This is a genomic window from Paracoccus angustae (genome assembly GCF_042648745.1).
GTDB lineage: Bacteria > Pseudomonadota > Alphaproteobacteria > Rhodobacterales > Rhodobacteraceae > Paracoccus > Paracoccus angustae.
Genome location: NZ_JBHRXY010000020.1, coordinates 1 through 45,326, shown reverse-complemented (window position 1 = coordinate 45,326; position 45,326 = coordinate 1). Strand labels below are relative to the sequence as shown.

Here is a 45,326-nt window from a genome sequence, read left to right as displayed (position 1 = left end):
GGGGAAGGGTCACATGGGTCAAATCTCAATGGAAATTATGGGCCTGCCTGGGTCACTTCTGGGTGGAAATCAACAGGGCATCATGCCGACCTGGATGCCTATACCGTCTCCATGGGCCATCCGGACGCGCAGCTTGCACTTATGGGCGGGCAGTCCGAGATCAATGCTCACTTCGGCTCGCCCCCGTTCCAGAACCTTGAAGTCAAGGACGACCGTGCCCGCAAGGTGCTGGACAGCTATGACGTGGTCGGTGGTTCGCACACCTTCACCGTTGTCTGGAGCCGAAGCGATTTCGTCGAGGAGAATCCAGAGTTCATGAAGGTTTTCATGGCCGCGCTTGAGGAAAGCATCTCCTTTATCAATGACAATCCCGAGGAAGCCGCGCGAATCTGGGCCAGTGCAGAAAAATCGCCGATGACGCATGAAGAGATCGTGGCGCTGATCACCGACGAACAAACACGCTGGACTACCCAACCCGAACGGCTGCTGCCCTACGTCAACTACATGGCGCGTGTCGGCCTGATCAAGCAGGACACGAACGACTGGCGCGACCTGTTCTTCGAAACCGTCAGCGGCGGCGAGGGAAGTTGAACTCGGTCAATGACGTCTCGGGTTTTCCCATGTGAGTGCCCTATCGTCATCTTTATGGCAACGTCTGCCCTCACGGTTATCCAGAGCGGGGCAGACGGCTTTTTTGCGCATGATTATGGTCACGGCCAAGAGAGTAATCGACCACGGCTTGGACCAGGACGTCAAGGGTATCGATGATTGTCGCCTTTGCCGTTGCAAGGCCGGACACCAGCGAAAATTCCGTGCAGGCAACAAGCTGCACCCGCGCGCCTTGTGAGCCAACATCGGCAGCGGCGGCGGCCAGGGTCGCGGCGCTCGCCTCCGACGGTCCCGAAGCCTTGATCTCGCGAATTGCGGAAAGCAGCCCTTCCTGATCGGTGGGATAAACGGCAACGCCGCCGTGTCGCTTCAGCGCGGCGTCGAAGATGCCGATCCGACGCAGTGCAGGCGATCCAAGAACACCGATCCGGGCACCGGGACCGGCCTGCGCGACGGCGCTTGCCGCTGACAGATCGACCATGTCGAGAAGCGGGACCGAGACACTGTCGCGGATGGCCGGCGCATAATAATGCGCGGTGTTGCAGGGCATTGCCAAGGCCTCGGCGCCGGTGCGTTCAAGCTGCATGGCCATCGCCGCCAGCACCGGTCCCGGATCCCTGCCACGGCCTTCGATCAGGCGTGCGATCCGGGACGGCACCTGCGGGTTCATGTCGATCATCAATGGGATATGATCCGCGTCATCGGCGGCCGGGGCTGCCGCGATCAGCCGCGCCAGCAACTGCACGGTCGCCTCGGGGCCCATGCCGCCCAGAATGCCGATGCGCCGAGGGGTGGTCATGACAACTTCCTCGGCATCGGCATCGGCCGCAGGTCCGGATGGCTTGACCAAGCGGCAGGCCTGCTGCGGATTGACCGCATGAGCACCGGCCGCGACGAGCCTGTGCCCGCAACTGCACCTGGTATCGGGTCGGGCCGTTCCTGGCTGCGGATGAAAGGCCGGGCCGACATGCCTCAGGCCGCCTTTGCCCCGACGCGGCGATTGCTAACGTCGAAGGCCGCGCTGTAGCCGAACAGGGCGGCCGCTCCTCCGGTATGCAGAAAGACCAGGCGCTCGCCCTTCCTGAAATGGCCTTTGCGGATCAGGTCGATCATTCCGGCGGCACCCTTGGCCGAATAGACCGGGTCCAGAAGAATACCTTCCAGCTCGGCAAACATTGCAATCGCCTCGAGCCCGCCATCGGTCGGAATGCCGTAACCGTCGCCGACATAATCAGTGTTGGCGACAACATCCTCGCGGCGTACCGCCTCCGGCGCTCCGATCTTGCGGGCCGTGGCCTGGGCCAACTGGAAGACGTTTTCCTCCTGCTTGGCCTTGGGCGCACGCACGCCGATGCCCAGCAGTGGAACCGCGGCATTCATCGCCCTGAGCCCGGCAACCAGGCCCGCCTGAGTGCCGGCGCTGCCCGTGGCATGAACCAGATGGTCGATCACCAGGCCTCGGTCGTTGGCTTGGCCCACCAGTTCAAAGGCGCAGTTGACATAACCTAGGGCGCCCGTGCTGTTCGACCCTCCGCCAGGGATCGCATAAACCTTCCGGCCCTGGCTGCGCATCCGGTCGGCTGCCTTTTCCAGTTCGGCATTCATGTCCACTCCGCCTGCAAGGCATTCGGTCGTCGCGCCGTGCAGATGGTCCAGCAGCACATTTCCGTTGGTGTTGTAGTTGGCATCCTTGCTGCCTGTGCGGTCTTCCAACAGGATATGACAGCCAAAGCCCAGCTTGGCGGCGCAGGCTGCGGTCTGACGGGCATGGTTGGATTGAGTGGCGCCCTGCGTGATCACCGTATCGGCACCCTGGGCTTGGGCCTCGGCCATCAGGAATTCCAGCTTGCGGGTCTTGTTGCCGCCCGTCGACATTCCGGTGCAGTCGTCGCGCTTGATCCAGATCTCCGGCCCGCCCAATTCCTTGGACAGGCGGTCCATCCGCTCCAGCGGAGTAGGGAGGTGAGCCAAGGAAATGCGCGGGAAACGGGACAGCAGCATGAGGGTAATCCCTATCTAGAATGTTTGATGCATGTTCCCCGGCATTTACCGCCGTTGCAAATGCGAAGTACGACCCCTAAAATGCAAGGATCGCATTTTATGGTTGATCATGCGTCTTGAATGGCTTGAAGACATCCTAGCCGTAGCCGAGACCGGGTCGATGATCCGGGCGGCAGAGCGGCGCTTCCTGACGCAATCAGCCTTCTCGCGGCGGCTGCGCATGATCGAGCAGCAGCTTGGCGTGGAACTGTTCGATCGCAGCCGCAAACCTGCCGAGCTGCGCCCCACCGTCAAGGAACGTTGCGACGAAATGCGAAACCTGGCGAATAGCCTGCGCAGGCTGCACAGCGATCTCAGGCATGGAAGCGGCCTCGAGCAGACCCGCATCGTGATCGCAAGCCAGCATGCGATCACCACCGCCATTGCGCCGCTTTTGGTCCAGGCGATCGTCCATCCATCGGACATCGACATCCGGCTGCGCTCGGCCAACCGGGAGGATTGCTATGCGCTGCTTCTGACCCGGCAAGCGGATTTCATGCTGTTCTACAGCACGGAGCGCCATTCATTGGCTGTGGACAGGACGTTCATCGAAGCCTGCCTCCTTGAACGGGAAGAACTGGTTCCCGTATTTCCGCCGCACGCGAAAGGTCAGCTTCTTACCGCAATGAAGCGAAGGGAGGTGCCTGTCGTTCTTTATCCCCAGAACGTGTTTCTGGGAAAAGTCGTCCGGGACGAGATATGGTCCCGACTTGATATCGGCATGTTCAAGTCGCGTGCAGAGACTGCGTTGACCGTAGCAGCACTCCAGTTTGCACTTTTGGGGGAAGCAGTGGCTTGGATCCCGCGCTCTCTGGCACGGTCGCATCTCGACAAAGGTGATCTGGAAGATTTCAGCGGCCTGTTCGGCTCGGCAGAAATCAAATTGAATGTAGCGAAACTGAATGCCTCCAGTTCAAGATACTCAGCCGCAATATGGGAGGAATTTGTCACGAAGGGACGAGCTTGTTTGCACCGTGTCATGCGGTGAGGGCGCTGATGATGTGACCGTCCCCGACGGCGTCTGTATGCCATACGTGAACGACCCCTCTCTCCAAGGACTTCTAAATGATCTTGCTCCATGCTGCGCTTCAGGGGACTTACTTCCCGCCGCCGTTCTCGGCTTGCACCGTATCGCCTGAATTTTTCTGCCATCAAGCCAGCTCACCCTTTCAGGTGCGCCAGTTGAGCAAGAGATTGAGTGCCATCGTGCGTGTCGCGAGTGTGGTGGAAATTGTCCGTCGTCGAATGACTTGGAACAGTTGGCCTCAAGGAAGCCAACGGCTCCGCCGTAAAATCACATGGCATGAGACGGGGGAAACCCGCTAAGTGTCGCTGACCCTGAAAGCAGAGCTACACGAAGCCGATACCATGTCGAGAAATGAAAGCAGCCCGTCAGAAGGATCTATCAGTCCACGGAGAGGCAAATTCCCTGTCGAGGACATCATCTATGATCGCATCATCGCGCTGATCATGGAGAAGCACCTACGCCCCGGCCAGCGGCTCAATGAGGTGAAGCTGGCGGCGGCCTATGATGTCCCGCGCTCACGAGCGAGGCGCGTGCTTGAGCGCTTGAAAGATGAGGAAATCGTCACCTTCGAACTGAACAAGGGCGCGTTTCTCAGTCGGCCCTCGGCCGAAGAAGCCCGGCACGTGTTCGAGACCCGGCGTCATCTCGAGTATGCCGGCTTGTCCCTCATCTGTGAACGGGCAACGAATGGCGATCTCGACCTCCTGCGTGAACACATCTTGGCCGAGCAGCGGGCCTTCAGCGAACAGCGCCGCGACGCGAACCGCCTCGCAGGCGAATTTCATGATCTTTTAGCGCAGATGACGAAGAACCCGATCTTCGAGAAACTGCTGATCGGCCTTGTGCGGCGCTGTGTTCTCATCCAGTCGGTTTATGAGGTGGAAACGAACTCGCTGTGCCTGACTTCCGAGCATTCGCAGATCGTAGATGCCATTGAAGCGAAAGATGCGCAGGCAGCCATCAAGGTTATGGCTCAGCACTTTGACCATATTATAGGCAGCCTGGACCTGCGGGACGATCGTGAGCGTGAAACCGACGTCTACGCTCTTCCCCGGTAATTTCTCCTAATTTATTGATATAAAAAGAGGTCACAGCGAGGCATTGCTCTTGCTCTGTCGCTAAAACTGTAACTCAAGAACTTCTGTGAAGAAATAAAGCTTGCCAGGCAAAAAGTTCGGCTTCTAAAGTGCAGGCAATCTTGCACGCATTTTTGGGGGCTCTTCATGAACAAACCTGCGCGCGACTTTGTTGGATACGGCAGACAGCGCCCCACAGGTCGTTGGCCAAACGGCTCAAAGCTCGCTGTAAATGTCGTCGTCAACTATGAAGAGGGGTCAGAAAGATCCTTCGCGATGGATGATACAGACCAGGAGCCGATGACGGAGTGGGGCGCCTATCCCTTTCCGAGAGACATCCGCAATCTCGCAATGGAGTCCATGTATGAATACGGATCTCGGGTCGGTGTCTGGCGGGTACTGGATGGCCTGAACCAAGCCGGGATCAGGTCAACCTTCTTCGCTTGCGCCGTCGCGTTCGAACAGAACCCCGAGGTTGCGGCCGAGGTTGTGCGCGCAGGTCACGAAGTCTGCAGCCACGGATATCGATGGGAAGAGGTCTTTCGCCTTACTCGGGATCAGGAACGCGAACATATCAGGCTTGAACGTCGCACCCCCCGAGGAGCGCAAGGCCTTCACCACCGCTCTGGCTCTGGAAGCCGACGGCAAGACCGACGGGCCGGTGAACGCCATGATCCACATGGGCACGGACATCTTTACGGCCGAGGAAATCGAACGCTTCGCCAAGGGCGGGTTCTTCTTCACCAATGCGGAGATGTCCTTGCCGATCGTCGTCATCTGCGCTTTTACGCGCGACCGGGACGCAAATACGGGCGCGGCAGTGAAAAGCGTTGATTGCCGTTTCAGAAAACAGGAGCGCGGCGCTACGGGGGCGGTTCGAAAACGCGCGGGCGCGGCAAGGGGCGGGCAAAGGCATGGATCTGGCGCGGACCCTGCTGGATACCCGGGCGGCCTGGGCCAATAGCTGCCCCGGCCACGTGGCAAGTATGGGCGGCGGGAACGCGGACGCCGATCTGCCGGACCGCACCGTTGCTCCGTTCCGCCGCCCCGAGATCGTGTCCGCGGACGGCTTGTGGGCGGCGGCGCGCGCCCGTTTGGCGGCCGAGGATCGGCGCTGTTCGATGCCTGGTTCGCGGGCCTGACCGACGGCGGGACCAAGAACGGCTGCCTGACGCCGATCGCGCCCAGCCGGTTACACGCCACCCATCTGCGGACCCTCCTGATCGACCGCCTGCGGGCCACCGTGGGCCGCTGCGACGGACGCGTGTCGCGGTTCCGGGTCGAGACGGTCTAGGGCCGCGGCACGGCGCCGCTTCAGCGGGGCAGCCTGGGCGCGCGGAAAAGGCGCGTTCTGGCGAAGATGTCCTCGAGCCGGTTCAGGCGGTCCTGCACCTGGTCGGCGCAATGACCCTGGACGCGGCTCAGCAGCGCCTCCACCAGCAGCAGAACCGCGACCGTCGAATCCCAGGCCGCCGGCATGTCGATGCGGCAGGGCAGGGTGTGGTGCGCGTGGCCTGCCGCGGGCGACAGCCGGTGGTCGGTCACCAGCACCACCCGCGCGCCCTGGCCTGCCGCCAGTTCGGCCATGTGAACGGCGTTCGATTCGTAGCGGCGGATGTCGAAGATCACCACCACGTCCTCTGCCCGCAAGTCCAGCAGGGCCTGCTGCCAGTCGGTCAGATGGTCGGAAATATAGGTGACGCCAGGCCGGATCACCCGCAAGAGCGTCGCCATGTAGTCGGCATGGGCATGGGTCAGCCGCCCGCCCATGACCGCGACGTGACGCGCCGGATCGGCCAGAAGCGCCGCTGCCGCGTCGAATTCCCGGGTCGCGATCTGGTCCAGCGTGGCGTGGATGTTCGCGATCGCCCGGGCGGCGAAGGACTGCATCGGATGGCGGCGCGGCTCTTGGTCCGGCAGCGCCAGCGGCGCGGCCAGAAGCCGCCCCACCTCGATCCGCAGCGCGGCCTGATATTCGGCATAGCCCTTGAAGCCCAGCTTCTGGACCAGCCGCACGATGGTCGGTGCCGACACTTCGGCCGCGCTGGCCAGCATGGTGATCGAGCCCAGGGCCGACATCGGGAAATGCGACAGGATATGCGTCGCCGCCTGCCGTTCCGCCCGGGTCAGCGCCGGAAGGCTGGCGCGCATCCGCTGCTCTATCGTCACGGCGCCTCCCTCCGGGTTCGGTTCTGGAATGATCCTATCAGGAAGCCATGAATTGGAAAATTCTTGACAGAACGCAAGAACAGAGAGGACGCTGAACCAAAAAACAGGGAGAAGAATCGTGGCCTTGCCGCCGCTTCAGCGCGATTTCGCGCCCGATGCCCCGTTGTCCCGAAGGTGCCGGTGATGCCGGCCCTGGCGCTTGGCTTCGTGCGCGGGGTCGAGGCCGTCAACCGCCGGGTCGGGCGCATGGCACTGTATCTGCTGTTCGTTCTGGCCGGGGTGCTGGTCTGGTCCGTGGTCGCCAAGGCGTTCTTCCGGCCCGCCCTTTGGACCCAGGAAACGGCGCAGTTCACCATGATCGCCTATGTCGTGCTGGGCGGGGCCTATTCGCTGATGGGGGGCGCCCATGTGCGGATGGACCTTCTGTATTCCCGCTGGTCCGCCCGGACCCGCGGGGCCGTCGATTGCGTGACTGTGCTTGCGCTGATCGTGTTTCTGGCGGTGATCCTGTGGGGCGGGATCGAGAGCACGGCTTACGCGCTCGAGATCGGCGAGCGCTCGCGCACCGTGTGGCGGCCCTACATGGCGCCGATCAAGATCGTGATCTGCGCGGGCACCTTTCTGATGCTGCTGCAATCGGTTGCCTTTCTGATCCGCGACATCGCGCTGCTGCGCGGCACGCCCATCCCCGAGGCGCGCCCCTGATGTCCCACGAGCTGATCGCGGTTTCGATGTTTCTGGGCATGATGGCGCTGCTGATGACAGGGCAAAGGGTCTTTGCCGGCATTGGCTTTGTCGCGGTGGTCGCGGCGGTCGCGCTGTGGGGGGATCGGGGCGGGCACGACCTGGCCTTCACAAGCGCCATCAAGCTGATGAACTGGTTTCCGATGCTGACCCTGCCGATCTTCGTCTGGATGGGCTTCGTGATGTCGGAAACCCGGATGGCGGACGACCTGTACCGGATGTTCCATGTCTGGTTCGGCCCGGTGCCGGGCGGCCTGGCGGTGGGCACCATCCTGCTGATGGTGCTGGTATCGGCCATGAACGGGCTGTCGGTCGCGGGCCTTGCCATCGGCGCCACCATCGCCCTGCCCGAGATGCTGCGGCGCGGCTACGACAAGGTGATGGTCACGGGCATCATCCAGGGCGGGTCGTCCCTGGGCATCCTGGTGCCGCCCTCCATCGTGCTGGTGCTGTATGCCATGATCGCCCGCCAGCCGGTGGCGCATCTATGGCTGGCGGGCGTTTTTCCCGGCCTGCTGATGGCGGGGCTGTTCATCGTCTATGTCCTGGTCCGCTGCGCGCTGAACCCGCGCCTGGCCCCGCGCCTTCCGGCCGGGGAACTGGCCCGGATCACCTGGGGCGAACGGCTGGGGCTGCTGCGGGCGGGCGTCACCCCCCTGGTGATCTTCGGAGCCATGATGGGACCGTTCGTGGCGGGCCATGTCAGCCTGGTCGAATCCTCGGTCATCGGCGCGCTCATCGCCACGCTGGTCGCGGCCGCCAAGCGCCGCTGGACCCGCGCCATCTGGGAAACCTGTCTGCGCGGCACGCTGAACGTGACCTGCATGTTCATGTGGATCCTGCTGGCGGCGCTGGCCTTCGGCGCGGTCTTCGACGGCCTTGGCGCGGTGCGCGCGATTGAGGCCTTTTTCCTGGAGAATCTGGGTCTGACGCGGTGGCAGGTCGTTATCCTGATGCAGGTGTCGTTTCTGCTGCTGGGGATGTTTCTGGACGACACCGCCATGCTGGTGATCGTCGCGCCCCTGTATGTCCCGCTGGTGCGCGCCCTGGAATTCGACCTGATCTGGTACGGCATCCTTTACACGATCACCTGCCAGATCGCCTATGTCACGCCGCCCTTCGGCTATAACCTGTTCCTGATGCGGGCGCTGGCGCCGGATCATGTGACGCTGGGCGACATCTACCGGTCCATCGTGCCCATCGTCGGCATCATGATCCTGACGCTGGCGATCGTCATGGCCTTTCCGCAGATCGCCTTGTGGCTGCCCGGGCAGGTTTACGGACAATGACAAGCAGGGCGGGCCAAACCGCCCCTTTTCCCGACAAAAAACGGAGGTTCGGATGACGACAAGACGCAAGTTTCTGACGACCGCTCCCTTGGCCGCGGGGGCCGCCGCCCTGGCCGCGCCTGCCGTTCAGGCGCAGGGCGCGCCGATCCGCTGGCGGATGCAGACCTATGCCGGGGCCGCCCTGGGCGAACATGTGGTCAAACCCGCCATCGACCGCTTCAACGCCATCGCCGAGGGTCAGATGCAGATCGAGCTGTTCTATGCCGACCAGCTCGTGCCCACCTCGGAACTGTTCCGCGCCATGCAGAGCGGCACCATCGACGCAGTGCAGTCGGACGACGATTCCATGCAGTCGCCAACCGAGGTGACGGTGTTCGGCGGATACTTTCCCTTTGCCAGCCGCTACAGCCTGGACGTGCCGGTGCTGTTCAACCAGTACGGCCTGAAGGAGATCTGGGACCGGGAATACGCGGCGGTGGGCGTCAAGCACATCTCGGCGGGGGCGTGGGATCCCTGCCATTTCGCCACAAAGGATCCGGTCAACACGCTGGCCGACCTGGAAGGCAAGCGCGTCTTCACCTTCCCCACGGCAGGCCGATTCCTCGCGCAGTTCGGCGTCGTGCCCGTGCAACTGCCGTGGGAGGATATCCAGGTCGCCCTGCAAACCGGCGAACTGGACGGCATCGCCTGGTCCGGCATCACCGAGGACTACACCGTCGGCTGGGCGGACGTGACCAAGTATTTTCTGACCAACAACATCTCGGGCGCCTGGATCGGGCATTTCTTCGCAAACGCCGACCGCTGGGCCGCCGTGCCCGACAGGCTGAAGATGCTGATTGAGGTCTGCTTCGAGCAGTCCCACTACTACCGCCAGTGGTGGTACTGGGGCGGCGAGGCGGACCTGCGCGTGAACGGTTCCAAGCTGCAACTGACCTCGATCCCCGACGCGGAATGGGCCACGGTCGAGGAACGCGCCCGCGCCTTCTGGGACGAGATCGCCGCCGAATCCGAAGTGAAGGCCCGCGTGGTCGAGATCTTCAAGAAATACAACGACACCATGGCCAAGGCGGGCCGGCCCTACCGCTACAGCTGACGCCGCTGCCGCCGGGCGGCCGGGCCCGGCGGCGTGATCCCTTGGATTGGACGATCATGCCCGCGAACCTGACACTCGACGCCCTGGGGACGGCCTTCGACGCCGGAGAGATCGACACCGTTCTGGTGGTCTTTCCCGACATGCAGGGCCGCCTGATGGGCAAGCGTTTCCATGCCGGCTTCTTTCTGGACGGCGGCCACAAGGAAACCCATTGCTGCAACTACCTGCTGGCGCTCGACATGGAGATGAACACCGTTCCCGGCTATCGCAGCGCGGGATGGGACCAGGGCTATGGCGATTATGTCATGCGCCCCGACCTGTCCACGCTGCGCCGCCTGCCCTGGCTGGCGGGCACCGCCATGGTGATCTGCGACCTGCTGGACCACCACACCCAAGACGAGGTCGCGGTGTCGCCCCGCGCGATCCTCAAGCGCCAGATCGCCCGCGCCCGCGGGATGGGCTTCGACGCGATGATGGCGACCGAGCTGGAATTCTACCTGTTCGACAACAGCTATGAAAGCCTGCGCGGCGACATCAAGGGGCTGGTCCCGTCGTCGGGCTACAACGAGGATTACCACATCTTCCAGACCACGCGCGAGGAAGACGTGATGCGCGCCGTCCGCAACCACCTTTACGGCGCAGGCATCCCCGTCGAAAGCACCAAGGGCGAGGCCGACGCGGGCCAGATCGAGGTGAACCACCGCTATTCCGACGCGCTGGACACGGCCGACAACCACACGATCATCAAGCAGGGCGTCAAGGAGATCGCCTGGTCGCGCGGCAAGTCGGTGACCTTTATGGCGAAATACGACACCGCCAAGGCCGGGTCGGCGGCGCATGTCCATCAATCGCTGTGGACCGGCGGCACCCCCGCCTTTCACGATCCGGGCGACGGTCGCGGCATGTCGGCCACGATGAGGCATTTTCTGGCGGGCCAGCTTGCCGGGGCCGACCAGATGATGGTGTTCCTGGCGCCTTACGTGAACAGCTACAAGCGGTTCTGCGCGGGGCTGTTCGCGCCGACAAGGGCCGTCTGGTCCTGCGACAACCGCACCGCCGCCTTTCGCGTCTGCGGCGAGGGCACCAAGGCCGTGCGTGTCGAATGCCGCATCCCCGGGGCGGACGCCAACCCTTACCTGGCCTGCGCCGCGCTGCTGGCGGCGGGCCTTGACGGGATCGAGCGCAAGCTGGAGCTGGAGCCCGAGGTCCGCGGCGACCTGTACCAGGCGCGGTCCGCGCGCGAGGTTCCCAAGACCCTGCGCGAGGCCGCCGAACGGCTGAAGGCCTCGGACCTTTACCGGCGGGCCTTTGGCGGCGCCGTGGTCGATCATTATCACCACGCCGCCGAATGGGAGATCGCCGAAACCGACCGCACCGTCACCGACCACGACCTGCGCCGACTGCTGGAACGCGCCTGACAGGACCGACCATGACAGACATCACCCTGATTTCCCCCGTTGACGGGTCGGCGCTGGTCCGGCGGACGCCCCTGGACCGCGACGCGGCCCGGGCCGCCGTCGCGCGGGCGCGCGCCGCCCAGGCCGCTTGGGCCGCCCGCCCGCTGGACGACCGCATCGCCCTGGTCAAGGCGGGAGTGGCCGCGCTGACCGCCATGAAGAACGACATCGCGACCGAACTGGCCCGGCAGATGGGCCGCCCCGTCCGCTTCGGCGCGGGCGAGATGGGCGGCGTGAACGCCCGCACGGACTACATGGCGGAAATCGCCGCCGCGACGCTGGCCCCCCGGGTGATCGAGGACAGCCCCGGCTTCCGCCGCGTTCTGGCGCGCGAACCCTTGGGCGTGGTGTTCGTGATCGCGCCCTGGAACTATCCCTTTCTGACGGCGATCAACACCATCATCCCCGCGCTGATCGCGGGCAATGCCGTGGTGCTGAAGCACGCAAGCCAGACCCTGCTGGCGGGCGAGCGGCTGGCCCAGGCCTTTCACGCGGGCGGCGTGCCGGCGGACGTGTTCCAGAACGTCGTGCTGGACCACCCCACGACCGAGGGCCTGATCGCGGCGCGGGCCTTCGATTTCGTGAACTTCACCGGCTCGGTCGCGGGGGGCCGCGCCATCGAACGGGCGGCGGCGGGCACCTTTGTGCCTTTGGCGCTGGAACTGGGCGGCAAGGATCCGGGCTATGTGCGCCTCGACGCCGACCTGGACGCGGCGGTGGACGGGCTGATGGACGGGGCGATGTTCAATTCCGGCCAGTGCTGCTGCGGGATCGAGCGGATCTATGTCCACCACCGCCTGTACGACGCATTCGTTGAAAAGGCCGTGGCCTGGGTGAACGCCCTGACGCTGGGCGATCCGCTGGACCCGGCCACGACGCTGGGGCCGATGGCCCATGTCCGCTTTGCCCGCACGGTCCGCGACCAGATCGCCGAGGCGGTGGGGCAGGGGGCGCGCGCCCTGATCGATCCGGCGGTCTTTCCGCAAGACGACAAAGCCGCCTATCTGGCCCCGCAGGTGCTGGTGGATGTCGACCACTCCATGCGTGTGATGGTCGAGGAAAGCTTTGGCCCGGTGGTGGGCATCATGCGCGTGGCCGACGACCAGGAAGCAATCCGGCTGATGAACGACAGCCCCTACGGCCTGACCGCCAGCATCTGGACGCGCGACGCCGGGGCCGCCGAGGCGATCGGCGCGCGGCTTCAGACCGGCACCGTTTTCATGAACCGGGCCGATTACCTGGACCCGGCGCTGTGCTGGACCGGATGCAAGGACACCGGGCGCGGCGGCAGCCTGTCCTATCTGGGTTACCTTGCCGTGACCCGCCCCAAATCCTATCACCTGAAAAGGGCGTGACATGAGCCACGATGTCCCGAACCGCAACTGGTCCTATCCGACCGCCATCCGGTTCGGCGCGGGCCGGATTTCGGAACTGGCCGATCATGCCGGCGCGGCGGGCATGTCCCGCCCGCTGCTGGTCACCGACAAGGCCTTGGCCGCGCTGCCCATCACCGCCGCCGCCCTGGATGTCCTGGACCGCGCGGGGCTTGGCCGGGCGGTCTTTTCCGAGGTGGACCCCAACCCGACCGAGGCGAACATGCAGGCCGGGATCGCCGCCTACAAGGCGGGCGGGCATGACGGGGTGATCTGCTTCGGCGGCGGCTCGGCGCTGGATCTGGGCAAGATGATCGCGCTGATGGCCGGGCAGCGTTCCGACCTGCCGGTCTGGGATCTGGAGGACGTGGACGACTGGCACACCCGCGCCGATGCCGGCGCCATCGCCCCCGTTGTCGCGGTTCCCACCACGGCAGGCACGGGCAGCGAGGTGGGCCGCGCGGGCGTGCTGACCAATTCCGCCACCCGTCGCAAGAAGATCATCTTCCATCCCCGGCTGATGCCCGCCGTCACGATCTGCGATCCCGAACTGACCGTCGGGATGCCCGCCTTTGTCACCGCGGGCACCGGCATGGACGCCCTGGCCCATTGCCTGGAGGCCTATTCGTCGCCCCATTACCACCCGATGAGCCAGGGCATCGCGCTGGAAGGGATGCGGCTGGTGTTCGAAAACCTGCCGGTCGTTTATCGCGAGCCGGGCAACCTGATGGCGCGGGCGCACATGATGAGCGCGGCGCTGATGGGCGCGGTGGCGTTCCAGAAGGGCTTGGGCGCGATCCATTCGCTGTCCCATCCGGTAGGCGCCGTTTACGGCACCCATCACGGCACCACCAACGCCGTGGTGATGCCCGCCGTTCTGGACTTCAACCGCCCCGCCATCGAGACCCGCATCGCGGCGGCGGCCGCCTATCTGGGCATCGCCGGCGGCTTTGACGGCTTCCGCGCCCGCATTGTCGCCCTGTGCTCGGAACTGGGGATCCCCAAGGGCCTTGCCGCCCTGGGGGTCGAGGCGGACCGGCTGGACGAATTGACCGCCATGGCCCTGGAGGACCCGTCCTGCGGCGGCAATCCGGTGACGATGACCGCCGAAAACACCCGCGCCCTGTTCGAGGCGGCGATGTGAAAGGCCGCCCCGCCGGGCCTGCCGCCCTTCGCTTCGCGGCGGCGGATGCGGCGGCTGCCGTTGCCGGGGTCGCCGCGGGCCCGCTTCACCGCCCCGCGCCGGGCGGCGGGGGGTCAGGCCCCCGTCACCCGCCAGATCACGTCGCCCACGTCATCGGCCATCAGCAGCGATCTCCCGTCGGGGCCGACCGCCACGCCGACCGGGCGTCCGAAGGCCAGCTTTTCGTCCTCGGACAGGAAGCCGGTCAGGATGTCCCGGGGCGGGCCGCTGGGCGCGCCGTTCGCGAAGGGCACGAAGATCAGCTTGTAGCCGCTGAGCTTGGACCGGTTCCAGGATCCGTGCTGGCCGATCGCCATGCCCTCGCCGAAGCCGGGCAGGGTTCCCGCAGGCACCCAGCACAACCCCAGGGAGGCCGTGTGGCCGCCCAGGGCGTAGTCGGGCGTGATCGCGCGGGCGACCAGGGCGGGATCCTGCGCCACCCGGTCATCCACGATGCCGCCCCAATAGGAAAACGGCCAGCCGTAGAAGCCGCCGTCTCGGACCGAGGTCAGGTAGTCCGGCGGCGTTTCGTCCCCAAGCCCGTCGCGTTCGTTGACCACGGTCCACAGCGCGCCGGTTGCCGGTTCCCAGGCCATGCCCACGGCATTGCGAAGGCCGGACGCGAAGATGCGGGCGGTTCCGCTGGCCACGTCCAGTTCCCAGATCGCCGCGCGGCCTTCCTCGGCCTCCAGCCCCATGTCGCCGATGTTGGACAGCGATCCCACCCCCGCATAAAGCTTGGTTCCGTCCGGCGAGGCGATCAGGCTGCGCGTCCAGTGCCCGTGCGGCTTGAAGCCGACCAGCTTGCGCCCCGCGCCCGAAAGCGAGGTCGCGCCGGGCGAATGGTCGAAAACCACGATGCCGTCGGTGTTGCCCAGATAGAAGCGGTTTCCGATCAGCGCCATGCCGAAGGGCTGGTTCTGGTTCTGGACAAAGACCGTTCTGGTCTCGGCCACCCCGTCGCCGTCCGCGTCGCGCAGCAGCGTCACCCGGTTGGCGCTGCGGCCGATGGCCTTGGCCCGGCGCATGGTGGCCTGCGCCGCGTGGTCCATCAGGGTCTTGGGCGGACCCGCCTGTTCCTTGGATTCCGCCACAAGAACGTCGCCGTTCGGCAGCACCTCGATCCAGCGGGGATGATCAAGGCCCGTGGCGAAGGCGTTGACGGAAAGGCCCGGCGCGCAGGCGGGACGATGCCCGTCCTTCCAGCCCCGCGCCACGGGCATCTTCAGGGTCATGATGCCTTGCGCCCTGGCATCGGGGATCTGCGGACTTGGCCCGAAGGCCTGATGTCCCGGCGCCCCGATCCGGCGAAAAAGCGCAACCGCGCCCCCCACGACCGCCGTCGCCCTTGCGATGAATTCCATGTCAGTCTCCAATCTGTCGCAAGGATGATAATGGCGGAAAAAGCGCCGCGACAGGGGTTTGTCGGCCCCCCTGACGCGGCGGCGCGGCGCCGGCGCGGGGACCGCCTCAGCCAGGCGCGCCCAGAACCGCGACGGCTTCCCAGGGTTCCAGCAGGATCGGCCCGGGCGCGATCGCGTCGCGCGGCCCGGCGGTGGCGATCAGGCCGGTGCCCCGGACGGCAAGGCCGGGCGGAACCTCGGCCCTGGCGGGATCCGAGGAGATGTTGCACAGGACCGACAGCCGCCGGTTGTTCCCTTCGCGCGCATAGGCCCAGACCTGGGGATGATCCTCCAGCCAGGGGACGAAGCGGCCATGCACGATCACCTCGTGCCGTTTTCGCAGCGCGATCAGCCGGCGGTAATGCGCCAGAACCGAGCCGGGATCGTCCCGCTGCGCGGCGACGTTGATCCGGTCGTGGTTGGGGTTGATCGCGATCCAGGGATCGCCGGTCGTGAAGCCCGCGCCGGGAAACGCGTCCCATTGCATCGGCGTGCGGGCGTTGTCGCGCGCGGTGATGCCCGCGCCTTCCAGGAACTGGTGTTCCGGCAGGCCTTGTTCCAGCATCTCGCGGTGCATGTTGATCAGCTCGATGTCGCGGTAATGGGTGATGGCGGTAAAGCCCGCGTTGGTCATGCCGATCTCCTCGCCCTGGAAGACGAAGGGGGTGCCGCGCATCAGGTGGACGGCGGTGGCCAGCGCCTTGGCGGACCGTTCCCGCCATTGTCCCGCGTCGCCATAGCGCGATACCGACCGGGGCAGGTCGTGGTTGTTGAGAAACAGCGAATTCCAGCCGTCGTCCTGCAAGGCTTCTTGCCAGTCGGCCCAGACCTTCTTGAAGGCCACCAGATCCAGCGGGCGGGGGCGCCATTTGCCATGGGTCTCGTCCCAGCCTGCGACGATGTGCTGGAACTGGAACACCATGTCCAGCTCGCCCCGGTCGCGTCCGCAATACAGCAGCGCCGTGTCGCGTGACACGTTCCAGCTTTCGCCCACCGTCACCACGTCGCGGCCCGCCAGCACCTCGCGGTGCATTTCCTGAAGGAAACCGTGCAGGTATGGCCCTTCGGCGATCAGGTCGCGGTCGATGTCCTTGCCGATCAGGTCGATCACGTCCATGCGGAAGCCGCGCACGCCCCGGTCCAGCCACCAGCGCATCATGTCGTGGACCGCCCGGCGCAGCGCCGGGTTCTGCCAGTTGAGATCCGGCTGCTGCGGCGAGAACAAGGTAAAGACATAGCGCCCGACCTCGGGCACGAAGGTCCAGACCGGACCGCCGAAATAGGCGCGCCGGTTGTCGGGCGGTCCGCCGTCGGGCGCCGGGTCGCGCCAGTAATAAAAGTCGTGAAAGGGCGAGTCGCGGTCGCGCCTGGCTTCCAGGAACCACGGATGCCGGTCGGACGAATGGTTCACCACCAGGTCCATGATGATGCCGATGTCGCGCCGTCCCGCCTCGGCCACCAGACGGTCGAAATCCGCAAGCGTGCCGTATTCCGGCGCGATGTCCCGATAATCCGAGATGTCGTAGCCGTTGTCGGCCATGGGCGAGCGATACACCGGCGACAGCCACAAAAGCCCGATCCCCAAATCCGCCAGGTGATCCAGCCGGCCGATGATCCCGGGGATGTCGCCCAGGCCGTCGCCGTTCGAATCCGCGAAGCTGCGCGGATAGATCTGATAAGCGGTGCGGTCCATCCACCATCGCGTTTGCCGGGTCATGCAGCTCTCCTGTGCCTTGGAAACGGGCGGGGCCGTCAGCGCCGGTCCGCGCGCCCGAGCATTGTCCTGACGATGCCATAGCCCACCGCGCAGGCGATCGCCGCCGCGCCCGCGCGCAGGCGGGCAGGGCGAAAGGCCGACACATGGGGCCGCGCCTCGTCGCCGAACCGGCCCGAGGCGCCGTGATCTTCCATGTCGTCCATCGGCGCGAACAGGTTGTCGGGGCGCGGAACGGCGGCTTGCCCGGTCTGCTGGCCGCGATAGCCCTGCCGGGCCAGGATGCGGTCCACAAGGGCGGGGGCCGCGGCATCGCCCAGAATTGCCTTGACGGCCGAACCCGCCAGCCAGACCTCTCGCGGGGCGTCAAGGGCCGCGCGATGGACAGCGCGGGCGATCGCCTCGGGGCTGTGGATCGGCGGAACCGGCTGGGCCTTGCGGGGCATCTTGTTGCGCGCCCAGTCGAACTGGGGCGTGTTGACGGCGGGCAGGTGGATCTCGGTCAGGCGGACGAGGCTGTTCTCGTGCAGAAGCTCGGTGCGCAGGGAATCGAGAAAGCCGCGCGTGGCGAACTTGGCCGCGCAATAGGGCGCCTGCAACGGGATGCCGCGATAGGCTAGGGCCGAGCCGATGCTGACAATGGTGCCGTGCCCCTGGGCGCGCATCCGGCGCAAGGCGGCCTGGGTGCCGAAGACCTGGCCCAGATAGGTCACCTCGGTCACGCGGCGGAACTCGTCGGGGGTGATGTCGGACACCGGCGCCAGCACGGTCGCCATGGCCGCGTTGATCCACAGGTCGATCCGGCCCCACCTGTCCACAACCGCCTGGGCCGCCCTTTCCACCGCCTCGGCATCTGCGACATCGGCGGGCAGAACCAGCGCCGCGCCGCCCCGCGCCTCGGCATCGGCCCGCGCGCCCTCCAGCCCCGCCCGCCCGCGCGCCACCAGGCCAAGGTTCCAGCCGTGCGCCGCGAATTCCCGCGCCACCGCCCGCCCGACCCCGGCCGAGGCGCCCGTGATGACCGCGACCCGCGGTGTCCGGCTGATGTCCGTCATGACCTTCTCCTTTTCCTTTGCGCTGCGCTTCAACGCGCGGGCGGGGCAGGGGTTCGCCCCGCCCGCGCCCCGGACCGCACCCCCCCTGCGCCCCGCCGCGCCCCGCGTGAACCGATGCGGCCGCCGTGGCGTTCGACCGGCAAGGCCGCGCCGGGGCCATGGCCGCCGCCCCACCGAAAGGAGACCGCATGGATATCAGCCGCATGGGCGACGTGTGGTGGAAGAACGCCATCTTCTACTGCCTCGACGTCGAGACCTTCCAGGACAGCAACGGCGACGGCGTCGGCGATTTCGCCGGGCTGACGCGCCGCATCGACCACCTGGCCCGGCTGGGCGTGACCTGCATCTGGCTGATGCCCTTTTATCCCACGATGAACCAGGACGACGGCTATGACATCACCGACTATTACGGCGTCGATCCCCGGCTGGGGACGCTGGGCGATCTGGCCGTCTTTCTGCGCACCGCGAAGGACCGCGGCATCCGGGTGATCGCGGACCTGGTGGTCAACCACACCTCGGATCGGCATCCGTGGTTCCTGTCGGCGGCCTCGGACCGCGACTCGCCTTTTCGCGACTGGTATGTGTGGCGCGACGAGATCCCGCCCGGCGCCCCCAAGGATCTTGTCTTTCCCGACAAGGAAAACAGCAACTGGGAATGGCACGCGGACACGGGCCAGTTCTACCTGCACCGCTTTTACCGCCACCAGCCCGATCTCAACATCGGCAATCCCCGGGTCCGCGAGGAGATCCACAAGATCGTCGGCTTTTGGCTGCAACTGGGATTGTCGGGCTTTCGGGTCGATGCCGTGCCGTTTCTTCTGGAAACCCAGGGGCTGGACAGGCCGCCCGAACTGGACATGCACGACTGGCTGCGCGACCTGCGCAGCTTCGTCCAGCGCCGCTGCGGCGAGGCGGTGCTTCTGGGCGAGGTGAACCTGCCCTACCAGGACGTGCGGCGCTTTTACGGCGACGAGGACGGGGGCGAGCTGAACATGTGCCTGGACTTCAACATGAACCAGGCCCTTGCCCTTGCCCTGGTCCGCGAAGACGCGGGGCCGCTGGTCCATTCCATGCGCGCGATGCCCGAACTGCACCCGGACGACGGCTGGGCGCATTTCGCCCGCAACCATGACGAATGGTCCCTGGACAAGCTGACCGAGGCCGAACGCGGCCAGGTTTTCCGCGCCTTCGGGCCGGACAAGGACATGCAGCTGTTCGGCCGCGGCCTGCGCCGCCGCATCCCCACCATGATGAAGGGAAACATGGACCGCATCCGCCTGGTCTACAGCATCGTCTTCGCCCTGCCCGGCGCGCCGGTCCTGTTCTATGGCGAGGAGATCGGCATGGCCGAGAACCTGGACATTCCCGGCCGGCAAAGCGTCCGCAGCCCGATGCAATGGACGGACGGGCCGAACGGCGGCTTTTCGACGGCCCCCGGAGACCGGCTGTCGCGGCCGGTGGTGCCGGGAACCAGATGGGGCCCCAAGGGCGTCAATGCCGAGGCCCAGGAACAGGACGGGGAATCGCTGCTCAACTGGATGGAGCGCCTGGTCCGCCGCCGCCGCGAGATGCCCGAGATCGCCTTCGGCCAGTGGAGCTTCATTCCCTTTCCCGACGCCGCGATCTTCGCGCTGCGCTATGACTGGGGGGACCGGACGGTTCTGCTGCTGCACAACCTGGGCAAGCGGCCCTGCGCGTCCCGCTGCCGCCTGGACGGGGCCGAGGCCCTGGGCCGCCTGATCCCCATCCAGGGGCAGGGGCGTCTTTCGCTGGACGACGACCAGACCGCCAGCGTCGAGCTGCCCGGCTATGGCAGCCTGTGGCTGCGCGCGGAGGCCGCGGGCCGGCAAGGCTGACCGGCCCCGGCGCAGGCGCCGTTTTCGGAAGATGCCCATTGCGCGGGGCCGCCGAGCCCTGTCACATGGCGATCCGACAGCCGCCGAGGAAGCATGATGACGTTCGACAGCCTTGTTGCCGCGATCCCGGACGCGGATGCCGTCCTGCCGCTGCTGGGCAGCGTCGTCGCCGGCGCCCTGATCGGCGCGGACCGCGAGGTCCTGGGCAAGCCCGCGGGCCTGCGGACGCATATCCTGGTGTGCTTCGCCTCGGCGCTGATGACCCTTCTGGGGCTGCGGATGGGGGAATGGACGGTGGCCTTTCCCGAAGGCACCCAGATCGTGTCGGACATGGCCCGGATGCCGCATGCCATCCTGACCGGAGTGGGCTTTCTGGGGGCGGGGGTGATCTTCCGGTCGGGCCGGTCGGTCCACGGCCTGACAACGGCCGCGTCGCTGTGGCTGACGGCCTCGCTGGGGATCGTCTTCGGCGCGGGCCTTCTGGAACTTGCCGCCATCGCGACGGCGATCGCCCTTGTGGTGCTGGTCTTTCACCGGGCCTTGCGGCGGATCTCTCCGCCAGAGCCGGTTCTGCGCATCCGGGTCGCGGTGGATGCCGACAGCCCCTTCGACAGCGCCCGGCTGGCGGCCATCCTGGCCTCGGGCGGGCTTCGCGCGGGTTCCCCGTCGGTCGATCAGGCGCGCGCCAGCGGGCTGCGGCGCTACACGGTGCTGGCCTCGGCGCACGAGCGGCGCCTGGATGTCGAAAGCCTGGCCCGGATGATCCGGGACGACGCCGCGGTGCAGGAACTGGCGATCACGCCGCTTGAAAACGAATCGGCCTGAACGGGCCGCGCTCAGGATTTCGGGGAACGGCCGCCGATGGGAAACATGTCCTCGCCATAATGGTGCAGCTTCACGTGGTGACGCCGGCACAGCCAGCGGACGTTCAGGGGTTCGTCATAGCTGTCGTGATGCGCATCGACCCTGGCCGATCCGCAGACCTCGCATTCGCGCTTTTCCAGCCTGCCTGCCGCGACGGCCTGCTGGACGGCAAGATGCGCGGAATACTTGGCCGGATTGGCCAGGCGCCAACTGGTCTGACGGGTCTTGCTTTTCAGCATCGGCTTCTCGTTGGTTCCGTGTCGGGGGCGGCAGCCTTTCGGCCGGTCATGTCCGCGACCCAAGCGTCAGCGGTCCTGGATGATGCGCCATAATGGACAACGAAGGCGGGCGCATCAAGGCTTGTGTTCCAGCCTTCCGCGCGCATGGCCCGGCGCGGGCGTCCGGCAGCCGCGCCGCGGCCCGGCCACGCGACCGGCGCGGGCCGGGACCCCGGCAGGCTTGATTATGCAGGCCAAGCCGCTAACCTCGGGTTCGGTCTTCACAGTGAACATCGGGGGTTTCCATGCCGGATGGCCGCATCGCGCCGTCGCGCCGCAGCGTCGTCGCGACCGAATTTACGAACAGTGTCCTCGATCCCGCCGCGCCCATGCTGGGGCCGGTCGAGAATGGCGGCACCATCATCGCGAACACCGCGCCCGGCTGTTGGGGTCCGATGATCACGCCCCGCCTGCGCGGCGGCCACGAGGTCACCACGCCCGTCCGGGTCAGCGGCGCCGAGGTGGGCGACGGGATCGCCATCCGCATCCGCGACATCACCGTGACCTCGGCCGCAACCGCGTCGGGGCACGACAGCTCTCCCGAAGGGTTCTGCCTGGGCGATCCCTATGTCGCCGCGCGCTGCCCGGTCTGCGACACGGTCTGGCCGGAAACCCATGTCGAGGGGATCGGCCAGGATGCGGTGAGGTGCGACGGCTGCGGCAACCCGGTCACCCCGTTCCGCGTCGTTCACGGCTATACCGTCGCCTTTGACGACACCCGCGGCGTGGGCCTGACCCTTCCCGCGGCGGCGGCCGAAGCGATCGCGCGGGACGCCGACCGCTTCGCGGCCCTGCCCGACGGCAGCCGCCAGCATTCGATCCTGACCTATGCGCCGTCCGACATGCCGGGCACCCTTGTGCGGATGCGGCCGTTTCTGGGCCAGCTTGGAACCTGCCCCTCGACGGCGATGCCCGACAGCCACAACGCCGGCGATTTCGGCGCCTTTCTGGTCGGGGCGCCCCACGACTATGCCATCACCGCCGAGGAACTGGCGCGGCACAAGACCGACGGGCACATGGACATCGACGCGGTGCGCGCGGGCGCGATCCTCGTGTGCCCCGTCAAGGTGCCGGGCGCGGGCGTCTATATGGGCGACATGCACGCGGGCCAGGGCGACGGAGAAATCGCCGGGCACACGATGGACGTGGCCGGCAGCGTCACCCTTCAGGTCGAGGTGGTGAAGAACTATCCGATCGACGGTCCCGTTCTGTTCCCGCTCGAGGAGGATCTGCCGCCCCTGGCGCGTCCCTTTTCGGCGGCCGAGGTCGCCAAGGGGCTGCGCCTTGCCGCCAGGTGGGGCGTGGACGAGATCGAGCCGCTTGCCCCGATCAGCGTCATCGGCACCGCCGCGAACCTGAACGCCGCCATCGAGAACGGGCTGGAACGCGCCTCGGTTCTGCTGGGCATGACCGTTCCCGAGGTGCGCAACCGCGCCACGATCAACGGCGCGATCGAGATCGGCCGGGCGCCCGGCGTGATCCAGGTGACGTTTCTGGCGCCGCTGGCAAGGCTGGACGAGGTGGGCCTGGGCGATTACGCGCGCGAGCAATACGGATTGTGACGGGGGCCGCGACCCCGGACCGCGGCCCCGGACCGCGACGGGCGGCGGGGCCGGTTCGTCCCGCCGGCCTTGGCGCAAGGGCTGCGGATCAGCCCCGGGTGCCGATCTCGTGGCCGGGGCGGCAGGCGATGCGGACGGTCGTGATGAGGTGGTCGTCGTTCCAGGTGGTGCGTTGCAGCACCAGCAGGGCCTGCCCCGGCCGGGTTTGCAGCATCCGGGCGTCGCGGGCGTCGGCGTTGGCGGCCGAAAAGGTGACCTCGGCCTGCCGGTACGGAGCGTTTCGGACCAGCCATTCGTTGGCGTTCACATGGCGGAAGTCCACGGCGCCCATTCCCGCGACCGCCTCGGGGTTGATCCAGCGGTCCTCGTACTGGAAGGGGATGCCGTCGCCGTAATGGACCGCGCGCAGATGGATCATCGGCGTCCCGGCGGGCAGGGACAGCCGCAGGGCCAGGCCGTCGGGCAGGGGGCCGCGGCGATGGGCGGCGACGCGGTGGCTGTAGGCCATGCCCGCGCTTTCGATCTGTTCGCGCACGATGGGGATCGACAGCGTCGCCTTTCGGACCGGGTCGATCGCGACGCGGGTTCCGGCGCGGCGGCGGCGGTCCAGCAGCCCTTCGTCGGCCAGCACCTGCAAGGCCTTGTTCACGGTGGCCCGGGCCGCGCCGAACTCGACGGCAAGATCCGCCTCGTCCGGGATGCGGTCGCCTTGGCGCCATTCGCGGTCAAGGATCCGGCGGCGGACCTCGGACAGGATCATCTGCGCCTTGGGCAGGGTCTGGCCGGGGGTCTTGGAGGCGTTCCTGGCGGTCACATCCGGTCCTGCAAGCTGGTGATGCAGGCCAGATAATCCGCGATGATCCGGTCGCGGTCCAGATGGCGTCCGTCGCGGACGACGTGGCGCCCGGCGGCCCAGACATCGCGCACCAGCCCGTCGCCCCCCGCGAAGACCAGGCTGTCCAGCATCTGGTCGCCCCGCCGCCCCGCCAGCACCGGAGCGTTCAGCGGCAGCGCGCAGAGATCGGCCCAAAGCCCTTCGCGAATCGCGCCGCCGTCGCGCCCGGCGGCCGCCGCGCCGCCCTCGAGCCCGGCATCGTAGAGCACCCGCCCCGTCGAGCGCGGCGGCTCGGCCAGGATGGCGCGGGCGGTGTCGCGCAGACGCTGGCTGTATTCCAGTCCGCGCAGCTCCTCGACCAGCGAGATGCGGATGTTGCTGTCCGATCCGAAGCCCAGCCGTCCCCCCGCCCGGCGCCAGTCGGCGCCGTTGAAGATGCCGTCGCCCAGGCTGGCCTCGGTGACCGGACAAAGGCCCGCGACCGCGCCGGTGGCGGCAAGGCGGCGGGTTTCGTCGGCGGTCATGTGGGTCAGGTGGATCAGCGTCCAGCGGCGGTCGGGGGCGCAGTTCTCCAGCACCCATTCGACCGGGCGCAGGCCGCGCGCGGCCAGAACCTCCTCTACTTCGGGGATCTGCTCGGCCAGGTGCATGTGCAGGGGCCGGCCGGGGCGCAGGGCGCAGCAAAGCCGCAGGGCGTCGGGACCGACGGCGCGCAGCGAATGGGGGGCGACGCCGATCCCGGCATCCGGGGGCAGGTGGCGCAGCGCGTCCTCGGCCGCGTCCAGAAGCCGGACGAACATGTCGGGATCGGTGCCGAAGCGCGCCTGCCCGGGGCCGAGCGCACGGCCGTCGCAGCCGCCGAACTGGTAATGGACCGGCAGAAGCGTCAGCCCGATCCCGGTGCGCGCGGCGGCGGCGGCGATGCGTTCGGACATCTCGGCAAGGTTGGCAAAGGGCGCGCCGCCCGGCCGGTGGTGCAGGTAATGGAATTCGACATTGGCGGCAAAGCCCGCCTCCAGCATCTCCATCTGCACAAGGGCGGCGATGGTTTCCACGTCGTCGGGCGTCAGGTGGTCCAGAAAGCGGAACATGATCTGCCGCCAGGTCCAGAAGGAATCGCGCGGATGGGGGCCGCGCGCCTCGGACAGGCCCGCCATGGCCCGCTGAAAGGCATGGGAATGCAGGTTCGCCATGGCGGGCAGCAGCAGGTCCACCCGCCGGCCTTCCGGTTCCGCGCCGGCGCGGACCCCGGCGATCCGGCCTTCGGGGCCGACCTGCACCCGGACATGATCGGCCCATCCCTCGGGCAGCAAGGCCCGTTCCGCCCAAAGCACCGTCATCGCCTTACCCCCGCCGCATCATTTCGTTTGACGCAAAATACGTTTAGACATAGACAGAATATATGTTTAAACATAGAGCCACGGCAAGTCCAAACGGAGGTGGCCATCCATGCAGGTCTTCAACAATGCCAGGATCGCGTGCCCCGGCGCGGAAACCGGGCCGACGCCGCCGTCCGAGCCCATGGCTATCGCAACCGAGGACGCGCGAATCGCCTGGATCGGCAAGGTTTCGGACCTGCCCGGCCGGTTTGCCTCGGCGCCCCGCAGCGATCTTGGCGGGCGGCTGGTCACCCCCGGCCTGATCGACTGCCACACCCATGTCGTCTTTGGCGGCGATCGCGCGCGTGAGTTCGAGATGCGGCTTGAAGGCGCCAGCTACGAGGACATCGCCCGCGCCGGCGGCGGGATCCTGTCCAGCGTCCGCGACACCCGCGCCGCCTCCGAGGAGGCGCTGCTGGACCAGGCGCTGCCCCGCGTCGATGCCCTGCTGGCCGAGGGCGTCACCACCCTCGAGATCAAGTCGGGCTACGGCCTGGAGGTCGAAACCGAACTGAAGATGCTGCGGGTCGCCCGCCGGATCGCCCGGGTCCGGCCCGTGTCGGTGCGCACGACCTGGCTGGCGGCCCACGCCCTGCCGCCCGAATACGCCGCCGACCGCGCCGCCTATCTGCGCGAGGTGGTGATCGCCGGAATGGACCGCGCCCATGCCGAGGGGCTGGTCGATGCCGTTGACGGCTTTTGCGAAGGCATCGCATTCTCGCCCGAGGAGATGGACCTGGTCTTCGGCCATGCCGCAGGCCTGGGCCTGCCGGTCAAGCTGCACGCGGAACAGCTGTCCGACGGGGGCGGAGCGGTTCTGGCGGCGCGGCACGGCGCGATCTCGGCCGATCACCTGGAATATCTCGGCGACAACGGCGTCGCGGCGATGGCCGCGTCCGGCACCGTGGCGGTGCTGCTGCCCGGCGCCTTCTACACGCTGCGCGAAACGAAGCTGCCGCCGGTCGCGGCGCTGCGCCGGGCGGGCGTGCCCATCGCGCTTGCGACGGACTGCAACCCCGGCACCTCGCCCCTGACCTCGCTGCTGCTGGCGATGAACATGGGCGCGACGCTGTTCCGCATTACGCCGTCGGAATGCCTGGCGGGCGTGACCGTCAATGCGGCCCGCGCGCTTGGCCTGGACGACCGGGGCGCGATCCGGCCCGGCCTGCGCGCCGATCTGGCGGTCTGGGACATCGCCCGACCGGCGGAACTGTCCTATCGCATCGGCTTCAATCCCCTTCACGCCCGCATTGTCGGAGGCGAACTTGTCTGACCTGATCCTTGCACCCGGCGCGGCAACGCTTGCGCAACTGGAAACCGTCTGGCGGAACGGCCATGCGGTCCGCCTGGACCCCTCGGCCCGCCCGGCGATCGACGCGGCCGCCGCGCGCATCGCCGCGGCCGCGAACGGCGCGGCGGCCGTTTACGGCGTCAACACCGGCTTCGGCAAGCTGGCCTCGGTCAAGATCGCGGCCGAGGACACGGCGGCCTTGCAGCGCAACCTGATCCTGTCCCATTGCTGCGGCGTGGGCGAGCCGCTGGACATTCCCGCCACCCGCCTGATGATGGCGCTGAAGCTGCTGAGCCTGGGCCGCGGCGCGTCCGGCGTCCGGTGGGAGGTCGTGGCCCTGATCGAAGGGATGCTGGCCCGCGGCGTCACCCCGGTCGTGCCCGCGCAGGGATCGGTCGGAGCGTCCGGCGACCTGGCGCCGCTGGCGCACATGACGGCCGCCATGATCGGCCATGGCGAGGCCTGGTTCGACGGCCGCCGCCTGCCGGGGTCCGAGGCGCTGTCGCGCGCGGGGCTTGCGCCGGTGGTGCTGGGCCCGAAGGAAGGGCTGGCGCTGATCAACGGCACGCAGTTTTCCACCGCGCTGGCGCTGATCGGCCTTTTCCAGGGCTGGCGCAACGCGCTTGCCTGCATGGTGACGGCGGCGCTGTCCACCGACGCGATCATGGGATCGACCGCGCCGCTGCAACCGGAAATCCACGACCTGCGCGGCCATCCCGGCCAGATCGAGGTCGCCCGCGAGATGCGCGCCCTGATGAAGGGGTCCGAAATCCGCGAAAGCCACCGCGAAGGCGACAGCCGGGTGCAGGATCCCTATTGCATCCGCTGCCAGCCGCAGGTGGCGGGCGCGGCGGTGGACGTGCTGCGCTTCGCCGCCCGCACCCTCCAGATCGAGGCCAACGCCGTGACCGACAATCCCCTGGTCCTGGGCGAGGGGCGGATCGTGTCGGGCGGCAACTTCCATGCCGAACCCGTCGCCTTCGCCGCCGACCAGATCGCCCTGGCCCTGGCCGAGATCGGCGCCATCGCGCAGCGCCGCGTGGCGCTGATGGTGGATCCCACGCTCAGCCACGATCTGCCGCCCTTCCTGACCCCCGCGCCGGGCCTCAATTCGGGCCTGATGATCGCCGAGGTCACCACTGCCGCCCTGATGAGCGAGAACAAGCACCTGGCCAACCCCTGCTCGACCGATTCCACGCCCACCTCGGCCAACCAGGAGGATCACGTGTCCATGGCGGCCCACGGCGCGCGGCGGCTGGTGCCGATGAACGCGAACCTGTCGGTGATCCTGGGCGTCGAGGCGATCTGCGCCGCCCAGGGCATCGACTTCCGCGCGCCTTTGCGGACCTCGGTCCGGCTGGGCGCGGTGATGGAGGCCCTGCGCGCCAGGGTTCCGGCCATCGCCGAGGACCGCTATCTGGCGCCCGACCTGGAGGCCGCCGCCGCGATGGTGCGAGACGGCACACTGATCGGGGCCGCGGGCGTCGACGGGGTGGCGTTGTGATCCCCGATCCCGTCGCTGTCGAGCGGGGAAACGGTCCGGTCATCCTGGGTCTGCCCCATGTCGGCACATGGCTGCCCGACGATGTCGCGGCGCGCTTGAACGACTGGGGCCGGTTGCTGGCCGATACCGACTGGCATGTCGACCATCTTTACGACGGTCTTCTGCCGGGCGCGACAACCGTCCGGGCGACCTTTCACCGCTACGCGATCGACGCCAATCGCGGGCCGGACAACGAAAGCCTGTATCCCGGCCAGAACACCACGGGCCTTGTGCCGCTGACCGATTTCGACGGCCGGCCGATCTGGGACCGGGAGCCCTCGGCAGAAGACGTGGCCGACCGCACCGCCCGTTTCCACGCCCCCTATCACGCCGCCCTGTCGGCCGAGATCGCGCGCGTGCGCGCCCGGCACGGGGTGGCGATCCTGTACGACTGCCACTCGATCCGGTCGCGGATCCCGTTCCTGTTCGACGGCACGCTGCCCGATTTCAACATCGGTACCGCCGGAGGCACGACCTGCGATCCCCGCGTCCAGGCGGCTGCCGAGGCGATCTGCCGTGCCTCCGGGCGGACCATGGCGGTGAACGGCCGCTTCAAGGGCGGCTGGACCACCCGTCATTACGGGCGCCCCGCCGCCAATGTCCACGCGATCCAGATGGAACTGGCCCAGTCCACGCATCTGGCGACCGAAGCGCCGCCCTTCGCCTTTGACGAGGCCAAGGCCGGCCGGCTGAGGCCGGTTCTGGCCGGCATCCTGCGCACCCTGGCCGATCTGGCCCCCGATCTGAAAGGCTGACCATGACCGATCCCCGCCACAACATCCGCGACGTGTTTCCGGCCACCGGCACCGACCTGACCGCGAAAAGCTGGATGACCGAGGCGCCGCTGCGGATGCTGATGAACAACCTCCATCCCGACGTGGCCGAGAACCCGCACGAGCTGGTGGTTTACGGCGGCATCGGCCGCGCCGCCCGCACCTGGGCCGACTTCGACCGGATCGTCGCCAGCCTGCGCGAGCTGGACGAGGACCAGACCCTGCTGGTCCAGTCGGGCAAGCCGGTCGGCGTCTTTCGCACCCACAAGGACGCCCCGCGGGTGCTGATCGCCAATTCGAACCTGGTGCCGCATTGGGCGACCTGGGACCATTTCAACGAACTGGATCGCAAGGGCCTGGCGATGTACGGCCAGATGACCGCCGGATCCTGGATCTATATCGGCACCCAGGGCATCGTCCAGGGCACCTACGAGACCTTCGCCGAGGCTGGCCGCCAGCATTACGGCGGCGACCTGAAGGGCAGGTGGATCCTGACCGCGGGCCTGGGCGGGATGGGCGGCGCGCAGCCGCTGGCCGCGGTGATGGCCGGGGCCTGCTGCCTGGCCGTCGAATGCGACGAAACCCGCGCCGACTTCCGCATCCGCACCCGCTATTGCGACGAAAAGGCCCATACCCTTGACGAGGCCCTGGCGATGATCGACCGCTGGACAAAGGCCGGAGAAGCCAAGTCCGTGGCCCTGATCGGCAACGCCGCCGAGGTCTTTCCCGAACTGGTGCGCCGTATGAAGGCGGGCGGGCCGATGCCGAACGGGCGGCCCGACATCGTCACCGACCAGACAAGCGCCCATGACCCGGTTCACGGCTATCTGCCGCTGGGCTGGTCCGTGGCCGAATGGCGCGCCGGGCAGGACGCCGACCCCAAGGCCGTCGAGCGGGCGGCGCGCGCCAGCATGAAGGCCCATGTCGCGGCGATGGTCGATTTCTGGAACGCGGGCGTGCCGACGCTGGATTACGGCAACAACATCCGCCAGGTCGCCAAGGACGAGGGGCTGGAGAACGCCTTCGCCTTTCCCGGCTTCGTGCCCGCCTATATCCGCCCGCTGTTCTGCCGCGGCATCGGGCCGTTCCGCTGGGCCGCGCTGTCGGGCGACCCCGAGGACATCTACAAGACCGACCGGCGCATGAAGGAGCTGTTCCCCGACAACGCCCATCTGCACAACTGGCTGGACATGGCGCGCGAACGCATCGCCTTTCAGGGCCTGCCCGCCCGGATCATGTGGATCGGCCTGGGCGACCGGCACCGCGCCGGCCTTGCCATCAACGAGATGGTGCGCAACGGCGAACTGAAGGCTCCGGTCGTGATCGGCCGCGACCACCTGGACAGCGGCTCGGTCGCCAGCCCCAACCGCGAAACCGAGGCCATGAAGGACGGATCGGACGCCGTCAGCGACTGGCCGCTGCTGAACGCGCTGCTGAACACGGCATCGGGCGCGACCTGGGTGTCGATCCACCACGGCGGCGGCGTCGGCATGGGCTTTTCGCAGCATTCCGGCATGGTGATCTGCTGCGACGGCAGCAAGGACGCCGACCGCCGCCTGGAACGCGTGCTGTGGAACGACCCGGCCACCGGCGTGATGCGCCATGCCGACGCGGGCTATGACATCGCCCTTGATTGCGCGCGCGGTCATGGGCTGAACCTTCCCGCGATCCTCTGATAACAGAGGCGCCGCAGCACCGTCATGCGGCGCCCGCCACCCAACCGACAAGGAGTCACATCATGACCTTCACCATGTCCATCCGCGCCGCGCTTCTGGGCCTTGCCGCCCTGGGCTTCGGCACCGCCGCGGCGGCCGACCAGCTTGCCGACATCAAGGCGGCCGGCAAGATCGTCACCGCCACCGACATGCATTATGCCCCCTTCGACATGCTCAACAACGGCACCTACGAGGGCGTGACAAAGGATCTGTTCGACGAGGTCGCCAAGGAACTGGGAGTCGAGCCCGTTTACCAGGACATCCCCTGGACGGCCGAGCTGCCGGGCCTCGAGGTCGGCAAGTTCGACATCGTGATCGCCCCGGTCACCATCACCCCCGAGCGGCTGGAACGCTATACCTTCACCCTGCCCATCGCCGACGCCACCGTTTCGCTGGTCAAGGCCGCGAACAACGCCGACATGACCAAGCCCGAGGACATCGCCGGCAAGACCGTCGGCGTCCAGCAGGGCACCGCGCAGTTCAAGCAGCTTGAAGCCTTCGGCCAGACCCTGGGCGGCATCACCGTCAAGGAATACGGCACCACCGACGAGGCCTATGCCGATCTTGCGACCGGACGGCTGGACGCGGTGGCGGGATCGCTGCCCAACCTGACCTATCTGGTCAAGTCGCGCCCCGAGACCTTCGCCCTGTTCGAGCCCGCCCAGTTCGGCGAGCCGAAGTACTTCGCCTGGGTGCTGCGCAAGGAAGAAGCCAGCCAGACGCTTGCCCAGGCCATCAACGACGCGCTGCGGAAGATGGCCGACGACGGCCGCCTCAAGGCGATCCACGAGAAATGGCTGGGCACCTATGCGGAACTGCCGCGCGACGTGCCGACCAACTGATCCGGCCCGCGCCGGGCGGCACGACCCGCCCGGCGCGACCGGACCGACCTGCCCGCGACCCGCCAGACAGAGGTGCGCATGTTTTCGATCCCGGTCTTTCTGGAAAGCCTCGTGCCGCTGTTCTGGGCCGCCCGCTACACGCTGCTGATCTCGGTCGGGGGGATCGCCCTCGGGCTGGTGATCGGCACGCTGGTCTGCGCGGCGCGCTTGTCGCGGTCGCGCGCCCTGCGCGGCTTCGGCGCGGTCTGGGTCAGCTTCCTGCGGGGCGTTCCGCTGCTGGTGCAGCTTCTGGTGTTCTATTATTCGCTGCCGCTGATCGGGGTGAACGTGCCGGCCATGGCGGCGGCCGTCTTCACCGTGGGGGTCTGCGCCAGCGCCTATATCTCGGAAATCTGGCGGGGCGCGATCAACGCCCTGCCGCGCGGCCAGGCCGAGGCCGCCGTGGCCATCGGCATGACCCCCGCCGATGTCTGGCGCCGGGTGATCCTGCCGCAGGCGGTCACCATGTCGCTGCCCGCGCTGATCAACGAACTGATCCTGCTGGTAAAGGCGTCCTCTCTGGTGTCGGTGGTGGGCATCCTGGAAATCACCCGCGCCAGCCAGGCCCAGGCCGCCACCACCTTCCGCCCGCTGGAGGTTTACCTTGCGGCGGCCTGCATTTACCTGGCCATCAACCTTTGCCTGGCGGTTCTGGGGCGCTGGCTTGAACACAGGACGGCCGTGTGATGGACCTGCTGCAACAATACGGCCCCGCCCTGCTGCGCGGCTTCGGCCTTACGGTGCTTTGCTGGCTTCTCGGCACGGTCTTCGGCATGGCCCTGGGCCTGCTGATCGCGCTGCTGCGCCATTACGGCCCCCGCTGGCTGGGCTGGATCCTTCAGGTCTATATCGAGGTGATCCGCGGCACGCCCTTTCTGGTGCAGCTGTTCGTGCTGTATTACGGCGGCCCGCTGATCGGTCTGCGGCTGGACGCGCTGCCCGCCGGGCTTCTGGGACTGACCATCTACGGCAGCCCCTATTTCGCCGAGATCTTCCGCGCGGGCTTTCGCGCCGTGCCCGCCGGGCAACTGGAGGCCGCGCGCGTCATCGGCATGGCCGAGCCGACCATCGTCCGCCGCATCCTGCTGCCCTTGTCGATGGTGTCGGCCCTGCCGGCGCTGATCAACTTCTCGATCATCCTGACCAAGGAAACGGTGATCCTTTCCATCATCACCGTGCCCGAGCTGATGTATCAGGTCAGCCGCATGTCGGCGGAAACATTCCGCTACGTCGAGGCGAACCTGGTGCTGGCCCTGTTCTTCTGGGCCCTGGTCGAGACCATCTCCCGCCTGGGCCGCCGGTTCGAGGCGCGGGTCACGAAACACCTCATCGAAAGGACATGACGATGCGGGCCTCTGCCGTCGAGATCCGGAAGGTCAACAAGTTCTACGGCCCCTTTCACGCCCTGAAGGACGTGGACCTGTCGGTCCCGGCGGGCAAGGTCACCTGCCTGATCGGCCCGTCGGGGTCGGGCAAGTCCACGCTGCTGCGCTGCATGAACTTCCTGGAAGAATACGATTCGGGCGAGATCCGCATCGACGGCCGTCTGATCGGCTACGAGGCGCCGGGCCGCAAGATGGCCGGCCGCGCGTTGCGCGAGATGCGCCGGTCGATCGGCATGGTGTTCCAGCAGTTCAACCTGTGGCCGCACATGACCGCGCGCGAGAACGTGGCCGAGGGGCTGGTCCGCGTGCGCGGCATGGCCAAGCCCGAGGCCGCCGCGCGCGCCGCCGACGCCCTGGCCAAGGTGGGCCTGGCCGACAAGATGGACAGCCACCCCGCGCGCCTGTCGGGCGGCCAGCAGCAGCGCGTGGCCATCGCCCGCGCCATCGCGATGGAGCCGCGCCTGATGCTGTTCGACGAACCGACCTCGGCCCTCGATCCCGAACTGGTGGGCGAGGTGCTGACGGTGATGAAGACGCTGGCGACCGAGGGCATGACCATGGTGGTGGTCACGCACGAGATGGGCTTTGCCGCCCATGTCGCCGACCGCGTGGCCTTCATGGAGCGGGGCGAGCTGGTGGCCGCCGACACGCCCGACGCGATCCTCCACCAGCCGCGGGATCCGCGCATCCAGTCCTTTCTGCGCACCTATCACGAGCGCAACAGCTTCTGACGGACGGCCCGGCCCCGCAAACGGGGGCCGGGGCCGCTGGGGTCAGGCCAAAAGGCCGCGCGCGATGATGGTGCGCTGGATTTCGGAACTGCCTTCGTAGATGCGGAAGATCCGCAGGTCGCGCAGATAGCGTTCCAGCGGAAAGTCGCGGCAATAGCCGTAGCCGCCGTGGATCTGCAAGGCGCGGTCGGCGATGCGCCAGGCGGCCTCGGAGGCGAAAAGCTTGGCATGGGCGCTTTCGGTGGAATAGCGCGCGCCGGTGCCGCGCAGCCTTGCCGCCGCCAGTCCCAGGGCGCGGGCGGCGGCCAGGTCGTTGGCACTGTCGGCCAGCATCCATTGCAGACCCTGGAAATCGGCGATGGGGTGGCCGCCCACCTGCCGTTCCTTTGAATAGGCGACGGCGGCGTCAAGCGCCGCGGCGGCGATGCCGGTGGACTGGGCCGCCACCTCGATCCGGCCGTTGTCCAGCACCTTCATGGCGGTGCGGAAGCCGGTGCCCTCGGGTCCGATGCGGTTTTCTTCCGGGACGAAACAGTCGTCGAAGGCCACGCCGAAGACATGGCCGCCGCGCAGGCCCATGGTGCGTTCGGCAGGCGCGATGGTGATCCCCTCGGTTTTCCCGGGTTCGACCACAAAGGCGGACACGCCCCGCGCCCCCGCCTGCGGGTCCGTCTTGGCGTAGACGACCATGAATTCGGCCGCCCCCGCGTTGGAGATGAAGCATTTCGACCCGCGCAGCCGGTATCCCGCGCCGTCGCGCCGGGCGGCCGTGCGCATGTCGGCGGGGTTCGATCCCGCCTGCGGCTCGGTCAGGGCGAAGGCGCCAAGCCTGCCCGCCGCGGCCCCCGGCAGGATCCGCGCCCGCAACGCGGCGCAGGCCCCCAGATGCAGCGAATCCGTGGCCAGGAAATGCGCCGTCAGCATCGAGGCGGTCGATCCGCAGGCCCCGGCGATCAGTTCCACCGCCCGGTAAAGCGCCGGGCCGGACAGGCCGAGGCCGCCGTCCTCCTCGGGCAGGTTCAGGCCCATCAGGCCCAGATCCGCCATGGCGGGCAGGTGGCAGGTGGCGAAGGTCGCCGTTTCGTCCAGTTCGGCGGCGCGGGGCGCCAGCGCCTCGTGGGCGAAACGCCCGATCTGATCCAGCAGGGCGGCTTCGTCGTCGGTCCAGTCGGTCATGTTCACTTTCCCAGTTCGGCGCGGATCTCGGCGCCATGTTCATCCAGACCCGGCGCCGCCCGCTGCAGCCCGCGCGGGCTGCCGGAAAAATGCACCGGCTGTTCCGGCAGGCTGACCGATCCCAGCACAGGATGCGCCACCGGGGACACGAGCCCCCGCGCCCGCGCCTGGTCCGACAGCCAGGCGTCGCGCGCCGAGGCCAGTTCGGACGCGGGCACCCCCGCCGCCGACAGCGCGGCGACCGCCTGCGCCGCCGTCACGCCGCCGGCCCAGGCCGCGATGGCTTTCGCCAGCACCGGCTCGTGCGCGCGCCGGCTTTCGTCGCTGGCCATGCGCGGATCGTCGCGCAGCGCGGGCTGGCCGATCACCTCGCAAAAGGCCCCGAACAGCTTGTCGTTCAGCACCGCCACCGCGAAATGGCCCTGCGCCGCCGGATAAACGCCGAAAGGCGCGGACAGCGCATGGCGGTTGCCGGTGCGCGCCGGATCCCCGTCGCAGACCAGCACCCGCGCGCCCGCCGAAGGCATCATCGACAGCAGCGCGTCGAACAGCGCCAGATCGACCACCCGGCCCCGCCCGGTGCGGCTGCGGTCGAACAGCGCCACCATGATTCCCCAGGCCGCGAACAGCCCGCCCGCGACGTCCGCCATCGCCTCGCCCACCATGGTCGGGGCCGCGGCGGGCTCGCCGGTCAGATCCATCAGTCCCGACATGGCCTGCACGATGACGTCATAGGCCGGACGGGCCGCATGGGGGCCGCTTTGCCCGAAGCCCGACACCGAGGCATAGACCAGCCCGGGATTGGCCGCCTGAAGGCCCGCCGCGTCCAGGCCCAGGCGAGCCATCACGCCGGGACGGAAGTTCTCGACCAGAACGTCGGCGCGGCGGGCCAGCCCCTGGGCCACCGCCAGGTCTCCGGGGTCGCGCAGGTCCAGCACGACCGACCGCTTGCCGCGGTTGGCGGTCTGGAACAGCGCGCTTTCGCCGTCGCGGAAGGGCCCGATGCGGCGGTATTCGTCGCCGTCCGGCGCTTCGATCTTGACAACGTCGGCGCCCAGGTCGGCCATCAGCGCCGTGGCATAGGGCCCCGCCAGAACCCGCGTGAAATCCAGAACCCTGATGCCGGTCAGCGGCTTTCGGTCGTCGGTCATGATGTCCTCGTCGATGTGCGGGGACAGGATGACGCATTTTGGGGTATAGGAAGAAATAATCGTTTCGCATATGGGCAATCAATGAATCCGATACCCTTGGGGCTTCGCCAGATCACCTATCTGCTGGCCGTCGCGGAAGCGGGCTCGACGGCCGCCGCCGCGCGGGCGGTGAACGTGTCTCAGCCGTCGGTGTAGCAGGCCGTGGCCCAGGTCGAGGCGCATTTCGGCCAGCCGCTGTTCCTGCGGCTGCCGGGGCAGGGGATGCGGCCGACCCCCTTCGGGCGGCAGAAGCTGGCCGCGTTCGAATCGCTGCTGGCCCAGGCCCGCGCGATCCTCGCCCCGGCCGCCGGACCCGGGGGCGAGATGATCCTGGGGGTTTATCCGACGCTGGGGCCGCGCCACGCGCCCCGCCTTGTGCGCGGCTTCACCGCCCTGTTCCCCGCCGCGCGCATCACCCTGGTCGAGGGCGATCTGGCCGAACTGGCTCGCGGCCTGCGCGGCGGGCGCATCGACCTTGCCTTGGTTTATGACGCGGGACTGCCCGCGGATCTGGCGCTGACGCCATTGCAGGCGGTGCCGCCGCATGTGCTTGTGCCGCCCCGGCACCGCCTGGCGGGCGCCCCGTCGGCATCCCTGCGGGATCTGGCGGAGGATCCGGTGATCCTGATCAACCTGCCCCACAGCCGGGGATATTTCCTGTCGTTGTTCCAGATCTGCGGGGTGGCGCCCCGCATCGCCGCCGAGACCGGCTCGATCGAGATGCTGCGGGCCATGGTCGCCAACGGCATGGGCATCGGGCTTTTGGCGACGGATCTGCCGCACGACCTGGCCTATGACGGTGGGCGGGTGGCGCGCCTGGCCTTGTCCGACCCGCTGCCCCCAAGCCGCGTCGCCCTGGCCCGGGCCGCCGCCCTGCCGCCGACCGAAACGGCCACGGCCTTTCTGGAATTCGCGGCGCGCGCCATGGCCGGACCATAGGGATCGCCGGCCCGCCCGCCGGAACGGGCGGGGGCGGGGACGGTCACAGCAGACCCGGTTCTCCGTCCGCCGCGGGGCGGATCGCGCAGCCGAAGCCTTCCAGGCACTGGCGCGCGGCAGCTTGGAAGTCCGCGCCGTTGCGGTGCAGCCAGTCGCGGAACAGCCGCACGATGCGGCGGTTCAGGTGCCGCGACGGGCACACGATCCAATAGGCGGGAAACTCGACGGCCGGAAAGGCCGGGGACAGCGGCACCAGCGTTCCGTTCTGTATCTCGTCGCAGGCCAGGGTGACGGAATCCAGCACCACGCCCGCCCCGTCGCGGGCAAGCTGGATCGCCATCGACGAGCGGTCGAAGCGCAGCGGCGCCTGCTCGACCGGCATGTCGACGCCATGCACGGCCAGCCACAGGTTCCACTGGTAAAGCGCCTTGACCGAATGGATCAGCCGGGCCGACGCAAGCTGCCGGACCGGATCGTCGGCCAGGACGCTCAGGCGGTCGCGATAGGCCGGGCTGCACAGCGGGACCACGTAATCGTTGATGATGCATTCCGCGTGCAGCCCCGGCCAACGGCCCGAGCCATACCGCAGATCCAGATCCATCGTCTCGGTCTCGAAATCCGAAAAGTCGGGCGAGGCGTCGATGCGCACACCCCATTCTGGGTTGAGGTCCAGGAAATCCTTGAGCCGCGGCGTCAGCCAACGCACCGCGAAGCTGGGACTGCACCGCATGGCAAGCTGCTGGCTGTCGTTCTGGCGCAGCACGGCGGACCGCGCGCCCCGGATCATGCGAAAGGCGGCGGTGGTGGTCTGGAACAGCATCTCGCCGTCCAGCGTCAGGGACAGGCGGCGGTCCTGGCGGCGGAACAGCCGGACCCCCCATTGTTCTTCCAGCTGCTTCAGCTGCTGGCTGACGGCGGCGGTGGACACGCCCAGTTCGGCCGCCGCATCGGTGACGCGGCCCGTCCGGGCCACGGCCTCGAAATAGGCCAGCGAGTTCAGGTTGGGGTTCAAGGGCATCGGATCCTCCGACGCCACAGGACCGCGCGGGGGGGCGTCCGTCAAGACGCCCCCATCGACGCTACGCGATGCCGTTCAGCCGCAGGTAGGCGGCGATGACCTGGCTGTCGTCGGCCCCGCCGTTGCCCCGCCCGCTTTCGGCCAGGAACATCTGGTGCGCGGCGGCGGCCAGGGGCAGGGCCATGGCGGCCCCGCGCCCGGCGGCCAGGGCGATGCCCAGGTCCTTCACGAAGATGTCCACCGCGCTTGTCACCGGCGGGTCGTCCTGCAACATGCGCGGGCCGCGGTCCCTCAGCATCCAGCTTGACGCGGCCGAACCCCCGACGATCTCCAGCAGGGTCGCGCCATCGACCCCGGCCTTGCGGCCGAGGGCCAGCGCCTCGCCCGCGGCGGCCAGATGGACCCCGCAGAGAAGCTGGTTGATCGCCTTGACCGTCGCGCCCTGACCCGGCGTTTCGCCCACGTGATACAGCCTGTCGCCCATGGCGCGCAGCACCGGGGCCACGGCGTCGAAGCCGGCCCGGGGCGCGGCCGCCATGATGGTCAGCGTGCCGTTCTGCGCGCCGACCACCCCGCCCGAGACGGGGCAGTCGATCAGCTCGCGGCCCTGGGCGGCCACATCGGCGGCCAGCCGCGTCACCTCGTCGGGCGGGCAGGTCGCCATCAGGCAGATCCGCGCGCCTTGCGGCAGGGCCGCCAGCGCGCCCGCCGCGAACAGCACCGACCGCGCCTGATCGGCATTGACCACCATCAGCACCAAAAGGTCGGCGCCCTCGCAGGCGCCCGCCAGATCGGCGGGGCGGATGCCGCCCTGCGCGGCCAGCCCATCCATGGCGGCGTCGCGCATGTCGAAGCCGCGCACCCGGTGCCCGGCCTTCGCCAGGTTTCCCGCCATGGGCAGGCCCATGGACCCCAGGCCCACAAAGGCGATCGTCTTGGTGTCGGTCATCGGAGCCTCAGTAGAGGGTGAAAGCGGGAACATAGGACATCAGGATCAGCACGGCGAAGGCGACCAGGTAAAAGGGCCACAGCTCCTTCACCACGGCGCCGATGGGCACCCGGGCGATGGCCGCGCCGATGAACAGCGTGGTGCCGATGGGCGGCGTGAACAGGCCGATGGACAGGTTGATGCAGATCATCACGCCCAGCTGGATCGGGTCCATGCCGATGGCCGCGCCGATGGCCACAAAGGTCGGCCCCAGCAGCAGGATCGCGGCGGGCAGGTCCAGGAACATGCCCACGATCAGCATGATGACGTTCATCATCACGATGATCAGCACGGCGGTGCCCAGCGTTTCCTGCGACCATTGCGCGACAAGGGCCGGGATCCGTTCGGTGATCAGCACATGGCCCACCAGGCTGGAGGCGGTGATGACCAGCATCACCACGCCGGTGGTGATCACCGTGCCCACCAGCGCGTCCCTGATCCGCGCCAGCGTCAGGTCGCGATACAGAAGCGCGCTGACCACCAGGGCGTAGAAGACGGCGATGACGCTGACCTCGGTGGGCGTGGCGATGCCCGCGCGCAGCAGCACGATGATGAAGAAGGGCATCGCCAGGGCCGGGGCCGCCGAAACCAGAGACTTGCCGAAGCCCGCCATCTGCGAGCGGTCGGTCAGGCGCGGAAAGCCCCGCAGCCGCCCCGAGAAATAGCAAACCAGCATGAAACCCAGGGCCAGCATCAGCCCCGGCAGGATCGCCGCCGTGAACAGCGCCGCGATGGAGGCGTTCGACACCGTGGAATACAGGATCAGCGGGATCGAGGGAGGGATCAGCCCCGCGATGGTCGAGGACGAGGCCGTGACGGCGGCGGCGAAGCCCGCCGGATAGCCTTCGCGCTTCTGCCAGGGGATCAGCATGGATCCCAGGGCGGACGCCTCGGCCACGGCGGACCCGGACACGCCGCCGAAGATGGTGGAACCCACCACCGTCACCTGTCCCATGCCGCCGTGATAGCGCCCCACCAGGTTGGCGGCGAAGGCCACCAGCTTCTGGCCCAGCGTGCCCGACATCATCAGCGAGCCCGACAGGATGAAGAAGGGGATCGCCAGCAGCGGAAAGCTTTGCGTGGGCTGGAACAGCTTGACCACGGCCAGAACCGTGGGCGTGCCGCCCTGCCACAGGATCGCGGTGCCCGACGCGATGATCAGCGCGTATCCGACCGGCACCGACAGCACCAGCATGATCGCGAAAAGTCCGGTCATGACGACGGTCATGTCATGTGCTCCGTGTCGGTGTGGTCAAGGGCGCCTGGATCGGCGGCATAGGCCACGCGAACCGCGTTCACCAGCGATGCGACGGCGATGCCGCCAAAGCCGAACAGCATCGAGGTATAGGCCCAGGCCTGTCCCAGGCCGGTGATCGGAAAGACCTGCGTCCTGGTGATGGAGATCACCCCCAGCGACAGCCAGGCAAGCGCCGCGAAGACAACCGCGACCAGCAGGTGGATCGCCACCATCAGCAGGCGCAGCTGCGACGGCGTCAGGTGCCCGCGGATGAATTCCGCCGCGATATGCGCGCCGCGATGCGCGCCGATCACGATGCCGCCCATGATCAGCCAGGGAAACAGCACGTTCGGCACCTCGTTCGGCCAGCCAAGGCCCGCGCTGGTGAAATAGCGCACCACGACCTCGGCCATCAGCGCGAGGAAGATGATCACGACCGCCGATGCGGCGATCAGAACGGCGATGCGGTCGAGCATCAGCCCGATCGCATTGGCCGCGCGCAAGACGGCGGGGTCCGCCTTGCCGTTGCCCAGGGGAACGCCCGCCGTCTGCATGTTACCGGCCCGCCGCCTGGGCGGCCGCGACGATCTCGTCCACCAGTTCGGGATACTGGCCGCGCCATTTTTCATAAACGGGCTGCGTCGCCTCGATAAAGGGCGCGGGATCGACCTCGTTGAAGGTGACGCCGGCCTTTTCCATCTCGGCCTTGAGCGTGGCGGTCTGCTCGCGCACCATCTGGCGGTTCAGCGTCCCCGCTTCGGCGGCGGCGTCGCGGATGATCTGCTGGTCCTCGGGCGACAGGGTGTCCATGATCATCTTGGAGGCCAGAAGGGGCGTCGCCTCGTACTTGTGCGCCGTCATCGAGATAAAGGGCTGAACCTCGTGCAGCTTGGACGAATAGATGTTGATCAGCGGGTTTTCCTGGCCGTCCACCACGCCCTGCTGCAAGGCGATATACAGTTCCGAAAAGGCCATCGGCGTGGGCGAGGCGCCAAGCGCGGTGAAGATGTCGATGGTCATGGGATCGGGCGGCGTGCGGATCTTCATGCCGGCCAGATCGGCGGGCGTGGCGATCGGGCCCTTGGAATTCGACACCTCGCGGATGCCGTTGTTCCACCAGGCCAGCACGACCAGGCCCTGCGCCTCGGCGGCGGCCTCGATCTTGTCGCCAACGGGGCCGTCCATCACGGCCTCGGCCTGGTCCAGGTTCTGGAACAGGAAGGGCAGGCCCAGAAGCGCCATTTCTGGCACCACGGCCGAGGTCGAACCCTGCGAGTTGGCGGAAAAGGCGATGGTGCCGAGGCGCATGTTGGTGATCGTCTCGGCGTCGTCGCCGAACTGGGCGGCGCCGCCCACGTCGATGTTCAGCCGGCCGCCTGACTTTTCGTTGACCAGTTCGGCTAACCTTTCGGACGCGACGTCCTTGGGATTGCCCGCCGCCGCGTTGTGCGACAACTGGAAGTTCTGGGCCGCGACCGGTCCAGCGCAAAGCGCGATTGCAGTGGCGGCAAGGAAATGACGAAGTTTCATGTGGCCCCTCCCAGAGCTGTTGCTGTCCGGCAAGAGGAAGGCAGGCCCCGAGGATGTGCAACCGGCCCGGCGTGGCGGCCCGGACGGGCCCGCGACCTTCGGGAAGGGCTGCATGCGATTGGGGGCCAAAGGCGTCCTCCTCGCCCGGCTAGGGAAAACCCTGTCTGATTCCGGCGGCTGCGTCACGTAAGCTGTGCTTAGCAAACGCGCAGGAAATCTTAATTGCAACGGCTGGGCTTTGCCGCTTCCTGTAAGGCGCCGCGGAACCCCACAGGGTCCGCCGCAAGGGAGAGAGGAATCATGCAGCATGAACGCTCGGCAGGCGCGCTGTCGAACACCAGCCTTGCGCGCCGCGCGTGGGACATCCGCCGCAAGGCGGTCCGCATGGGCGAGGTGCAGGGACAAGGCTATGTCGGACAGGCCCTGGGCGTCGCGGACGTTCTGGCGGTGTCCTATTTCCACGCGCTGAACTATCGTCCCGCCGATCCCGAATGGGAGGGCCGCGACCGCTTCCTGCTCTCCATCGGCCATTACGCCATCGCGCTGTATGCCGCGCTGATCGAGGCGGGCATCCTGCCCGAGGCGGAACTGGAAACCTATGGCGCCGACGATAGCCGCCTGCCCATGTCGGGCATGGCCGCCTATACCCCGGGGATGGAGATCACCGGCGGGTCGCTGGGCCAGGGCCTGGGTATCGGCGTCGGCATGGCGATGGGCCTGAAGGCCAAGGGGAACCCCGCCTTCGTCTACAACCTGATGTCGGACGGCGAACTGGGCGAGGGGTCCACCTGGGAAGCCGCCATGGCCGCCGCCCATCACAAGCTGTCGAATCTGATCTGCATCGTCGATTTCAACGACCAGCAGGCCGACGGAAAATCCACGGAAACCCTGTCGGCGGAACCCGTGCATGACAAATGGGCCGCCTTCGGCTGGCACGTGCAGCGCGTGGACGGCAACGACATCGACGCGCTGGTGGCGGCCTTCGACACGGCCCGCAACCTCCAGGACGACCGCCCCCGCGCCATCGTCTGCGACACGGTGATGTGCAAGGGCGTGCCGTTCCTGGAGGCGCGCGAGATCACGCATTTCGTCCGGGTCGAGGCCGACGAATGGCAGAAGGCCCTGTCCGTCCTCGACGAAACCAAGCCGGAGTGACGCGTTATGACCATCCAGCACCGCTATGACCCGCACCGCAAATGGGAACCGCGCCAGCCCGGCACCGGCGGGGGCAAGACCTCGGCCATGATCGCCTCGCTGGCGGCGGAGGGATACGACGCCGTGCCCGCGCCTTTCGGCCATGCCCTGGTCGAGGAGGCGAAGAAGAACGGCCGCATCGTCGGCCTGACAGCGGACCTTGCGAAATATACCGACCTGCACGTCTTCGCGAAGGCCTTTCCCGACCGCTTCTACCAGATGGGCATGGCCGAACAGGTGATGGTGTCCGCCGCCGCCGGCATGGCGCGCGAGGGCTTCATCCCCTTCGCCACCACCTATGCGGTGTTCGCGTCCCGCCGCGCCTATGACTTCATCGCCATGGCCATCGCCGAGGAATACCTGCCCGTCAAGATCGTTTGCGCCCTGCCGGGCCTGACCACCGGATACGGTCCCAGCCACCAGGCGACCGAGGATCTGGCGATCTTCCGCGGCCTGCCCAACCTGACCATCGTGGACCCCTGCGACGCCATCGACGTGGCGCAGGCGGTGCCCGCGATCACCGCCCATCCCGGCCCGGTCTACATGCGCCTTTTGCGCGGCAACGTGCCCTCGGTGATCCACAGGCATTGCCCGGACTACAGGTTCGAACTGGGCAAGGCCAAGCTTCTGCGCGACGGGACGGATGCGCTGATCATCGCGTCCGGCTTCATGACCATGCGCGCGCTGGATGCGGCGGTGGCGATGGAAAAGGACGGCACCTCGGTCGCCGTGCTGCATTGCCCGACGATCAAGCCGCTGGACACCCGGACCATCCTGGCAGAGGCCGGGAAGGGCGGCCGCCTGGTCGTCACCGCCGAAAACCACACCGTTGTCGGCGGGTTGGGCGAGGCGGTGGCCTCCACGCTGCTGACCAATGGTGTGACGCCGCAGTTCCGCATGATCGGCCTGCCGGACCGGTTCCTGGACGCGGGCGCGCTGCCCAGCTTGCACGACCGCTACGGCATCTCGACCGAGGCGATCATCCGCCAGGTCCGCGGCTGGCTTTGAAACACTTGAAGGGAGGAAACCCATGACCACAGCACTTCTGGACGGCAAATACGCCGTCATCACCGGCGCCGCGTCCAAGCGCGGCCTGGGCCTGGCCACCGCGCGGCTGTTCGCGCAGCACGGCGCCACCGTGGCGATCCTGGATCTGGACGAGGCAGCCGCCCGGGAAGCCGCCGCAGAATTGGGCGAAAGCCACGTCGGCCTGGCCTGCGACGTCACCGATCAGGACAGCGTGAAGGCCGCCTTCGACGCGCTGATCGCCAGATGGGGCCGCATCGACATCCTGGTCAACAACGCCGGCATCACGCAGCCCTTGAAGATCATGGACATCGGGCCGAAGAACTACGAGGACGTGCTGGACGTGAACCTGCGCGGCACGCTCTATTGCAGCCAGGCGGTGATCCCGCACATGCGCGGGATGAAGTCCGGCAAGATCGTCAACATGTCGTCGGTCAGCGCGCAGCGCGGCGGCGGCATCTTCGGCGGGCCGCATTATTCGGCCGCCAAAGCGGGCGTGCTGGGCCTGACCAAGGCCATGGCCCGCGAACTGGCACCCGACAACGTGCGCGTGAACGCGATCTGCCCCGGCTTCATCGCCACCGACATCACCGCGGGCAAGCTGACCGACGAGATGCGCGCCACGATCAACGCCGGCATCCCCATGGGCCGCCCCGGCACCGCCGACGAGGTCGCGGGCTGCGCGCTGTTTTTGGCCTCGGACATCTCGTCCTATGTCACCGGCTCCGAGGTGGACGTGAACGGCGGGTCGCTGATCCATTGACCATCCGGGCGCCGGGCCGGACCGGCGCCCCTTACGGGGGGAACAACCATGAAACTCGGCCTTGGCAGCTATGCCTTCCGCTGGTCCATCGGCATCGGGGACAAGCAGCCGCCCAAGCCCATGACGGCGATGGAGGTCCTGGAGATCGCCCACGGCCACGGGCTGTCGGTCGTGCAATACGCCGACAACCTGCCGCTGGACCGCCTGTCCCCCGACGAACACCGGGCGCTGAAGGCGCGGGCGGACAGCTATGGCATGACGCTGGAACTGGGCACGCAGTCCTTCGACGCCGCCGAACTGGCCCGCTACATCCCCATCGGCCAGCGGATCGGATCCGACATCCTGCGCGTGGCGCTGGATGCGGAAGACGCGCTGATCCCCGTGCCCGACCTTGCCGCGCAGCTGCGCGAGCTGCTGCACGAGGGCAAGGCGGCGGGGCTGCGCTTCGCGATCGAGAACCATTTCAACTATCCCTCGCCGCGGATGGTGCAGCTTCTGGACGCGGTGGCCGACGACGCGCTTGGCGTCTGCCTGGACGTGGCGAACTCGATCTGCGCGGGCGAATGGCCGATGGAAACGGTGCGGATGCTGGCGCCCTATGCCATAAACCTGCACTTCAAGGATTACCGGATCACGCCCGATCCCTATGGCGTGGGCTTCCGCATCCACGGCACGCCTCTGGGCGAGGGCCGCGCCGAGCTGGCCCAGGTGCTGGACGCGCTTGCGGACCGCGACCCGGACATGAGCGTTATCCTGGAACACTGGCTGCCCCATTCCGACGACATGGAAGCCACGCGCGCCCTGGAACACGAATGGCTGGACCGCACGGTCGCCGCGGCGAAAAGACTGGTGGCGGGGCGATAGGCTTTTCCAGTCCGTTTTTGGTGGAGCATTATGGGGGGGACGGTTTGGGCGTTTGCGCTGTGAACCGCGAGCACAT

At 67.7% G+C, this 45,326-nt stretch carries 44 protein-coding genes; 28 read left to right on the top strand and 16 right to left on the bottom strand.

Going from position 1 to position 45,326, the window contains the following annotated elements; all coding sequences use genetic code 11:
* Positions 1–591 (top strand): ABC transporter substrate-binding protein (locus tag ACFOM8_RS17095; RefSeq protein ID WP_377763313.1); only part of this gene is annotated, 591 nt, incomplete at its 5' end.
* Between the two features lie 76 nt (positions 592–667).
* Here the strand turns inward: ACFOM8_RS17095 and ACFOM8_RS17090 are convergent.
* Positions 668–1,408, bottom strand: coding sequence for an aspartate/glutamate racemase family protein (locus tag ACFOM8_RS17090; RefSeq protein ID WP_377763312.1), 741 nt, complete (start codon positions 1,406–1,408; stop codon positions 668–670).
* Positions 1,409–1,581: 173 nt separating this feature from the next.
* On the bottom strand, positions 1,582–2,610 hold the full coding sequence (locus tag ACFOM8_RS17085) for a D-cysteine desulfhydrase (RefSeq protein ID WP_377763311.1): 1,029 nt from the start codon (positions 2,608–2,610) through the stop codon (positions 1,582–1,584).
* 109 nt (positions 2,611–2,719) lie between these two features.
* On the opposite strand from ACFOM8_RS17085, the gene ACFOM8_RS17080 reads away from it, so the two are divergent.
* From ACFOM8_RS17080 to ACFOM8_RS17065, 4 genes are all read left to right on the top strand, one after another.
* Positions 2,720–3,637 carry a LysR family transcriptional regulator gene (locus ACFOM8_RS17080; protein WP_377763317.1) on the top strand — a complete coding sequence of 306 codons (918 nt, stop codon included), beginning with the start codon at positions 2,720–2,722 and terminating at the stop codon, positions 3,635–3,637.
* 338 nt (positions 3,638–3,975) lie between these two features.
* Positions 3,976–4,734: a GntR family transcriptional regulator gene (locus ACFOM8_RS17075; RefSeq protein ID WP_377763309.1), complete on the top strand. Its 759-nt coding sequence runs from the start codon at positions 3,976–3,978 to the stop codon at positions 4,732–4,734.
* Positions 4,735–4,899: 165 nt separating this feature from the next.
* Positions 4,900–5,586: a polysaccharide deacetylase family protein gene (locus tag ACFOM8_RS17070; RefSeq protein ID WP_377763308.1), complete on the top strand. Its 687-nt coding sequence runs from the start codon at positions 4,900–4,902 to the stop codon at positions 5,584–5,586.
* A gap of 80 nt (positions 5,587–5,666) precedes the next feature.
* The gene (locus tag ACFOM8_RS17065) at positions 5,667–5,894 is read left to right on the top strand and encodes a hypothetical protein (RefSeq protein WP_377763307.1); all 228 of its coding nucleotides are present in this window, start codon (positions 5,667–5,669) and stop codon (positions 5,892–5,894) included.
* Between the two features lie 172 nt (positions 5,895–6,066).
* On the opposite strand, the gene ACFOM8_RS17060 is transcribed toward ACFOM8_RS17065, so the two are convergent.
* Complete coding sequence (locus ACFOM8_RS17060) at positions 6,067–6,921, bottom strand: MurR/RpiR family transcriptional regulator (RefSeq protein WP_377763305.1); 855 nt, start codon at positions 6,919–6,921, stop codon at positions 6,067–6,069.
* Positions 6,922–7,104: 183 nt separating this feature from the next.
* Between ACFOM8_RS17060 and ACFOM8_RS17055 the strand changes: the two genes are divergently transcribed.
* From ACFOM8_RS17055 to ACFOM8_RS17030, 6 genes are read left to right on the top strand one after another with little or no spacing between them, the layout of a single operon-like run.
* The gene (locus ACFOM8_RS17055) at positions 7,105–7,626 is read left to right on the top strand and encodes a TRAP transporter small permease subunit (RefSeq protein WP_377763304.1); all 522 of its coding nucleotides are present in this window, start codon (positions 7,105–7,107) and stop codon (positions 7,624–7,626) included.
* A complete protein-coding gene (locus ACFOM8_RS17050; protein WP_377763302.1) occupies positions 7,626–8,954 on the top strand; it encodes a TRAP transporter large permease in 1,329 nt (442 codons plus the stop codon). Before ACFOM8_RS17055 ends, ACFOM8_RS17050 begins: the two co-directional genes overlap by 1 nt.
* A gap of 52 nt (positions 8,955–9,006) precedes the next feature.
* Positions 9,007–10,047: a TRAP transporter substrate-binding protein gene (locus ACFOM8_RS17045; RefSeq protein WP_377763301.1), complete on the top strand. Its 1,041-nt coding sequence runs from the start codon at positions 9,007–9,009 to the stop codon at positions 10,045–10,047.
* Positions 10,048–10,103: 56 nt separating this feature from the next.
* Entirely contained in the window at positions 10,104–11,465 is a 1,362-nt protein-coding gene (locus tag ACFOM8_RS17040) for a glutamine synthetase family protein (RefSeq protein WP_377763315.1), read from the top strand.
* An 11-nt stretch (positions 11,466–11,476) separates the two neighbouring features.
* Positions 11,477–12,859: an aldehyde dehydrogenase family protein gene (locus tag ACFOM8_RS17035; RefSeq protein ID WP_377763299.1), complete on the top strand. Its 1,383-nt coding sequence runs from the start codon at positions 11,477–11,479 to the stop codon at positions 12,857–12,859.
* A gap of 1 nt (position 12,860) precedes the next feature.
* Entirely contained in the window at positions 12,861–14,021 is a 1,161-nt protein-coding gene (locus ACFOM8_RS17030; RefSeq protein ID WP_377763298.1) for an iron-containing alcohol dehydrogenase, read from the top strand.
* A 113-nt stretch (positions 14,022–14,134) separates the two neighbouring features.
* On the opposite strand, the gene ACFOM8_RS17025 is transcribed toward ACFOM8_RS17030, so the two are convergent.
* From ACFOM8_RS17025 to ACFOM8_RS17015, 3 genes are all read right to left on the bottom strand, one after another.
* Positions 14,135–15,424, bottom strand: coding sequence for a PQQ-dependent sugar dehydrogenase (locus ACFOM8_RS17025; RefSeq protein WP_377763296.1), 1,290 nt, complete (start codon positions 15,422–15,424; stop codon positions 14,135–14,137).
* A gap of 106 nt (positions 15,425–15,530) precedes the next feature.
* On the bottom strand, positions 15,531–17,180 hold the full coding sequence (locus ACFOM8_RS17020) for an alpha-glucosidase (protein WP_377763295.1): 1,650 nt from the start codon (positions 17,178–17,180) through the stop codon (positions 15,531–15,533).
* Between the two features lie 35 nt (positions 17,181–17,215).
* Positions 17,216–18,232 (bottom strand): SDR family oxidoreductase, encoded by a 1,017-nt coding sequence (locus ACFOM8_RS17015; RefSeq protein ID WP_377763293.1) that lies wholly within the window; start codon positions 18,230–18,232, stop codon positions 17,216–17,218.
* Positions 18,233–18,420: 188 nt separating this feature from the next.
* Here ACFOM8_RS17015 and ACFOM8_RS17010 point away from each other — a divergent pair, with 188 nt between their 5' ends.
* A complete protein-coding gene (locus ACFOM8_RS17010) occupies positions 18,421–20,088 on the top strand; it encodes an alpha-amylase family protein (RefSeq protein WP_377763292.1) in 1,668 nt (555 codons plus the stop codon).
* 93 nt (positions 20,089–20,181) lie between these two features.
* On the top strand, positions 20,182–20,913 hold the full coding sequence (locus tag ACFOM8_RS17005) for an MgtC/SapB family protein (RefSeq protein ID WP_377763291.1): 732 nt from the start codon (positions 20,182–20,184) through the stop codon (positions 20,911–20,913).
* Positions 20,914–20,924: 11 nt separating this feature from the next.
* Here the strand turns inward: ACFOM8_RS17005 and ACFOM8_RS17000 are convergent, their stop codons facing one another.
* Entirely contained in the window at positions 20,925–21,191 is a 267-nt protein-coding gene (locus tag ACFOM8_RS17000; protein ID WP_377763289.1) for a hypothetical protein, read from the bottom strand.
* 284 nt (positions 21,192–21,475) lie between these two features.
* Between ACFOM8_RS17000 and ACFOM8_RS16995 the strand changes: the two genes are divergently transcribed.
* Positions 21,476–22,792 carry an acetamidase/formamidase family protein gene (locus ACFOM8_RS16995; RefSeq protein WP_377763288.1) on the top strand — a complete coding sequence of 439 codons (1,317 nt, stop codon included), beginning with the start codon at positions 21,476–21,478 and terminating at the stop codon, positions 22,790–22,792.
* A gap of 88 nt (positions 22,793–22,880) precedes the next feature.
* On the opposite strand, the gene ACFOM8_RS16990 is transcribed toward ACFOM8_RS16995, so the two are convergent.
* Together ACFOM8_RS16990 and ACFOM8_RS16985 are read right to left on the bottom strand one after the other, a co-directional pair.
* Positions 22,881–23,606 (bottom strand): GntR family transcriptional regulator, encoded by a 726-nt coding sequence (locus tag ACFOM8_RS16990; RefSeq protein WP_377763287.1) that lies wholly within the window; start codon positions 23,604–23,606, stop codon positions 22,881–22,883.
* On the bottom strand, positions 23,603–24,967 hold the full coding sequence (locus tag ACFOM8_RS16985) for a formimidoylglutamate deiminase (RefSeq protein WP_377763285.1): 1,365 nt from the start codon (positions 24,965–24,967) through the stop codon (positions 23,603–23,605). The genes ACFOM8_RS16990 and ACFOM8_RS16985 overlap by 4 nt, the downstream gene beginning before the upstream one ends.
* A gap of 109 nt (positions 24,968–25,076) precedes the next feature.
* On the opposite strand from ACFOM8_RS16985, the gene hutI reads away from it, so the two are divergent.
* The 8 genes from hutI to ACFOM8_RS16945 all read left to right on the top strand — a co-directional run bounded on the left by hutI (position 25,077) and on the right by ACFOM8_RS16945 (position 33,325).
* The gene (hutI, locus tag ACFOM8_RS16980) at positions 25,077–26,279 is read left to right on the top strand and encodes an imidazolonepropionase (protein ID WP_377763284.1); all 1,203 of its coding nucleotides are present in this window, start codon (positions 25,077–25,079) and stop codon (positions 26,277–26,279) included.
* Positions 26,272–27,801, top strand: a complete 1,530-nt coding sequence (gene hutH, locus ACFOM8_RS16975; protein ID WP_377763282.1) for a histidine ammonia-lyase — start codon at positions 26,272–26,274, stop codon at positions 27,799–27,801. The genes hutI and hutH overlap by 8 nt, the downstream gene beginning before the upstream one ends.
* Complete coding sequence (hutG, locus tag ACFOM8_RS16970; RefSeq protein ID WP_377763314.1) at positions 27,801–28,595, top strand: N-formylglutamate deformylase; 795 nt, start codon at positions 27,801–27,803, stop codon at positions 28,593–28,595. The genes hutH and hutG overlap by 1 nt, the downstream gene beginning before the upstream one ends.
* Positions 28,596–28,597: 2 nt before the next feature.
* On the top strand, positions 28,598–30,289 hold the full coding sequence (hutU, locus tag ACFOM8_RS16965) for a urocanate hydratase (RefSeq protein ID WP_377763281.1): 1,692 nt from the start codon (positions 28,598–28,600) through the stop codon (positions 30,287–30,289).
* 62 nt (positions 30,290–30,351) lie between these two features.
* Positions 30,352–31,170: a transporter substrate-binding domain-containing protein gene (locus ACFOM8_RS16960; protein WP_377763279.1), complete on the top strand. Its 819-nt coding sequence runs from the start codon at positions 30,352–30,354 to the stop codon at positions 31,168–31,170.
* Positions 31,171–31,248: 78 nt separating this feature from the next.
* On the top strand, positions 31,249–31,896 hold the full coding sequence (locus ACFOM8_RS16955) for an amino acid ABC transporter permease (protein WP_377763278.1): 648 nt from the start codon (positions 31,249–31,251) through the stop codon (positions 31,894–31,896).
* The gene (locus tag ACFOM8_RS16950; protein ID WP_377763276.1) at positions 31,896–32,552 is read left to right on the top strand and encodes an amino acid ABC transporter permease; all 657 of its coding nucleotides are present in this window, start codon (positions 31,896–31,898) and stop codon (positions 32,550–32,552) included. The genes ACFOM8_RS16955 and ACFOM8_RS16950 overlap by 1 nt, the downstream gene beginning before the upstream one ends.
* A gap of 2 nt (positions 32,553–32,554) precedes the next feature.
* A complete protein-coding gene (locus ACFOM8_RS16945; protein WP_377763275.1) occupies positions 32,555–33,325 on the top strand; it encodes an amino acid ABC transporter ATP-binding protein in 771 nt (256 codons plus the stop codon).
* Positions 33,326–33,367: 42 nt separating this feature from the next.
* Here the strand turns inward: ACFOM8_RS16945 and ACFOM8_RS16940 are convergent, their stop codons facing one another.
* Positions 33,368–34,501, bottom strand: a complete 1,134-nt coding sequence (locus tag ACFOM8_RS16940; RefSeq protein ID WP_377763273.1) for an acyl-CoA dehydrogenase family protein — start codon at positions 34,499–34,501, stop codon at positions 33,368–33,370.
* A 2-nt stretch (positions 34,502–34,503) separates the two neighbouring features.
* Positions 34,504–35,652, bottom strand: a complete 1,149-nt coding sequence (locus ACFOM8_RS16935) for a CaiB/BaiF CoA transferase family protein (RefSeq protein ID WP_377763272.1) — start codon at positions 35,650–35,652, stop codon at positions 34,504–34,506.
* A gap of 81 nt (positions 35,653–35,733) precedes the next feature.
* On the opposite strand from ACFOM8_RS16935, the gene ACFOM8_RS16930 reads away from it, so the two are divergent.
* Together ACFOM8_RS16930 and ACFOM8_RS16925 are read left to right on the top strand one after the other, a co-directional pair.
* Positions 35,734–35,847: a LysR family transcriptional regulator gene (locus tag ACFOM8_RS16930; protein ID WP_377763271.1), complete on the top strand. Its 114-nt coding sequence runs from the start codon at positions 35,734–35,736 to the stop codon at positions 35,845–35,847.
* Positions 35,848–35,853: 6 nt separating this feature from the next.
* Complete coding sequence (locus ACFOM8_RS16925; protein ID WP_377763269.1) at positions 35,854–36,630, top strand: LysR substrate-binding domain-containing protein; 777 nt, start codon at positions 35,854–35,856, stop codon at positions 36,628–36,630.
* 43 nt (positions 36,631–36,673) lie between these two features.
* On the opposite strand, the gene ACFOM8_RS16920 is transcribed toward ACFOM8_RS16925, so the two are convergent.
* From ACFOM8_RS16920 to ACFOM8_RS16900, 5 genes are all read right to left on the bottom strand, one after another.
* Positions 36,674–37,648, bottom strand: a complete 975-nt coding sequence (locus tag ACFOM8_RS16920) for a LysR substrate-binding domain-containing protein (protein WP_377763267.1) — start codon at positions 37,646–37,648, stop codon at positions 36,674–36,676.
* 61 nt (positions 37,649–37,709) lie between these two features.
* Positions 37,710–38,597 (bottom strand): NAD(P)-dependent oxidoreductase, encoded by an 888-nt coding sequence (locus ACFOM8_RS16915; protein ID WP_377763266.1) that lies wholly within the window; start codon positions 38,595–38,597, stop codon positions 37,710–37,712.
* 7 nt (positions 38,598–38,604) lie between these two features.
* Positions 38,605–39,852, bottom strand: coding sequence for a TRAP transporter large permease (locus tag ACFOM8_RS16910; protein WP_377763264.1), 1,248 nt, complete (start codon positions 39,850–39,852; stop codon positions 38,605–38,607).
* Between the two features lie 8 nt (positions 39,853–39,860).
* Entirely contained in the window at positions 39,861–40,427 is a 567-nt protein-coding gene (locus tag ACFOM8_RS16905; protein ID WP_377763263.1) for a TRAP transporter small permease, read from the bottom strand.
* Between the two features lies 1 nt (position 40,428).
* Complete coding sequence (locus ACFOM8_RS16900; RefSeq protein WP_377763261.1) at positions 40,429–41,403, bottom strand: TRAP transporter substrate-binding protein; 975 nt, start codon at positions 41,401–41,403, stop codon at positions 40,429–40,431.
* Positions 41,404–41,703: 300 nt separating this feature from the next.
* On the opposite strand from ACFOM8_RS16900, the gene ACFOM8_RS16895 reads away from it, so the two are divergent.
* Genes ACFOM8_RS16895 through ACFOM8_RS16880 form a run of 4 tightly spaced genes read left to right on the top strand, consistent with a single transcriptional unit; the run spans position 41,704 to position 45,250 of the window.
* The gene (locus ACFOM8_RS16895) at positions 41,704–42,558 is read left to right on the top strand and encodes a transketolase (RefSeq protein ID WP_377763260.1); all 855 of its coding nucleotides are present in this window, start codon (positions 41,704–41,706) and stop codon (positions 42,556–42,558) included.
* A 6-nt stretch (positions 42,559–42,564) separates the two neighbouring features.
* The gene (locus tag ACFOM8_RS16890) at positions 42,565–43,605 is read left to right on the top strand and encodes a transketolase family protein (protein ID WP_377763259.1); all 1,041 of its coding nucleotides are present in this window, start codon (positions 42,565–42,567) and stop codon (positions 43,603–43,605) included.
* Between the two features lie 22 nt (positions 43,606–43,627).
* Positions 43,628–44,386, top strand: a complete 759-nt coding sequence (locus tag ACFOM8_RS16885) for an SDR family NAD(P)-dependent oxidoreductase (protein WP_377763257.1) — start codon at positions 43,628–43,630, stop codon at positions 44,384–44,386.
* A 48-nt stretch (positions 44,387–44,434) separates the two neighbouring features.
* The gene (locus tag ACFOM8_RS16880) at positions 44,435–45,250 is read left to right on the top strand and encodes a sugar phosphate isomerase/epimerase family protein (protein ID WP_377763255.1); all 816 of its coding nucleotides are present in this window, start codon (positions 44,435–44,437) and stop codon (positions 45,248–45,250) included.
* Positions 45,251–45,326: the final 76 nt, after the last annotated feature.

What these genes read in the sequence shown, in the direction of transcription:
- ACFOM8_RS17090 (WP_377763312.1), bottom strand. Translation starts at nt 1,408, where the DNA reads ATGACCACCCCTCGGCGCATCGGCATTCTGGGCGGCATGGGCCCCGAG.
- ACFOM8_RS17085 (WP_377763311.1), bottom strand. Translation starts at nt 2,610, where the DNA reads ATGCTGCTGTCCCGTTTCCCGCGCATTTCCTTGGCTCACCTCCCTACT.
- ACFOM8_RS17080 (WP_377763317.1), top strand. Translation starts at nt 2,720, where the DNA reads ATGCGTCTTGAATGGCTTGAAGACATCCTAGCCGTAGCCGAGACCGGG.
- ACFOM8_RS17070 (WP_377763308.1), top strand. Translation starts at nt 4,900, where the DNA reads ATGAACAAACCTGCGCGCGACTTTGTTGGATACGGCAGACAGCGCCCC.
- ACFOM8_RS17065 (WP_377763307.1), top strand. Translation starts at nt 5,667, where the DNA reads ATGGATCTGGCGCGGACCCTGCTGGATACCCGGGCGGCCTGGGCCAAT.
- ACFOM8_RS17055 (WP_377763304.1), top strand. Translation starts at nt 7,105, where the DNA reads ATGCCGGCCCTGGCGCTTGGCTTCGTGCGCGGGGTCGAGGCCGTCAAC.
- ACFOM8_RS17050 (WP_377763302.1), top strand. Translation starts at nt 7,626, where the DNA reads ATGTCCCACGAGCTGATCGCGGTTTCGATGTTTCTGGGCATGATGGCG.
- ACFOM8_RS17045 (WP_377763301.1), top strand. Translation starts at nt 9,007, where the DNA reads ATGACGACAAGACGCAAGTTTCTGACGACCGCTCCCTTGGCCGCGGGG.
- ACFOM8_RS17040 (WP_377763315.1), top strand. Translation starts at nt 10,104, where the DNA reads ATGCCCGCGAACCTGACACTCGACGCCCTGGGGACGGCCTTCGACGCC.
- ACFOM8_RS17035 (WP_377763299.1), top strand. Translation starts at nt 11,477, where the DNA reads ATGACAGACATCACCCTGATTTCCCCCGTTGACGGGTCGGCGCTGGTC.
- ACFOM8_RS17030 (WP_377763298.1), top strand. Translation starts at nt 12,861, where the DNA reads ATGAGCCACGATGTCCCGAACCGCAACTGGTCCTATCCGACCGCCATC.
- ACFOM8_RS17025 (WP_377763296.1), bottom strand. Translation starts at nt 15,424, where the DNA reads ATGGAATTCATCGCAAGGGCGACGGCGGTCGTGGGGGGCGCGGTTGCG.
- ACFOM8_RS17020 (WP_377763295.1), bottom strand. Translation starts at nt 17,180, where the DNA reads ATGACCCGGCAAACGCGATGGTGGATGGACCGCACCGCTTATCAGATC.
- ACFOM8_RS17015 (WP_377763293.1), bottom strand. Translation starts at nt 18,232, where the DNA reads ATGACGGACATCAGCCGGACACCGCGGGTCGCGGTCATCACGGGCGCC.
- ACFOM8_RS17010 (WP_377763292.1), top strand. Translation starts at nt 18,421, where the DNA reads ATGGATATCAGCCGCATGGGCGACGTGTGGTGGAAGAACGCCATCTTC.
- ACFOM8_RS17005 (WP_377763291.1), top strand. Translation starts at nt 20,182, where the DNA reads ATGATGACGTTCGACAGCCTTGTTGCCGCGATCCCGGACGCGGATGCC.
- ACFOM8_RS17000 (WP_377763289.1), bottom strand. Translation starts at nt 21,191, where the DNA reads ATGCTGAAAAGCAAGACCCGTCAGACCAGTTGGCGCCTGGCCAATCCG.
- ACFOM8_RS16995 (WP_377763288.1), top strand. Translation starts at nt 21,476, where the DNA reads ATGCCGGATGGCCGCATCGCGCCGTCGCGCCGCAGCGTCGTCGCGACC.
- ACFOM8_RS16985 (WP_377763285.1), bottom strand. Translation starts at nt 24,967, where the DNA reads ATGACGGTGCTTTGGGCGGAACGGGCCTTGCTGCCCGAGGGATGGGCC.
- hutI (WP_377763284.1), top strand. Translation starts at nt 25,077, where the DNA reads ATGCAGGTCTTCAACAATGCCAGGATCGCGTGCCCCGGCGCGGAAACC.
- hutU (WP_377763281.1), top strand. Translation starts at nt 28,598, where the DNA reads ATGACCGATCCCCGCCACAACATCCGCGACGTGTTTCCGGCCACCGGC.
- ACFOM8_RS16960 (WP_377763279.1), top strand. Translation starts at nt 30,352, where the DNA reads ATGACCTTCACCATGTCCATCCGCGCCGCGCTTCTGGGCCTTGCCGCC.
- ACFOM8_RS16955 (WP_377763278.1), top strand. Translation starts at nt 31,249, where the DNA reads ATGTTTTCGATCCCGGTCTTTCTGGAAAGCCTCGTGCCGCTGTTCTGG.
- ACFOM8_RS16950 (WP_377763276.1), top strand. Translation starts at nt 31,896, where the DNA reads ATGGACCTGCTGCAACAATACGGCCCCGCCCTGCTGCGCGGCTTCGGC.
- ACFOM8_RS16945 (WP_377763275.1), top strand. Translation starts at nt 32,555, where the DNA reads ATGCGGGCCTCTGCCGTCGAGATCCGGAAGGTCAACAAGTTCTACGGC.
- ACFOM8_RS16940 (WP_377763273.1), bottom strand. Translation starts at nt 34,501, where the DNA reads ATGACCGACTGGACCGACGACGAAGCCGCCCTGCTGGATCAGATCGGG.
- ACFOM8_RS16935 (WP_377763272.1), bottom strand. Translation starts at nt 35,652, where the DNA reads ATGACCGACGACCGAAAGCCGCTGACCGGCATCAGGGTTCTGGATTTC.
- ACFOM8_RS16930 (WP_377763271.1), top strand. Translation starts at nt 35,734, where the DNA reads ATGAATCCGATACCCTTGGGGCTTCGCCAGATCACCTATCTGCTGGCC.
- ACFOM8_RS16920 (WP_377763267.1), bottom strand. Translation starts at nt 37,648, where the DNA reads ATGCCCTTGAACCCCAACCTGAACTCGCTGGCCTATTTCGAGGCCGTG.
- ACFOM8_RS16915 (WP_377763266.1), bottom strand. Translation starts at nt 38,597, where the DNA reads ATGACCGACACCAAGACGATCGCCTTTGTGGGCCTGGGGTCCATGGGC.
- ACFOM8_RS16910 (WP_377763264.1), bottom strand. Translation starts at nt 39,852, where the DNA reads ATGACCGGACTTTTCGCGATCATGCTGGTGCTGTCGGTGCCGGTCGGA.
- ACFOM8_RS16905 (WP_377763263.1), bottom strand. Translation starts at nt 40,427, where the DNA reads ATGCAGACGGCGGGCGTTCCCCTGGGCAACGGCAAGGCGGACCCCGCC.
- ACFOM8_RS16900 (WP_377763261.1), bottom strand. Translation starts at nt 41,403, where the DNA reads ATGAAACTTCGTCATTTCCTTGCCGCCACTGCAATCGCGCTTTGCGCT.
- ACFOM8_RS16895 (WP_377763260.1), top strand. Translation starts at nt 41,704, where the DNA reads ATGCAGCATGAACGCTCGGCAGGCGCGCTGTCGAACACCAGCCTTGCG.
- ACFOM8_RS16890 (WP_377763259.1), top strand. Translation starts at nt 42,565, where the DNA reads ATGACCATCCAGCACCGCTATGACCCGCACCGCAAATGGGAACCGCGC.
- ACFOM8_RS16885 (WP_377763257.1), top strand. Translation starts at nt 43,628, where the DNA reads ATGACCACAGCACTTCTGGACGGCAAATACGCCGTCATCACCGGCGCC.
- ACFOM8_RS16880 (WP_377763255.1), top strand. Translation starts at nt 44,435, where the DNA reads ATGAAACTCGGCCTTGGCAGCTATGCCTTCCGCTGGTCCATCGGCATC.